General features: G+C 48.9%; 56 protein-coding genes and 1 tRNA gene (1 of these 57 only partly in view). 9 read left to right on the top strand and 48 right to left on the bottom strand.

Annotation, left to right across the window (positions count from 1 at the left end; all coding sequences use genetic code 11):
• Both Q4E64_RS09180 and Q4E64_RS09175 read left to right on the top strand, forming a co-directional pair.
• Positions 1-442, top strand: partial view of a transglycosylase domain-containing protein gene (locus Q4E64_RS09180; protein ID WP_303167578.1) — the final stretch only. It extends 1,625 nt beyond the left edge of the window; the window shows 442 of its 2,067 coding nt (coding positions 1,626-2,067); the start codon falls outside the window, past its left edge; it ends in the stop codon at positions 440-442.
• 143 nt (positions 443-585) lie between these two features.
• On the top strand, positions 586-1,956 hold the full coding sequence (locus Q4E64_RS09175) for a pyruvate carboxylase subunit B (protein ID WP_303167576.1): 1,371 nt from the start codon (positions 586-588) through the stop codon (positions 1,954-1,956).
• Positions 1,957-2,017: 61 nt separating this feature from the next.
• On the opposite strand, the gene rpe is transcribed toward Q4E64_RS09175, so the two are convergent.
• From rpe to Q4E64_RS09050, 25 genes are all read right to left on the bottom strand, one after another.
• Positions 2,018-2,662 carry a ribulose-phosphate 3-epimerase gene (gene rpe, locus Q4E64_RS09170; protein WP_303167574.1) on the bottom strand — a complete coding sequence of 215 codons (645 nt, stop codon included), beginning with the start codon at positions 2,660-2,662 and terminating at the stop codon, positions 2,018-2,020.
• A 38-nt stretch (positions 2,663-2,700) separates the two neighbouring features.
• Positions 2,701-3,579, bottom strand: coding sequence for a ribosome small subunit-dependent GTPase A (rsgA, locus tag Q4E64_RS09165; RefSeq protein WP_303167573.1), 879 nt, complete (start codon positions 3,577-3,579; stop codon positions 2,701-2,703).
• A 3-nt stretch (positions 3,580-3,582) separates the two neighbouring features.
• A complete protein-coding gene (gene pknB / locus Q4E64_RS09160) occupies positions 3,583-5,535 on the bottom strand; it encodes a Stk1 family PASTA domain-containing Ser/Thr kinase (RefSeq protein ID WP_303167571.1) in 1,953 nt (650 codons plus the stop codon).
• Complete coding sequence (locus Q4E64_RS09155; RefSeq protein ID WP_303167570.1) at positions 5,528-6,277, bottom strand: Stp1/IreP family PP2C-type Ser/Thr phosphatase; 750 nt, start codon at positions 6,275-6,277, stop codon at positions 5,528-5,530. The genes pknB and Q4E64_RS09155 overlap by 8 nt, the downstream gene beginning before the upstream one ends.
• Entirely contained in the window at positions 6,274-7,332 is a 1,059-nt protein-coding gene (gene rlmN, locus Q4E64_RS09150) for a 23S rRNA (adenine(2503)-C(2))-methyltransferase RlmN (protein WP_303167569.1), read from the bottom strand. The genes Q4E64_RS09155 and rlmN overlap by 4 nt, the downstream gene beginning before the upstream one ends.
• Positions 7,329-8,720, bottom strand: coding sequence for a 16S rRNA (cytosine(967)-C(5))-methyltransferase RsmB (gene rsmB, locus Q4E64_RS09145; protein ID WP_303167568.1), 1,392 nt, complete (start codon positions 8,718-8,720; stop codon positions 7,329-7,331). Before rsmB ends, rlmN begins: the two co-directional genes overlap by 4 nt.
• Positions 8,686-9,501 carry a DUF116 domain-containing protein gene (locus Q4E64_RS09140; protein WP_303167567.1) on the bottom strand — a complete coding sequence of 272 codons (816 nt, stop codon included), beginning with the start codon at positions 9,499-9,501 and terminating at the stop codon, positions 8,686-8,688. The genes rsmB and Q4E64_RS09140 overlap by 35 nt, the downstream gene beginning before the upstream one ends.
• An 18-nt stretch (positions 9,502-9,519) precedes the next feature.
• Positions 9,520-10,467, bottom strand: a complete 948-nt coding sequence (gene fmt / locus Q4E64_RS09135) for a methionyl-tRNA formyltransferase (RefSeq protein ID WP_368501560.1) — start codon at positions 10,465-10,467, stop codon at positions 9,520-9,522.
• A 26-nt stretch (positions 10,468-10,493) separates the two neighbouring features.
• Positions 10,494-10,985: a peptide deformylase gene (def, locus tag Q4E64_RS09130; RefSeq protein ID WP_303167564.1), complete on the bottom strand. Its 492-nt coding sequence runs from the start codon at positions 10,983-10,985 to the stop codon at positions 10,494-10,496.
• Positions 10,986-11,118: 133 nt separating this feature from the next.
• On the bottom strand, positions 11,119-13,392 hold the full coding sequence (priA, locus tag Q4E64_RS09125) for a primosomal protein N' (RefSeq protein WP_303167562.1): 2,274 nt from the start codon (positions 13,390-13,392) through the stop codon (positions 11,119-11,121).
• Positions 13,393-13,698: 306 nt separating this feature from the next.
• Complete coding sequence (locus Q4E64_RS09120) at positions 13,699-13,908, bottom strand: hypothetical protein (protein ID WP_303167561.1); 210 nt, start codon at positions 13,906-13,908, stop codon at positions 13,699-13,701.
• Entirely contained in the window at positions 13,898-14,473 is a 576-nt protein-coding gene (locus Q4E64_RS09115) for a DUF3990 domain-containing protein (protein WP_303167560.1), read from the bottom strand. The genes Q4E64_RS09120 and Q4E64_RS09115 overlap by 11 nt, the downstream gene beginning before the upstream one ends.
• Positions 14,470-14,682, bottom strand: a complete 213-nt coding sequence (locus Q4E64_RS09110) for a DUF3791 domain-containing protein (RefSeq protein WP_303167559.1) — start codon at positions 14,680-14,682, stop codon at positions 14,470-14,472. Before Q4E64_RS09110 ends, Q4E64_RS09115 begins: the two co-directional genes overlap by 4 nt.
• Before the next feature lie 227 nt (positions 14,683-14,909).
• Positions 14,910-15,548 carry an endonuclease III gene (nth, locus tag Q4E64_RS09105; protein WP_303167558.1) on the bottom strand — a complete coding sequence of 213 codons (639 nt, stop codon included), beginning with the start codon at positions 15,546-15,548 and terminating at the stop codon, positions 14,910-14,912.
• Positions 15,548-16,909, bottom strand: a complete 1,362-nt coding sequence (locus tag Q4E64_RS09100; RefSeq protein WP_303167557.1) for a PFL family protein — start codon at positions 16,907-16,909, stop codon at positions 15,548-15,550. Before Q4E64_RS09100 ends, nth begins: the two co-directional genes overlap by 1 nt.
• Positions 16,910-16,918: 9 nt before the next feature.
• A complete protein-coding gene (locus Q4E64_RS09095) occupies positions 16,919-17,188 on the bottom strand; it encodes an ACT domain-containing protein (protein WP_303167555.1) in 270 nt (89 codons plus the stop codon).
• Between the two features lie 98 nt (positions 17,189-17,286).
• A complete protein-coding gene (locus Q4E64_RS09090) occupies positions 17,287-18,957 on the bottom strand; it encodes an ATP-binding protein (protein WP_303167554.1) in 1,671 nt (556 codons plus the stop codon).
• Positions 18,954-19,637, bottom strand: coding sequence for a winged helix-turn-helix domain-containing protein (locus Q4E64_RS09085; RefSeq protein ID WP_303167553.1), 684 nt, complete (start codon positions 19,635-19,637; stop codon positions 18,954-18,956). The genes Q4E64_RS09090 and Q4E64_RS09085 overlap by 4 nt, the downstream gene beginning before the upstream one ends.
• A gap of 190 nt (positions 19,638-19,827) precedes the next feature.
• A complete protein-coding gene (gene guaA, locus Q4E64_RS09080) occupies positions 19,828-21,381 on the bottom strand; it encodes a glutamine-hydrolyzing GMP synthase (protein ID WP_303167552.1) in 1,554 nt (517 codons plus the stop codon).
• A 159-nt stretch (positions 21,382-21,540) separates the two neighbouring features.
• Positions 21,541-22,911 carry a DNA repair protein RadA gene (gene radA, locus Q4E64_RS09075; protein ID WP_303167551.1) on the bottom strand — a complete coding sequence of 457 codons (1,371 nt, stop codon included), beginning with the start codon at positions 22,909-22,911 and terminating at the stop codon, positions 21,541-21,543.
• Positions 22,898-25,618: an ATP-dependent Clp protease ATP-binding subunit gene (locus Q4E64_RS09070; RefSeq protein ID WP_303167550.1), complete on the bottom strand. Its 2,721-nt coding sequence runs from the start codon at positions 25,616-25,618 to the stop codon at positions 22,898-22,900. Before Q4E64_RS09070 ends, radA begins: the two co-directional genes overlap by 14 nt.
• Before the next feature lie 4 nt (positions 25,619-25,622).
• Positions 25,623-26,042, bottom strand: a complete 420-nt coding sequence (locus tag Q4E64_RS09065) for a CtsR family transcriptional regulator (RefSeq protein ID WP_303167549.1) — start codon at positions 26,040-26,042, stop codon at positions 25,623-25,625.
• 171 nt (positions 26,043-26,213) lie between these two features.
• On the bottom strand, positions 26,214-26,741 hold the full coding sequence (locus Q4E64_RS09060; RefSeq protein WP_303167548.1) for a hypothetical protein: 528 nt from the start codon (positions 26,739-26,741) through the stop codon (positions 26,214-26,216).
• Positions 26,742-26,753: 12 nt separating this feature from the next.
• Positions 26,754-27,398 (bottom strand): coenzyme F420-0:L-glutamate ligase, encoded by a 645-nt coding sequence (locus tag Q4E64_RS09055; protein WP_303167547.1) that lies wholly within the window; start codon positions 27,396-27,398, stop codon positions 26,754-26,756.
• A gap of 4 nt (positions 27,399-27,402) precedes the next feature.
• Positions 27,403-27,825, bottom strand: a complete 423-nt coding sequence (locus Q4E64_RS09050) for a thioesterase family protein (protein ID WP_303167546.1) — start codon at positions 27,823-27,825, stop codon at positions 27,403-27,405.
• 357 nt (positions 27,826-28,182) lie between these two features.
• Between Q4E64_RS09050 and Q4E64_RS09045 the strand changes: the two genes are divergently transcribed.
• A tRNA-Arg gene (locus tag Q4E64_RS09045) sits at positions 28,183-28,257 on the top strand.
• 142 nt (positions 28,258-28,399) lie between these two features.
• On the opposite strand, the gene bioB is transcribed toward Q4E64_RS09045, so the two are convergent.
• The 8 genes from bioB to Q4E64_RS09005 all read right to left on the bottom strand — a co-directional run bounded on the left by bioB (position 28,400) and on the right by Q4E64_RS09005 (position 36,410).
• The gene (bioB, locus tag Q4E64_RS09040; protein WP_303167545.1) at positions 28,400-29,389 is read right to left on the bottom strand and encodes a biotin synthase BioB; all 990 of its coding nucleotides are present in this window, start codon (positions 29,387-29,389) and stop codon (positions 28,400-28,402) included.
• Positions 29,390-29,551: 162 nt separating this feature from the next.
• Complete coding sequence (locus tag Q4E64_RS09035; protein ID WP_303167544.1) at positions 29,552-30,118, bottom strand: chromate transporter; 567 nt, start codon at positions 30,116-30,118, stop codon at positions 29,552-29,554.
• A gap of 12 nt (positions 30,119-30,130) precedes the next feature.
• Positions 30,131-30,754 carry a chromate transporter gene (locus Q4E64_RS09030; protein WP_303167543.1) on the bottom strand — a complete coding sequence of 208 codons (624 nt, stop codon included), beginning with the start codon at positions 30,752-30,754 and terminating at the stop codon, positions 30,131-30,133.
• A gap of 170 nt (positions 30,755-30,924) precedes the next feature.
• Positions 30,925-31,806, bottom strand: a complete 882-nt coding sequence (locus Q4E64_RS09025; protein WP_303167542.1) for a M20/M25/M40 family metallo-hydrolase — start codon at positions 31,804-31,806, stop codon at positions 30,925-30,927.
• A 38-nt stretch (positions 31,807-31,844) separates the two neighbouring features.
• The gene (locus Q4E64_RS09020) at positions 31,845-32,891 is read right to left on the bottom strand and encodes a Fic family protein (RefSeq protein ID WP_303167541.1); all 1,047 of its coding nucleotides are present in this window, start codon (positions 32,889-32,891) and stop codon (positions 31,845-31,847) included.
• Between the two features lie 218 nt (positions 32,892-33,109).
• The gene (gene groL, locus Q4E64_RS09015) at positions 33,110-34,738 is read right to left on the bottom strand and encodes a chaperonin GroEL (protein ID WP_303167540.1); all 1,629 of its coding nucleotides are present in this window, start codon (positions 34,736-34,738) and stop codon (positions 33,110-33,112) included.
• Positions 34,739-34,787: 49 nt separating this feature from the next.
• Complete coding sequence (groES, locus tag Q4E64_RS09010; protein ID WP_303167539.1) at positions 34,788-35,075, bottom strand: co-chaperone GroES; 288 nt, start codon at positions 35,073-35,075, stop codon at positions 34,788-34,790.
• A 195-nt stretch (positions 35,076-35,270) separates the two neighbouring features.
• Positions 35,271-36,410: a DUF4143 domain-containing protein gene (locus Q4E64_RS09005; RefSeq protein ID WP_303167538.1), complete on the bottom strand. Its 1,140-nt coding sequence runs from the start codon at positions 36,408-36,410 to the stop codon at positions 35,271-35,273.
• A 340-nt stretch (positions 36,411-36,750) separates the two neighbouring features.
• On the opposite strand from Q4E64_RS09005, the gene Q4E64_RS09000 reads away from it, so the two are divergent.
• From Q4E64_RS09000 to Q4E64_RS08990, 3 genes are all read left to right on the top strand, one after another.
• Positions 36,751-37,596, top strand: a complete 846-nt coding sequence (locus tag Q4E64_RS09000) for a PD-(D/E)XK nuclease family transposase (protein ID WP_303167537.1) — start codon at positions 36,751-36,753, stop codon at positions 37,594-37,596.
• A 346-nt stretch (positions 37,597-37,942) separates the two neighbouring features.
• Positions 37,943-38,818, top strand: coding sequence for a PD-(D/E)XK nuclease family transposase (locus tag Q4E64_RS08995; RefSeq protein WP_303167536.1), 876 nt, complete (start codon positions 37,943-37,945; stop codon positions 38,816-38,818).
• A gap of 271 nt (positions 38,819-39,089) precedes the next feature.
• Entirely contained in the window at positions 39,090-39,887 is a 798-nt protein-coding gene (locus Q4E64_RS08990; protein ID WP_303167534.1) for a PD-(D/E)XK nuclease family transposase, read from the top strand.
• A gap of 85 nt (positions 39,888-39,972) precedes the next feature.
• Here the strand turns inward: Q4E64_RS08990 and Q4E64_RS08985 are convergent, their stop codons facing one another.
• From Q4E64_RS08985 to Q4E64_RS08960, 6 genes are all read right to left on the bottom strand, one after another.
• A complete protein-coding gene (locus tag Q4E64_RS08985) occupies positions 39,973-41,484 on the bottom strand; it encodes a lipopolysaccharide biosynthesis protein (RefSeq protein ID WP_303167533.1) in 1,512 nt (503 codons plus the stop codon).
• Positions 41,485-41,495: 11 nt separating this feature from the next.
• A complete protein-coding gene (locus Q4E64_RS08980; protein WP_303167532.1) occupies positions 41,496-43,025 on the bottom strand; it encodes an O-antigen ligase in 1,530 nt (509 codons plus the stop codon).
• A 282-nt stretch (positions 43,026-43,307) separates the two neighbouring features.
• On the bottom strand, positions 43,308-44,306 hold the full coding sequence (locus Q4E64_RS08975; protein WP_303167531.1) for a glycosyltransferase: 999 nt from the start codon (positions 44,304-44,306) through the stop codon (positions 43,308-43,310).
• A 58-nt stretch (positions 44,307-44,364) separates the two neighbouring features.
• Positions 44,365-45,381: a glycosyltransferase gene (locus tag Q4E64_RS08970; protein WP_303167530.1), complete on the bottom strand. Its 1,017-nt coding sequence runs from the start codon at positions 45,379-45,381 to the stop codon at positions 44,365-44,367.
• 54 nt (positions 45,382-45,435) lie between these two features.
• On the bottom strand, positions 45,436-46,803 hold the full coding sequence (locus Q4E64_RS08965) for a bifunctional cytidylyltransferase/SDR family oxidoreductase (RefSeq protein WP_303167529.1): 1,368 nt from the start codon (positions 46,801-46,803) through the stop codon (positions 45,436-45,438).
• Between the two features lie 15 nt (positions 46,804-46,818).
• Positions 46,819-47,625, bottom strand: coding sequence for a phosphorylcholine transferase LicD (locus tag Q4E64_RS08960; protein ID WP_303167527.1), 807 nt, complete (start codon positions 47,623-47,625; stop codon positions 46,819-46,821).
• 315 nt (positions 47,626-47,940) lie between these two features.
• Here Q4E64_RS08960 and Q4E64_RS08955 point away from each other — a divergent pair, with 315 nt between their 5' ends.
• A complete protein-coding gene (locus Q4E64_RS08955; RefSeq protein WP_303167525.1) occupies positions 47,941-48,222 on the top strand; it encodes a type II toxin-antitoxin system RelB/DinJ family antitoxin in 282 nt (93 codons plus the stop codon).
• Positions 48,215-48,487 carry a type II toxin-antitoxin system YafQ family toxin gene (locus tag Q4E64_RS08950; protein ID WP_303167524.1) on the top strand — a complete coding sequence of 91 codons (273 nt, stop codon included), beginning with the start codon at positions 48,215-48,217 and terminating at the stop codon, positions 48,485-48,487. Before Q4E64_RS08955 ends, Q4E64_RS08950 begins: the two co-directional genes overlap by 8 nt.
• A gap of 57 nt (positions 48,488-48,544) precedes the next feature.
• Here Q4E64_RS08950 and Q4E64_RS08945 read toward each other — a convergent pair whose 3' ends face one another.
• The 8 genes from Q4E64_RS08945 to Q4E64_RS08910 form a co-directional block, all read right to left on the bottom strand.
• Positions 48,545-49,453: a glycosyltransferase gene (locus tag Q4E64_RS08945; RefSeq protein WP_303167523.1), complete on the bottom strand. Its 909-nt coding sequence runs from the start codon at positions 49,451-49,453 to the stop codon at positions 48,545-48,547.
• An 8-nt stretch (positions 49,454-49,461) separates the two neighbouring features.
• Positions 49,462-50,634 carry a glycosyltransferase family 1 protein gene (locus Q4E64_RS08940; RefSeq protein ID WP_303167522.1) on the bottom strand — a complete coding sequence of 391 codons (1,173 nt, stop codon included), beginning with the start codon at positions 50,632-50,634 and terminating at the stop codon, positions 49,462-49,464.
• A 5-nt stretch (positions 50,635-50,639) separates the two neighbouring features.
• Complete coding sequence (locus tag Q4E64_RS08935) at positions 50,640-51,086, bottom strand: hypothetical protein (RefSeq protein ID WP_303167521.1); 447 nt, start codon at positions 51,084-51,086, stop codon at positions 50,640-50,642.
• Positions 51,087-51,168: 82 nt separating this feature from the next.
• Positions 51,169-51,648, bottom strand: a complete 480-nt coding sequence (locus Q4E64_RS08930) for a glycosyltransferase family 2 protein (protein ID WP_303167520.1) — start codon at positions 51,646-51,648, stop codon at positions 51,169-51,171.
• 4 nt (positions 51,649-51,652) lie between these two features.
• A complete protein-coding gene (locus Q4E64_RS08925; RefSeq protein ID WP_303167519.1) occupies positions 51,653-52,414 on the bottom strand; it encodes a DUF4422 domain-containing protein in 762 nt (253 codons plus the stop codon).
• A 3-nt stretch (positions 52,415-52,417) separates the two neighbouring features.
• Positions 52,418-53,536, bottom strand: coding sequence for a UDP-galactopyranose mutase (gene glf / locus Q4E64_RS08920; RefSeq protein ID WP_303167518.1), 1,119 nt, complete (start codon positions 53,534-53,536; stop codon positions 52,418-52,420).
• Positions 53,536-54,912, bottom strand: coding sequence for an undecaprenyl-phosphate galactose phosphotransferase WbaP (gene wbaP, locus Q4E64_RS08915; protein WP_303167517.1), 1,377 nt, complete (start codon positions 54,910-54,912; stop codon positions 53,536-53,538). Before wbaP ends, glf begins: the two co-directional genes overlap by 1 nt.
• Positions 54,913-55,108: 196 nt before the next feature.
• Complete coding sequence (locus Q4E64_RS08910) at positions 55,109-55,570, bottom strand: helix-turn-helix domain-containing protein (protein ID WP_303167515.1); 462 nt, start codon at positions 55,568-55,570, stop codon at positions 55,109-55,111.
• Between the two features lie 205 nt (positions 55,571-55,775).
• Between Q4E64_RS08910 and Q4E64_RS08905 the strand changes: the two genes are divergently transcribed.
• The gene (locus Q4E64_RS08905; protein ID WP_303167514.1) at positions 55,776-56,372 is read left to right on the top strand and encodes a sigma-70 family RNA polymerase sigma factor; all 597 of its coding nucleotides are present in this window, start codon (positions 55,776-55,778) and stop codon (positions 56,370-56,372) included.
• Positions 56,373-56,487: 115 nt separating this feature from the next.
• Here the strand turns inward: Q4E64_RS08905 and Q4E64_RS08900 are convergent, their stop codons facing one another.
• Complete coding sequence (locus tag Q4E64_RS08900) at positions 56,488-56,841, bottom strand: hypothetical protein (RefSeq protein WP_303167513.1); 354 nt, start codon at positions 56,839-56,841, stop codon at positions 56,488-56,490.
• Positions 56,842-57,231 lie beyond the last annotated feature (390 nt).

Genomic DNA, 57,231 nt, shown 5'->3' with positions numbered 1-57,231 from the left:
CACCGATACCTTCATCGACGCCTGGTTCGTAGGCTTTACCCCCGACCTGTGTACAGCAGTCTGGGTTGGCGACGATAATAATAAGCCGATGAATCATATGTATGGCAGCACCACGCCTCTGTCCATTTGGCACGACTTTATGAGCAACGCCTTAGCCGCCGCTCCGCGCAGCAGCTTCACTAATCCTGGCGTCGCTATTCCCGCCGAGCCTGAAATAAAGCAGGACGACGAAAAAGATAAGGAAAAAGAGCAAAACAAGGATAACGCTAAAGACGACAAGAACAATAGCAATAGCGCCAAAGCTGCCAAAACCAAAGAGTCCGTTCAGCAGCAAGCTCCTGCAGTAAGCACGAAGCCCTCCACCCAGCGCCGTAGTATGAAGCAGCGCATCAATGAGATTATGGGCCAGCCTGTGGTCAGCAATCAACCGACGCGCAATTAAAATGCAATTTGCAAAATATTTTACCGCAGCTGTTTGGCTGCGGTAATTTTATCGTCAAATCATGTATACAGTATCCATAAAAATATGCTATAATGTTATTATAAAAAAGCATTGAACAAATTTAAAATAAGGAGCGAAAAAATATGGACAAACAACCAGTAAAAATAGTGGAAACAGTATTACGCGACGGCCATCAATCTTTGGCAGCCACCAGAATGCGTATTAAGGATATGCTGCCCGCCTTGGAACAGCTGGATAACGCTGGTTATTATGCCTTGGAAGCCTGGGGCGGCGCTACCTTCGACGCCTGCCTGCGTTTTCTTAACGAAGACCCTTGGCAGCGTTTGCGCACGCTGAAAAAGCATCTGCCGAAAACTCCTATTCAAATGCTGCTGCGCGGTCAGAATATTTTGGGCTATAACCATTACGCCGATGACGTAGTGCGCGAATTTGTTAAACGCTCCGTAGCCAACGGCGTTTCTATCATCAGGATTTTTGACGCCCTCAACGATACCCGCAATCTGGAATGCGCTATGCGTGCCGCCAAAGAAGCCGGCGCTCATGTGCAGGGCTGTATCGTTTATACTATCAGTCCCTATCATAAGGACAGCGATTTTGTTAATTTAGGCAAAGAGCTGGCGCAAATGGGCGCCGACTCCATCTGCATTAAGGATATGGCCGGCCTGTTGCGTCCTTACGCTGCTGAAAGTCTCATTCGCAGCCTGAAAGCCGAGCTTGACCTGCCCATTGACCTGCATACTCATTTCACCAGCGGTATGGGCGACATGACCTACTTAAAGGCTATCGAAGCAGGCGTGGACATTATCGATACGGCGCTGTCCCCCTTCGCCGAATCCACCAGCCAGCCCTGTACCGAATCCATCGTAGCTACGCTGCAGAATACCCCCTACGACACGGGCATCGACCTCAGCGCCCTGCACGACCTGGCAGATTATTTCAAAAAGGTGCGCGCCGACCTGACCAACGATTTCAATTTGAACGCTAATATCCCCATCGACCCCAAGGTATTGACCTTCCAGATTCCCGGCGGCATGCTGTCCAACCTGCTCAACCAGATGAAGGAAATGGGCGTGGCCGATAAATATCCGCAGCTGCTGGAAGAAATGCCCCGCGTGCGCGCTGAGCTTGGCTATCCGCCGCTGGTAACTCCTACCAGCCAGATTGTCGGCTCCATGGCCGTACTCAATGTAGCTTTAGGCCGCTACAAAATGATTCCCCGCGAGGTTAAGGACCTCATTCTTGGCAAATACGGCCGCACTCCGGGACCGATTGACTCCGAAGTACGCAAGCTGGCTATCGGCGCTGCGCCGCAGATTGACCATCGTCCGGCAGACGATATTGCGCCCCAGCTGAAAAAGCTGCGTGAAAAGCTGGCGGAAGAAGGCTTCCCCAACGCTCCCATCGATGATGTTTTAAGCTACGCTTCCTTCCCGGAGGTAACGCTGAACTTCCTGCGTCACAGCAATATCGGCATGCAGTTCCACGATATGTAAAACCAACCAATGCAAAAAAATCCCGATTGGCAAACATCGTCAATCGGGATTTTTATTTTCGTTAAGCCTTCAGGCTGGCTATTGCCGCCTGCACGTCTTCAGCGCCGTACACATAGGAGCCAGCTACCAAAACATTAGCCCCCGCCTCGCGCACCAGCTTGGCAGTTTTATCGTTAATACCGCCGTCCACCTGAATATCTGCATCCAGCCCTGCGTCTTCCAGCATCCGGCGCAGGCGCTTAATCTTCGGCACCATGCTTTCAATAAAGGACTGCCCGCCAAAGCCTGGGTTAACCGTCATCAGCAGCACCATATCCACATAGGGCAGCATCTCCTCCACCGCGCTCAAAGGCGTTGCCGGATTCAGCGCTACGCCCGCTCTCATGCCTTCGCCTTTAATCTGCTGCACGCAGCGGTGCAGATGCTTAGTAGCCTCCGCATGGACGACAATCTGGTCCGCCCCGGCCGCCTTAAAATCGGCGATATATTTTTCCGGGCTTTCCACCATCAGATGGCAGTCAAAAAACAAAGGCGTTACTTTGCGTATTTTCTTGACCACCGGCGCGCCAAAGGTTAAGTTAGGTACAAATAATCCGTCCATAACGTCGATATGCACCCAATCGGCTCCAGCTCTCTCAATTTTTTTGATTTCGTCTGCCAGATAAGCAAAGTCCGCGGACAAAATCGACGGAGCAATTTTCAGCATCTCTTATCCCTCCCATAAAGGCAGCGCTCTGCGCCAGCCTATAATTTCCTTTTCAGATCCTTGACCTCCTGCAGCATAGCCAAATAAGACTCATAGCGGCTGGCCGCCACCCGTCCGTCCTGCACTGCCTCCTTTACGCCGCACACCGGCTCGTGAGTATGAGTGCAGGGGCAAAAACGACAGCCGTCCTCATACAAGGCAAATTCGCGAAAGGCCTGCTGCACCTGCTGCGGCTCCAAACCCTCCAGCAGCAAATTGCCAAATCCCGGCGTATCTGCAATATAGCCTTCGTCAAAGGGCAGCAGCTGGGCAAAGCGCGTAGTATGCTTGCCGCGGCCAATTTTTTCACTGACCGCGCCGGTCCGCAAAGCAACGCTGCTGTCAATAGCGTTGATAGTCGAAGACTTGCCTACGCCCGAAGGCCCGCCAAAGGCGCAGATCTGCCCACGCAGACGCTGGCGCAAAGCTTCCACGCCAGTGCCGTTCTTCGCCGATAGCGTATAGACCTCATAGCCTATCGGCTCGTACACCGCTTTTATTTTGTCAATCAATCCTAAAGGCGCGTTATCCTCCTTATTCAGCACCAATAATGCCGGAATCCGCGCCAGCGCCGCCAAGGCCAGCAGCTTGTCGGCCAGCAAAAAACTGAAATCCGGCGCCGTGCAGGCAAAGGCTGCCACAAATAAATCCAGATTAGCCAGCGTCGGCCGCGGCAAGAAATTCTTGCGCGGCAGCACCTTAGTTATCATGCCCTCGCCCGCGGCTCCCGGCGACAGGCTTACCAAATCGCCGGTAACCAGGGAAAAGCGGTTCTGCTTCATCCGCCCTTTAACCTTACAAGTATAAACGCTGTCTTTTACGCTTACATAATAATAACCGTTATAATTTTTCAGGACCCTGCCCTGCAGCTCTGTCATAATTTACAGGCTCTTTTCGCTGGCCAGCTTGCCGTCGCACAGCATCTGCACGCGAGCGCTACCGGTATATTCCACACGCTGGCGCAAACGCACGCCGCCCTTTTGACTGCCGCTGTAAAGGGTTTTCTTCCCATTTTCGTCAATCAAGATAATTTCCACGTTCGTCGTTTTATTCCCCGGCACCACAAAATCTACATACGCGCTGCGCTTTTCGCCGCTGCCTTCGGCCACCGTAATACTTACGGCGTCGCCTGCGCCAATTTTAGTTCCGGCGTTAGGATTAGAAGCCAGCACCACATTCTTTGCTGCGCTGTGGTCGGTAATGGTTTTAATCTCGCCTAAGGTCAGGCCAGCGCTGGCCAACAGCTTTTTCGCCTCGCTGATTGGCTTGCCGATCAAATTAGGCACTTCTTTGTCGCCCTCGTTTACCACCAGGTCGATACCGCTGCCTCTGGGCGCTTTGTCCAAAGCCTTGGGCGACTGGCTGAGGACGCTGCCGATACGCTGGCCGTCCACATGCTTTTTGGTTATCTTGCCCAGCTTAAAGCCGGAGTTAAGCGCCGTCTGCTCCGCCTTGGACAAGGACATACCCGCTAAATCAGGCACCGGCTTAAGCTCTGCTCCCCTGCAAATAGTCAGGATAATCAAGCTGCGCTGCTTGCGTTTTTCTCCCGCTGCCGGAGATTGCTCCATAACGGTTCCCGGCTTGAATTTTGCCGGATCGCCGTATTTTTCCTCCAGCTCCACCTTAAATTCCTTTTCCTCCAGGAGCTTCTGCGCCTCCACCACCGTCATTTTAGTAACGTCTGGCACGGTCACCTCTGCCAAAGTACGGTTGAAAATAAAATGTGCCGCCACGGATATCATCACTACTGCCGCCGTAATATAAATCAGCAGCTTCGTATAATTCAGCTTTCTCTTTGTCATTTTCCCTTGTTCCCCTGCTTCCGCCTGTACCTTCTGAACCGTTTTCTCCGGCTGCGTCTCCGGTAGCTGCGCCGTATGCTCCAGCGGCTCCCGCCGTACCGGCTTCATAATCATAGTTGCGCCATCGTCCGGATTATCCTCTTTAACGGCGCTGACCTTCACTGGCCCCAGCTCCTGCGTATAATCCTCGCTGCTGAACGGGAAAAGCTTCATCTTCAAGGCCAGCAAATCGCGGCGCAGCTGCCCGGCGTCAGCATAACGCTCCGCACAATGCTTAGCCAACGCCTTATTGATAATCTCCTGCATACCTTCAGGCACATTTTCCATATAATCCGCCAGCTGCGGCACCGGCTTTTCCACATGCATCATAGCCACAGCCACCGCCGTCGGCCCCACATAGGGCACCTGCCCCGTCAGCATTTCAAAAAGCACCACGCCCAGGGAATATACGTCGCTGCAGGCCGTAATCTTACCGCCGCTGGCCTGCTCCGGCGAAATATAATGTACGGAACCCATCACCGACTTGGAATACACCATGGTCTGGTTCGTCACCATCTTGGCGATACCGAAATCCGCGATTTTGGGATTCATATTTTTATCCAGCAGCACATTCTGCGGCTTAATATCGCAATGGATAATATTATGGCTGTGAGCGTGCTGCAAAGCGTCTGCCAACCGCACGGCAATTTCCAGCACAGCGTTCAAGGACAGCTTGTGCTCCTGCATATATTCCTTCAGCGTTACGCCGTCCACATACTCCATAACGATATACTGACTGCTGCCCTCCGACACTACATCGTAAATATTGATGATATAAGGATGCACCAGCCGCGCCGCCGATTTAGCCTCCCGCCGGAACTGCTCCAGCAGCTCCTTATCCTCCAGAAATTGGTCGCGCAGCATTTTAACGGCTACATTGCGGTCCAGCAGCAGATCGTGCGCCAGATAAACCTCCGCCATACCGCCGTAGCCGATAGCGCGGATTATTTCATAGCGCCCATTCAATATGGTTTTGCCCTTCTTATCCATTGCAGCCTTCCTCCCCCTGCGCCGTTAAATCTATCAAAATCAAAGACACGTTATCCCTGCCGCCGTTGTCCAAGCTTTGCTCCAGCAATTTGTCTGCCGCCTGCTGCAAATCCTCCGTACCGATAATATCGGCTATTTCCCGGTCTCGCAGCATATCGGAAAGCCCGTCGCTGCACAACAGCAGCCGGTCTGACGGCTCCACGGAAAAATGCAGGCAATCGCTTTGAATCTCCTCGTCCACGCCCATGGCTTGTAATAAAATATGCCGCTGCGGATGCACAAACGCTTCCTCCCTGGTTATCTTACCCTGCTCCTGCAAATCGGCCACAAATGTGTGGTCACGGGTTACCTGCCGCAGCTGTCCGTTACGGTAAAGATACAAACGGCTGTCGCCGATATGGCAGCAGTAAGCCTCGCCGTTGCCCGGCAGATAAAGCGCGGTCATCGTCGTACCCATGCCTTTGTACTTATCGTTACTTACAGCCATTTTATAGACATGAGCGTTCGCCTTGGCGAAAGCCTCCTGCAGCACCTTTATCACATTCTGCTCCTCCTGCTCGTGGCGCAGGCTGTAGGTCGCCGCTTCAAAAGCTTTAATTGTGGAACGGCTGGCAATCTCGCCTGCCGCATAACCGCCCATCCCGTCCGCTACTGCGAACAAATAGGGCTCGCGCACCAAAAGGGTATCCTCGTTATTTTCTCTGACCAGGCCCACATGGGTCTTACTGACTACCCGCATCATGTATGCTCCTGTTCCTTAGCAAATTTCGCCCGCAGCTGTCCGCAGGCCGCGTCAATATCCTTACCCATTTCCTTACGCACAGTCGCGTTAATTCTGTTTTTCTGCAAAATCTTCAGGAAACGCTCCACCCTTTGCCGTGACGGACGCTCAAAGCCCTGCTCCGGTACGGGATTAGCCGGTATTAAATTGACGCTGGCGTGCTTAAAGCGCAGATAATTGCTCAATAGCTCCGCGTCCTGCACGCTGTCGTTTTTATCCTTCAGCAAAATATATTCGTAGGTCACCTGCCGGCCGCCCGCTTCGCTGTAAGCTTCAGCCGCAGCGATGACGTCTGCAAAGGGAAAGCCCTTGTTGACCGGCATCAGGCTGGTACGCAGCTCGCTGCGCACCGCGTGCAGGGAAACTGCCAGATTGATGGGCTTGCCCTGCTCCGCCAAACGCCGGATACCCGGAATAATACCGCAGGTGGAAATCGTCATATTGCGGTAGCTCATCCGGCAGGTATCCTCGCGGTGCAGAAAATCCAGCGCGCCCATAACAGCGTCGAAATTGAGCATGGGCTCGCCGCTGCCCATAACAACCACGCGGCTGACCACAGTGTTTTCTTCGCGCAGACGCTCGTTAAATAAATATACCTGAGCGATAATTTCGGCAGCCGACAAATTGCGTACCGCTCCATTCAAGCCGCTGGCGCAAAAGGCGCAGTGCATGTCGCAGCCAACCTGGCTAGAAACGCAGACGCTGCAGCCGTAATCATGGCGCATCAGCACCGTTTCCACGCTGTTGCCGTCCGGCAGACCCAAAAGCAGCTTACTGGTCAGTCCGTCGCCGGAATTTTGCTCCCGCAGCACCGCAATACGCCGCGGCAGCATGGTAAAGTTTTCCTCCAGCAGCGCGATATCCGCCTTGCTCAAATTGCGCATAGTGCTGAAATCAAAAACCGATTTTTGATACAGCCACTGAAATACCTGCTTAGCGCGAAAGGCCTTCATCCCCTTAGCCGTCAGCGTCGCCTGCAGCTCTTCTATTGTTAAGCCAAAAATATCCTGCTTCATGCTTTCTGCCTGCGCTCCAAAACGCAGATATAAAAACCGTCCACCCCATCGCGTTGGGGCAGCAGCTGCAGCTCCTCCTCCGTTTCGCCCGTCAGGGGATGGGCCAAGGGCACTCGCTGCCAACGGCTGTTCTGCGTCAAAAACTCTTCAATTAAATAATGATTTTCCGCCTGCTCAATGGTGCAGGTGCTGTATACCAGGCGACCGCCTTCTTTAACATAGCGAGCCGCGTTATTTAAAATTGCCAGCTGCAAGGGTGGGAACAGTTTTAAATCCTTGCGCTGCTTACGCCAACGCGCTTCAGCCCGCCGCCGCAGCACGCCCATGCCGGAGCAGGGCGCATCCACCAGCACCCGGTCGAAGGCGCCCAACCATTCCTCCCGCAACGCGCCAGCGTCGTTCAGCAGCGTTTTAATGCAGCTTACGCCTAAGCGCCGGGCATTTTCTTCAATTAAACGCAGCTTGTGCTCATGGATATCGCAGGCGATGATTTCTCCCTGATTACGCATCAGCTGCGCCAAATGCGTAGCCTTGCCGCCGGGCGCGCTGCACAAATCCAGTACGCGCATACCCGGCTGCGGGTTCACTGCGCGGCCCACCAGCATGGAGCTTTCGTCCTGTACATAAAAATCCTGCTGCATTTTGGCCAGCATCCCGCTCAACGACGGCAGCTTATCGCAAACTATGCCATCTTCGCACCAGCTGGAAGCGTGCGCCTCCGCGCCAGCCTCCTGCAAAGCGGCCAGCAGCCGCTCTCTTGTAGTTACCAAGGTGTTCGTCCGCAGGCACACCGGCGCAGGACTGTTATCAAAGGCCAAGAGCGCCTCTGTGCCCTCCTTGCCCCAGGGCCCCAGCCAGCGCTTCACCAGCCAGCGCGGGTGGTAATATTTAACCGCCAGATAGCCGGCGTCGTCCTGCTGCGGGTCAGGCAAAGCTATCTCCCCTGCCTGCAGCTTGCGCAGCAAACCGCGCAATACGCCGTTGACAAATTTAGCGCTGCCCTCGTGGCTAACGCTGCGCGCCAGCTTTACGGCCTCGTTGCAGGCCGCCGAAGCAGGAATACGCTCCATAAACAAAAGCTGGTAAGCGCTCAGCCGCAGCACCTGCAAAATTTCCGGCGCTACGGACCCAAGCGGACGGCTGACGCAGCGCTCCAAATACCAGTCCAGCGTGCCTGCGGCCTTCACCGTGCCGTAAACCAATTCTGTAAAAAAGCGCCGCTCCATATCCGCCAAAGGATGGGCGCGCAAATATTTATTAACGGCGATGTTCGTATAAGCGCCTTCCGCCAATACCTGCTGCAGCACCGTCAGCGCCGCGCTGCGGGCGTTGGGTGCCGCTGAACCTATCCGATTAGTTTTGGGCTGCTTTATCGTTTGCTTCTGCATTCTTTTCCTTTGCTTCCTCGTCATCCATAAAAGCTAAAATTGCCGTTTCCAGTTTTTTAATATCCACGCGCGTATTAAAGCAGGGGCCGAAGGGGCGTTCATTGAGCACGCCCAAAACCGGCAGTGGGAACACGTCCTGAATGCCGCTGGTTAAATCGCGCTCGCAGGCCACGGCCACAATAGCCTTCGGACGCGCCTGCTTTACCATCTGCCGCGCCAGCGTACCGCCCGTAGCCACGGCAAAATGGCAGTCGTACTTATGAGCCAGCCCCAGCATCGCGCCTACGGAGCAGCGGCCGCATTGACGGCAGTTCTCTACATTGCGGGTAATCTTATGCACACAGGTATCCAGCTGAATGCAATGCGGCGTTAAAATCATAATGCGGTTGGCAGGAACCTTTACCTTATGCTGCAGCACCAGATTATTGCTGACCTCGATAAAGGACTGCTCGATTCTGTCGCGAGGGATATTAAAAAGCCGTCCCAGCACTATGGCAAAAGGGAATAAAAGATTGATGGCCTTCCAGGCCCAAAAGTAAAGCAGCTTCATCACCGGCATGCCCAAAAGCGCCATGACGATGCCCAAAACGCCGCTGAGCAACGCAATTACCAACGCCGCCCCCACCACGCCGAAAACGATGGGCAGCAGCCAGGAAATCTGCGCCAAGCCGGGCACAGTCACCTTCCAGACTATATAAATCATCATAGCGCCCAAAAGCGCGCTGACGGAGGTCAGGGCCATAAAAATTCTTTTTTTCGGTTTAAATGCGTCTTCCATCATGGAATAAGAAACTCCTTTTTACTCCTGAGCGCCGCCTAAAAGCTCGCCCTCCTGCACGCCGCGACCGTTAATGAACACCTGCGCCGGCATGCGCTTCTTCGATTCCGGCTGCACCTCGGTAATTTCCAGTACGCCGCTGCCGCAAGCCACAAAAAAGCTCCGCTTGCCCACGGCCACTACCGTGCCGGGAGCGGCTGCGCTGGTCTGCGTCGTTAAGCGGCTGCCCCAAAGCTTCAGGCTCCTGCCGTTGGGCAGCGTCGTAAAGGTGCTGGGCGCAGGATTAAAGCCGCGGATTAAATCGTGTACCTCCTGCGCAGGCTTCGTCCAGTCGATGCGCTCCATACTGCGGTCCAGCAGGCTGGCATAGGTAGCCTGGCCGTCGTCCTGCTTTTCCGCCCGTACCGTGCCCTTTTCAATCTGCTCCATTACCTGCAGCAAAAGCCGGGCGCCCTTATCCCGCAGCTGGTCGTGCAGCTCGCCCATAGTGGTATTTTCTTCAATAGGCACAATTACCTTACCTAACATATCGCCGGTATCCATGCCCACGTCCATCTGCATAATAGTTACGCCGGACTCCTTCTCGCCCTTGATAATAGCGTACTGAATCGGCGCCGCGCCGCGATATTTAGGCAGCAGCGAAGCGTGTACGTTAATGCAGCCGAATCGCGGCAGCGTTAAAAGCTCCTTATTCAACAGCTGGCCAAAAGCGGCCACCACAATTAAATCAGGCTGCAAAGCGCGCAGCACCTCAATAAATTCCGCAGTTTTGACTCGCTGGGGCTGATAAACAGTATAGCCCTTGCTCAGCGCATACTCCTTCACCGGCGTCATCAGCATTTTATTGCCGCGTCCCTTGGGGCGGTCCGGCTGAGTAACGACGCCTGCAATCTCATACTTCCCGCATTCGCTGATGGCCTGCAAGCTGCCCACGGCAAAATCGGGAGTGCCCATAAATACTATCCGCATCATAAAATTTTTCGCTCCCTTAATCCTTATTTCACCACATCTGCCGGCGTAGTCTTTTGCTTAGGCGTCAGCGTAGCAGCCTTATCGATAAACAAAATGCCGTCCAGATGGTCCAGCTCATGCTGAACGCACACGGCCAAAAGCTCGTGAGCCTGCAAGAACATCCGTTTGCCGCTGCGGTCGGTGAACTCGCACTCCACATAGCTGGCGCGTTCTACCTCGCCCTCGTAATCGGGCACGGACAGACAGCCCTCGCTGCCCAGCGCCGAGCCTTCCTTTTTCACAATCACCGGATTGATAAGCTCCAGCAGGCCCTCGCCCACGTCGATAACTACTACGCGCTTGGATACGCCCACCTGCGGCGCAGCCAGGCCCACGCCGTCGGCGGCGTACATGGTTTCCGCCATATCCTTTAACAAGCGCAGCAGCTTCTTATCTATCCGCTCCACCGGCTTGGCTACCTGACGCAGCACCGGATCGCCGGCCACTAAAATTTTCAGCAATTTATTATTTGCCATTTACCAAAAAGCCTCCTTAAAAACTATCTGCTCTGTTATCAAAGCAGGCAGCGCAAAGCCTGCCCGCATATATATCTTAATATTTTATTATAGCACAACCGGGCGCAAATAGGCAAACCTCGGTCAACCGCTTTTAAATAACCGACGCAGGGTCAACATCAAAAAACAAATTAGGCTGTTCCTTGAACTCGCTGTTCAGCAAAGCCTCCTTCACCGGCTGCATATCCGCCGCTTTAAGCAAGACGTTGAAACGGTACAGGTCGCGCACCTTCGCCACCAACGCGGGAAAAGGCCCGGAAATCTGCACGTCGGCCAGCTTATTTTCCAGCTGCAGCCGCTGCAGATAAAACGCCAGCTTCCGCGCCAGCGCCAAGCCTGCTCCTTCGTCCTTATCCCACACCGTCAGCTTCAAAATCTGGGAAAAGGGCGGATAAAAGAAAGCCTGCCGCGCCTTTAATTCCTCTTGCGCAAAGGTATCGTAATCCTGCCGCGCTGCCAAGCTGATAATATTATTTTCCGCCTCATAGGTCTGAAAAATAACCTGACCCGGCTTATCGCCACGCCCCGCTCTGCCAGCCGCCTGAGTCAGCAGCGAAAAGGCCCGCTCCGACGCGCGGTAATCCGGCAGATGCAGCGGACTATCCGCCGACAGCACGCCCACCAGCGTAACATTAGGTATGTCGTGCCCCTTCGCCACCATCTGCGTGCCTATCAGCACATTGCATTCGCCGTCGGCAAAACGCCGCAGAATCTCCTCGTGAGCAAACTTTGCCACAGTAGAATCCTGGTCCATGCGCAGTACCCGTACCTGCGGCAGCCGCTGCAATTCAGCCTCCGCCTTCTGCGTACCGGTGCCGAAAAATTTAATACGGCGGCTGTGGCAGGCAGGGCATTCCGCAGGCACGGGCGCCGTATTGCCGCAGTAATGGCAGCGCATATCCTCGTGGGCGCTGTGATAAACCAGCGCTACGGCGCAATGAGGACAGGTAATGGTCTGTCCGCAGTCGCGGCACATAACAAAGGTAGAATAGCCGCGGCGGTTCAGCAGCACTATAGCCTGCTCCCCTGCTGCAGCCGCAGCCACTAAAGCCTGCTGTAGCCTGCGCGACAGCACGCTGAAATTTTTCTCCGCCAGCTCCCTGCGCATATCAACAATTTCCACCTGAGGCAAATGACTGCCGTTAGGGCGCTCCGTCAGCCGCAAGTGAGTATACGCGCCGGTCATCGCCCGATAATAGGTGCAAAGGTCGGGCGTAGCGCTACCCAAAAGCAGCGGCGAACCCGTATGGCGGCAGCGGGCCAGCGCCACGTCGCGGGCGTGATAATTAGGCCGTTCCTCCTGCTTATAGCTGCTCTCATGCTCTTCGTCGATAATTACCAGTCCCAGCCTGGCAAAGGGCGCGAACACGGCGCTGCGCACGCCTATTAAAACCTGCGCCTGCCCGGTGCGCATCCTGTGCCAAACGTCGCCGCGTTCGTTCTGCGACAGCTTGGAATGAGCTACCGCAATGCCGCTGCCGAACCAAGCTTGAAAACGCTTCACCAGCTGCGCCGTCAAGGCTATTTCCGGCACCAGCATCAGCACCTGCTTGCCCGCGTCCACAGCGTGAGCCGCCGCCCGCAGGTAAACCTCCGTCTTGCCGCTGCCCGTAATGCCCTGCAATAAAAAGCATTGGTGAAGGCCTGCGTCCACGGCTGCATTGACAGCGCTCACCGCGCGGCGCTGCTCCTCCGTCAGCTGCAAATATTCGCCGCGCTGCTGCGAGCGCTCGTAGCTATTGCGCAGAATGCGCTTCTGCCCCGCCTCGGCCAAACCGCGCTGCGCCAAGACCCTGGCTACCGCAGCGCTTACGCCCTGCCGTTCCAGCTCCTGCACCGTCTGCCAATCTCCGGTCGCCGCCAAAACGCCCAGCGCCGCATGCTGCCCTTTGGCCCGCTTCGCCAAGCTTTGCCCTTCCCAGGCCTGCTGCCCCGCAGCGTTAATACGATAGGCCAAAACAGTTTTTTCCTTCAAGCGTTCCTCGTAAGCATAATATAATAAGCGGCCCTGTTCATTACGCACGGCATGCCGCTTAATGCTGCTCTTGCCCGGCACGAACAGCCGCATAGCCTCCGCCAGGCTGCACATATAATACTGGCTCAGCCACCGCGCCGTCGCCAGCATTTCTTCATCAAACCAGGGACGGTCGCCCAGCGCAGTCTCCACTGCTTTCAGCTTGGCGGCGACTGCCGCCTCCGCAGGCACGGCGGTACGCTCCACCACAAATCCCTCCACCTTCTGGCCGCTGAAGGGTACAACTACGCGCCAGCCGCTGTCCAAAAAGGCCAGTTCCGGCGGTACAGCGTAGGTAAATTGCTTAAACAGGCTTTTCACAGGTAAATTTATCGCAACATTAACAGCAAACATACTGCCTCCAAAAAAAACACGTCAATAGCAGGTATTGGCCTGCATCTGTAATCATTATACCAAAATATCCCTGCTGCGGCAGATTTTTTTCTTAAAGGCTTACGCGCTGTAAACGACACACGCGACAAAAAGGACTGCCGCTCCAGCAAAATTTGCTTTCTGCGGTAGTCCTTTACTTATGCTGCAATATATAATTTTCTGTTAAGCTTATCAGAAGCTCCAGCGCACGCCGGTCTCGCCGTCAAAATCATACAGTTAGGATGCTCTAGTATTGCAATAATTATCTGTCGGCTATACATAGAGCCGCTATTGCCTGATCGATTGATAAAAAGCTCTGAAATAGTCAGGTCCATTAGCCCACAGCCCTGTATCAAAATTATAGAGAGCATCATACGCAGGTGAGTTAATAATTTTATTCCTAGCTTCTTGGCGGCTAATTCCCTCATCATCTGCCATGTCCATAATAGCATCTGTCAAAATTAAATCTGCACAAAAAGCTTTCTGCTCATAGCTCATATCTACACACCTCCACAACCTTTAAACAAGAAACGGCTCTTGAGCTAAGGAAACAATACTGTTCCTTTAATCTATCAGGCAAAAGCAACGATATCGCTATTTGAGCTGAACGCTCATCAGCTATTGAACCATACAAGCCTGTGAGATATGTTGTAATAACAGGATTTGTAGTATCATTAGCTATTTTTCCCACAATAATTTCACTGCTGAAAAGAACCTTATTTACTTTAGATGCCAGTTCTTTAGCTAAATGCTTACGCCTATTTAATGCGATAAACCATAGCCATTCTTTATCTGCATTTGTAAATTCAAAAACAGGTACATCCTTTAAAGCAGAATGATATTCGTAGCATGTAACATAGCCAAAATTTTGATTTGCAGCTATTTGTTTCTTAGCCTTCGCTTTCAGCAAGGATGTTTTTATGAAGCTTCTTGCTTGATTTTTATCAGCAGTAACATAAAATCCTTTACCAAAATCTTTTCCTGCTTCACATTTATTTAAATCTACATTCTCAACCGAAGTATAGCTGCCATGATACAACAACATTCCATCTTTAAGCTTCATATGTCAGCACCTTTGGCTTTCAAAATCTCCAGCACATCGCTAAAAGCATTCTCATCACTGTTCAAATGCATAACGTCATATGTATCTTCAATATATTTCCATATGCCATATCTCTCAAAAATCTTATTTCCCTCAACAGACGATACTTTTACCCTATCACAGAACAATCTAAATATACGCAGTTGGAAAAACAGAATTTCATCCAGCACAGTATCGCCTCCAAACATTTGCAATTTCTATATATAATTATACCCTCTAACATTTGCCGCAGCAAGTGAAACCTAAAATGCATTTTTTGCATTATCCAATATTTTCTTTCGGCCTTAAGGTATGCCATAACTACTTTGTTCTTAAACTCAAAACTATACTTAGCCATAAAAACACCGACCTCCAATCGTTAGATTTCAGGTCTAACTTTTTGGGGTCGGTATAAATTTTACTCCAAGTTTTTTTCTTTAAAGGGACATTCCTCCAGCAGCGCGCACTCCCTGCACAAGGGCTTGCGCGCCTTGCAGACCTTGCGCCCGTGCCAAATAAACCAATGATGAGCGTCGCTCCACTTTTCCATGGGAATCGCCTTTTGCAGCTCCTTTTCCGTCGCCAGCGGGTCCGCGCCCTTCGCCAAGCCCAAACGGTGGGACACGCGGAAGACATGCGTATCCACGGCGATGGCCGGCACGTTATAGATAATGCTGGCCACCACGTTAGCCGTCTTTTTCCCCACGCCCGGCAGCTGCATCAGCGTTTTAATATCGCTGGGCACAGTGCTGTTGAACTTTTCCACCAGCATATGGCAGGTTCCCAAAAGATTCTTCGCCTTGGCGTGATACAAGCCGCAATCCCGTATTTCCGCCTCCATCTGCTCCTGAGTCAGCGCCCCCATCTTCTCCGGCGTGTTCAGCCGTGGGAAAATGCGGCCGGTAATCACGTTCACCCGGTCGTCGGTGCATTGGGCGGATAAAATCACCGCCACCAGCAGCTCGAAAGGCGAATTATAATGGAGCGCCGTTTTGGCGTCCTTATAGGTCGCTTCTAAAATATTTAAAATTGCTTCTCGCTTTGCTTTGCGCAGCATCAGTTGGTCAAGCTCCTTACCGGCGCCGGAATCCGTCCGCCGCGGGAAATAAATTTATCGGCGCTGAATTTATTCACGGCAATAATGGGCGCGTAGCCCAGCAGGCCGCCGAATTCTACGGTTTCGCCCACGCCCTTGCCCGGCACGGGAATCAGGCGCACGGCGGTGGTCTTATTATTTATCATGCCGATGGCCGCCTCGTCCGCGATAATAGCGGCAATAGTGCTGGCCGTGGTGTCGCCGGGAATGGCGATCATATCCAGGCCGACGGAGCAAACGCAGGTCATAGCCTCCAGCTTTTCCAGCGTCAGACAGCCGCGCTCCACAGCGGCAATCATGCCCGCATCCTCGCTGACGGGAATAAAAGCGCCGCTCAAGCCGCCCACATAGCTGGACGCCATCAGGCCGCCCTTTTTAACCGCGTCGTTCAGCATGGCCAACGCTGCCGTAGTGCCGGGTGCGCCGCAGCACTCCAGGCCGATTTCTTCCAAAATATGCGCTACCGAATCGCCCACCGCAGGCGTCGGAGCCAGAGAAAGGTCGATAATGCCGAATTGGGTATTTAAACGGCGGGCAGCCTCCTGCGCTACCAGTTGGCCCACGCGGGTAATTTTAAAGGCTGTCTTTTTAATAATTTCAGCCACCGTGCCGATATCGCCGCCCTTAACCTGCTCCAAAGCGTATTTGACTACGCCGGGGCCGCTGACGCCGACGTTAATCACGCTCTCCGGCTCTGTCACGCCCAGGAAAGCGCCGGCCATAAAGGGATTATCGGGCACAGCGTTGCAGAAAACCACCAGTTTAGCGCAGCCCAGAGCGTCGCGGTCGGCGGTGCGTTCCGCCGTCGCTTTAATCACGTCGCCCATTTGCCGCACCGCGTCCATATTGATGCCGCACTTCGTCGAGCCTACGCTAACGGAAGAGCAAACAATATCGGTAACAGCCAAAGCTTCGGGAATGGAAGCGATTAAATTACGGTCGCCTTTCGTATAGCCCTTGTCCACCAGCGCGGAAAAGCCGCCGATAAAATTAACGCCGACCTCCTTGCCCGCCTTATCCAGAGCCTTAGCCAGCGGCACATAATCGTTGCCGTCGCAGCTTTCGCCCACCATGGAAACAGGCGTTACGGAAATGCGCTTATTGATGATGGGCACGCCCAGCTCCACCTCAAGGTCCTCGCCTGTTTTTACCAGTCTGGCGGCCTTGGCGCAGATTTTATCGTAAATTTTCTGCGCCGTTACCCGCATATCCGGGTGGCAGCAATCACGCAGGCTGATGCCCATGGTTATGGTGCGCACATCCAGCTTATTTTCGGTAATCATGCGCGTCGTTTCTAAAATATCCTGAGTATTAAACAGCATGGCGGCCTCCTATATACGGTGCATAGCGGTAAAGATTTCTTCGCTTTGCAGACGGATTTCCACGCCGATGTCCTTGCCCAAAGCCGACATAGCGTCGCGGGCCTGCGCCAGGGTTACGCTTGCTCCCTCCATATCGGCGATCAGCACCATATTAAAAAAGCCCTGCATAATATTCTGGTTGATATTGATAATGTTGATATTCATGTCGGCCAGCGCGTTGCTTACCCGCGCAATAATGCCTACCTTATCCTTACCTACGATTGTTAAAACGACCTGCATCGTCTTGTCCCCCTTTAATGCCAAATAAAACAAACAGCTTGCAAATCGCTGCGTGTAATTATTATATCACAACCACGCTAAGCTTGTCTTGTATACATTCAGTAGGACAATTTCTTGGGAAATTTCAAAATAAATTCCGTGCCCTGGCCTACCGTGCTGTTCACGCGCACCGTTCCCTTGTGGAAGATTACGCCGTGCTTAACGATGGACAAGCCCAACCCGGTGCCCTCTATTGCCTTATGACGGCTACGATCCACCCGGTAAAAGCGTTCGAAAATATGGGGCAGCTCGGCAGCGTCGATGCCCATACCCGTATCGGCCACGCTGACTACATATTTATTTTCCGTTTCCTCCAGCCGCACGGCCACGCTGCCGCCCGCATGATTATATTTAATGCCGTTGTCCAGCAAATTAAAGAATACTTCCTCCAGCAGCGACTGAATGCCCAGGAGCATACCGTTGCTTCTCAGCTTATTATCCAGCGACAGCTCCACCTGCATTTTTGCCGCTTTATCGTGCAGGCGCAGCAACGAGCTTTCCGCCGTCGTAGCTAGGGAAAATTCCTCCAGCATATCGTGATTCAGCTCGTCCAGCTTAGACAGCTTAATAACGTCGTCGATTAAATGCAGCAGATTTCTGGCCTCATCATAAATTTTTTGCAAAAAGCGTTTGGTATCCTCCGGCTTCACCAGCCCGCTGAGCATGATTTCCGAATAACCCAGCACGGACTGCAAGGGCGTTTTCAGCTCATGGGACACATTAGCGGAAAATTCCCGGCGCAGCTTTTCCGATGCCGTGCGCTCCGACACGTCCATAAGCAGCAGCACAAAGCCTTTATCGGCAATACGGCTGCCGTTAAACTGATAATACGTGCTGCCGCGGTTGACCACCAGCCGTCCCTTGCCCGCCAGCTCCATTTCCTCCAGCAGACGCCGCATTTCCTCCGTATCAATGAGTTCCAGAATTTTTTTACCCAAAAGCTCCTGCTTATCCCGGCCCCAAAAGCGCACGGCGCTTTTATTTATGGAAACCACGTTCCATTCCGTATCCAGGAACAGCACGCCCTCGTCCATATTATTGCTGACGGCCTTCAGCTCCTGCTTTTTATTTTTATAGCGGCGCATTTCCTGCAGCAGCTTTTGCTGCTGCTGCGAAAACCTTTCCACAATAGGCTGCAGCTCAGGATAAACTACAGTCTGCGGGTCCGCCTCCTCCAAATCCAGCTGCTCCAAAGGCCGCAGCACTCTTTTGGTAATCGACCGCGCCGCCACAAACGCGCCGCCGAAAACAAACAGCAGAATCAGCAGCAGATAGCCAAGCAAAATATTGGCATGCTGAAAAATCATATCGTTAGTCCGCGCCAAACGCAGAATATTGCCGTCAGGCAGCAGTACGGCGTAATATAAAATATTTTCGCCCAGGGTTCCGGAAAAACGGCTGGCTACGCCTTCGCCCTGAGCCAAGGCCTGCTGTACCTCCGGCCGCTGCAAATGATTTTCCATACCGCCGGCGTCCACATAATTATCGAACAGCGCCGTACCGTCAGGTCCCAGCAGCGTCACGCGGTCGGTCAGCTGTACGCGGTGCAGCTGCTTCACCGTAATGCGCCCGTCCGGGTCGGCCTCCAGCAGCAGCGTCGCTTCCCGCCGCAGGCTGTCGTAGCTGTCCGTCGTAATATAATGATAGCCAAACCAAAAAAACAGTAGCGCCACCAGGCAAACACAGGCGCCCGTCAGCAGCAGAAGGCTGCGAAAAAGCTTCTGCTTCATTTTTCCGCCGCCATTCTGTAGCCTACGCCGCGAATCGTTTCCACTAAATCTCCGGCGCTGCCCAGCTTTTGCCGCAGCGTGCGGATATGCACGTCCACGGTGCGGGTTTCGCCGCTGAACTCATAGCCCCAGATATCGTTAAGCAGCTTGTCCCGCGAAAAAACAATGCCCGGATGCAGCAGGAATTTTTTCAGCAGCTCGTATTCCTTCAGCGTCAAGACAACCTCCTGCCCATCCACGCTTACCTTATGCTCCGAGGAATTAACCTCCAGATTAGCCACGCGGATAATATCCTCCGCAGGCAGCTGGCTTTGCGCTGCGCAGCGGCGCAGTACGGCCTTAATACGCGCCACCATTTCCAGCATTCCAAAAGGCTTGGCGATGTAATCGTCAGCGCCGCTGTCCAGACCCTTGACCTTATCAAACTCCGAGCCCTTAGCCGTAGCCATAATTACGGGAATGGCGGCATAGCGCTTATCGGCGCGCAAACGGCGCAAAATGCTGACGCCGTCCTCGTCCGGCAGCATAATATCCAAAACTATCAGCTTTGGCACACGCTTTTCCAGCTCGGCAAACAATTCGCGGCCGCTGCCGCAGCCCTTGGCCTCCATGCCCACGGATTGCAGAGTATAGACCTCCAGCTCGCAAATATTCTGTTCATCCTCCACGCAGTAAATCATTTTTATTCCTCATTTCTTATCCGGCAAAAGCAAACGTAATGTAAAATTTTTACCTATCTATTAGATATCTTATAATATTTTTCCTGCCGCCGCTGTAAAATCTGCGTAAAAAATGCGAAGAAAAACTCCTCTTTATGCAAAGAAGCTGATACAGAAAATTTTTCTGCATCAGCTTCTTATATTTTAGAGCTTATTCAAACTCAATCGTTGCCGGCGGCTTCGTCGTATAGTCGAACAGCACGCGGTTGATATGCTTTACTTCGTTGACAATGCGGTTGGCCGCAGCGGTAATTGTTGCCGGCGGCAGCATCGTAACCTCCGCCGTCATAAAATCGGTGGTTGTTACGGCGCGCAAAGCGATGGCGTAATCATAGGTACGGCCGTCGCCCATAACGCCTACGCTGCGCATATTGGTCAAAGCGGCAAAGTATTGGCTGGGACGTTCGCCGAGCGGCAGCTTGTCCACCTCTTCGCGGTAAATAGCGTCGGCGTCCTGCACAATAGCCACTTTTTCCGGCGTTACATCGCCAATAATGCGGATAGCCAGGCCAGGTCCAGGGAAGGGCTGGCGTGCTACCAAATGTTCCGGCAAGCCCAGCTCGCGGCCGGACTGGCGCACTTCATCCTTAAACAAATCGCGCAGAGGCTCGACGATCTCCTTGAAATCAACGAAATCAGGCAGGCCGCCCACATTATGATGGCTCTTAATCGTAGCGGATTCTCCGCCTAGGCCGCTTTCCACCACGTCGGGGTAAATAGTGCCCTGCGCCAGATAATCCACAGCGCCGATTTTCTTCGCTTCTTCTTCAAATACGCGGATAAATTCTGCGCCGATAATTTTACGCTTCTGCTCCGGCTCGCACACGCCTGCCAACTTATCATAAAAGCGTTGGCGCGCGTCCACGCAGATAAAGTTAATATCGAACTGACCGCCTTCGCCAAATACGGCGCATACCTCTTCGCGCTCGTTTTTGCGCAGCAGGCCGTGGTCGACAAATACGCAAGTCAGCTGCTTGCCGATGGCCTTCGCCAGCATAGCGGCGCATACGCTGGAATCGACGCCGCCGGACAAAGCGCACAGCACCTTGCCGTCGCCGATTTTAGCCTTCAAGGCTTGTACTGTCTGCTCTACGAAGGAATCCATCTTCCAGGTGCCTGCGCAGCCGCAAACATTATAAACGAAATTGCTCAGCATTTGGGTACCGTTATCGGTATGCAGAACTTCCGGATGGAACTGCACGCAATACAGCTTGCGCTCCTCGTCCTGCGCTGCCGCTACCGGGCAGTTAGGTGTGTGGGCCACAACCTTAAAACCGGGAGCAACGCGCTCAATATAATCGTTATGGCTCATCCAGCATACGTTCTGCTCCGGCAGGCCGGTAAAGAGCGGGCTGGTAGTATCCAGATCAACCAAAGTCTTGCCGTATTCGCGCTCAGGCGCCTTGCAGACATGCCCGCCCAAAGCGTGCATCATCAGCTGGCTGCCGTAGCAAATGCCCAAAACGGGCACTCCCCAGGTATAGATCTGCGGGTCGATGGTCGGAGAATCCGGCAGGTAAGCGCTGTTGGGACCGCCGGTGAAAATAATACCCTTGAGGTTTTTCTCCTTAATTTTTTCTAAGCTATGGGTGTAGGACACGATTTCGCAGTACACGCCGCATTCGCGCACACGTCTGGCGATAAGCTGATTGTACTGGCCGCCGAAGTCGATAACCAATACCATTTCCTGTTGATTAGTTTGCATACCTTCCGTCACTCTCCTTTAATTATCAAGCTGCCGTGGCAGCCGCTTATGTAAACAATAGAACGCTTTTTGTATAGTAGAATATTACCATAAACAGCGGTAAATTGCAACGAAAAAGGCCCCTCCGGCACAGTATATTGTGCTGAAGGAGCCGTTTGCTCATCGTTCAAAAAGAGCCTGCAACGCCTGCTCTAAAGTTTTTACTTTGATAATCTGCGCTCTGGTATCAGGAATTTTCAACGAACTGTCGGGTATGATAAATTTATGAAAGCCTAAATTCAGCCCGTCCAGAATCCGTCGTTCCGGCGCGCTGACGCGGCGCACCTCGCCCGTCAGGCCCACCTCGCCAAAGCAAATGACCCCTTTGGGAATGGCACGGTTGCGATAGCTGCTGACCAGCGCCGCCGCCACCGCCAAATCAGCTGCAGGCTCCGTAATACGCATTCCGCCTACCACGTTGACATAAGCGTCGTACATGCCAAAGTCCAGCCCCAGCCGCCGCTCTAAAATCGCCAGCAGCATATTCACCCGGTTATAGTCAAAGCCCACGGCCGTGCGCCGCGGCATTCCGTAGGGCGTTTTAGCCACCAAGGCCTGGAATTCGACCATAATGGGGCGATTGCCCTCCATGCAGGCGCCAATCATACTGCCTGCCGCCTCGCCGTCGCGGTCCTCCAAAAAAAGCCCCGCAGGGTTGGCTACCTCGGCCAGGCCACCTGCTTCCATGGAAAAAATGCCGCTTTCCTCCGTACTGCCGAAACGGTTTTTCAACGCCCGCAGTACGCGAAAGGCATAGGAACGATCGCCCTCGAACTGCAGCACCACGTCCACCATATGCTCCAGCAGACGCGGCCCGGCAATATTGCCATCCTTAGTAACGTGGCCGATAACCAGCACCGCAATGCCCGTAGTTTTGGCAAACTGCAGCAGTTTGGCCGTACACTCGCGCACCTGGCCCACGCTGCCCGCCGCCGTTTGCAGCTCAGGATTATACATGGTCTGGATACTGTCGATAATCAAAAGCTGCGGCTGCACGGCGTTGGCCTGGGTTAAAATAGCGTCCAGATCCGTCGCCGTCATAATCAGCAGATTACTGCCGGCGTTAGCGCCGCCCAAGCGCACGGCACGCATAGCCGTCTGCTCCTCGCTTTCCTCGCCGCTGACATAAAGCACCTTCACGCCGCGCTGGCCGAAGCGCAGCCCCGCATCCAGCAAAATAGTAGACTTGCCGATGCCCGGCGTTCCGCCCAGCAGCACCAGGCTGCCCGGCACGATGCCGCCGCCCAAAACCCGGTCAAATTCGCGGATACCCGTCGCCAGCCGTTCCACCTTCACCTGCGCCACGCTGGCAATCGTGCGGGGCTTAACCTTTTCGCTGCCTACCAGCAAATAACTCTTGCTGGGCTTAGCGCTGACCTCGGCCTCCTCTGCAAACGTATCCCAGGCGCCGCATTCGGGGCAGCGCCCCAACCATTTGGCTGTTACATAGCCGCAGCTTTGACATACAAAACGATATTTAGTCTTCGCCATGCTGTTCACCCTTAGCCGCCGCTGCCGCTACCGGCTCTCTGTCCACCGGCAGTTCCAGCAAAAAATGCGCTCCCTCTACAGCCTTGTGAAAGGTCAGACGCTGGCCGCCGTCGTCCTCGGCAAGCAGCTTATAGCCCTTGTGGAACTGCCCTGCCAGGAACAAATCGCTGACCGGATCCTCCACCAGCTTGCGCAAAGCGCGGCGCAGAGGACGCGCGCCGTATTTGCTGTCGCTGCCTTCCTTTAATAACAGCTGCCGCGCGCCCGGCGTCAGCTCGACGGACAAGCCGTTAGCGGCCATGCGCCGGTTAAGCTCGGCCAGCAGATTATCGGCAATGCGCTCCAGCTGCTGGCGTCCCAAAGGATTAAAGACCAGCGTTTCGTCCACACGATTCAAAAATTCCGGACGGAATACCTGCTTGATTTCATTTAAAACCTGCTCCTTACGGCTCTGCAGCTCGCCGGCAGCGCTGGCGGCAAAGCCGAGCGGCTTGCTCATGCTCAAGCGCTGAGCCCCCGCATTGCTGGTCATAATAATCACCGCATTGCGGAAGTCCACCGTGCGCCCCTGCCCGTCCGTCAAGCGCCCGTCCTCCATAATCTGCAAAAGCAGATTGAATACGTCGGGATGAGCCTTTTCGATTTCGTCCAGCAGCACCACACAGTAAGGCTTACGCCGCACCGCGTCCGTCAGCTGGCCGCCCTCGTCGTAGCCCACATAGCCCGGAGGCGCGCCTATCAGCCGCGCCGTAGTGTGCTTTTCCATATATTCGGACATATCGAAGCGCAGCATAGCCCGTTCGTCGCCGAACAGCTCCTCTGCCAGCGCCTTGGCCAGTTCCGTTTTGCCCACGCCCGTAGGCCCTAAAAACAGGAAGGAGCCCACCGGCCTGTTAGCGTCCTTAAAGCCTGCCCGCGCCCGGCGCACAGCCCTGCTGACGGCTGCTACCGCTTCGTTTTGGCCAATGACGCGCCGCTCCAAACGACTTTCCAACTGTAACAGCCGCTGGCTTTCGCTTTCCGTCAGCTTGGCTAAGGGGATGCCGGTCCAGGAGGAAACCACCTCCGCCACATCCTCCTCGCTGACGGGAATTTCCTTGGCTACCTCGGCCAAGGCTGCCGCCAGCTGCTTCTGCAAAGCGTTCTCCTTATCCCGCAGCTTAGCGGCTTCTTCGTAATCCTGCTTATCCACCGCTTCTTCCTTTTCCAGCTGCGTAAATTCCAGCTCCTCCTGCAATTTCCGCGCCGGTTCGCTGCGCTTATACAGCTTAATGCGCAGACGGGCGCAGGCCTCGTCCATTAAATCGATAGCCTTATCTGGCAGATTGCGGTCGGTAATATAACGGTCGCTGAGTGCTACCGCCGCCTTCACGGCCTCCGGCGTAATCTGCAGCTTATGGAAATCCTCGTAATGCTTACGCAGCCCCAACAGCATTTTTTCGCTGTCCGCCGCGCTGGGCACATTGACCAGCACCGGCTGGAAGCGCCGCTCTAAAGCCGCGTCCTTCTCGATATGCTTGCGGTATTCATCGATAGTCGTCGCGCCGATAATCTGCAGCTCGCCCCGCGCCAAAGCCGGTTTGATAATATTGGCCGCATCGATACTGCCCTCGGCGCTGCCTGCGCCGATAATGGTGTGCAGCTCGTCCACGAAAAGGATAATGCGCTTATCCGCCCGCAGCAGCTGCAAAATTTCCTTCATTCTCTCCTCGAACTCGCCCCGGTATTTAGCGCCGGCCACCAGCATACCTATTTCCAGGGAAAAGACTATCTTATGCTGCAAAAACTCCGGCACCTCGCCCTTGACTATCTGCTGCGCCAAGGCCTCGGCCACGGCGGTTTTGCCTACGCCGGCCTCGCCGATAATCACCGGATTGTTCTTCGTGCGGCGGCACAAAATCTGGATAATGCGCTCCACCTCCTGCTCGCGGCCAATAACCGGGTCAATGCGACCGTTAGCGGCGTCGCTGTTCAAATTGCGGCCATAGCCTGACAGCACCTCCAGCACATCGCTGCCCTTAGGCTCCTTTGCCTGGCGGAAGCTGCGCCCGGGCACGGACTTGCGCTGTTCGTCCAGACTGTCGACAATTTTTTGCACGCTTTCCAGCGTAATGCCAAACTTACGCAAAACCTGGCAGGCAATGCCGTCGCCCGCCGCCAAAAGACCCAACAGCAGCTGCTCGCTGCCGACGTAATTCTGCCTGCGCAGCTGCGCCTGCGCCGCAGCCTGTTCCAATACCATTTTCGCCCGTTGGCTGTACTGGGGCAAAGCGTTCTTTTTCGCGCCCTTATCCAGCCAGCTTTCCAGCTCTTTGGCAATTTCATCTAAATTATCGTGCAGGCGGCGCAATATTTTTTGACCGGAGCAAGCGTCAGCCGCCAAAAGGCCGGCCAAAATATGCTCCGTGCCGATATGCTCGCTGCCGCAGTCCAAGGCCTTATTGGCAGCCAACTGCAGCACCTGCGCCGCGGCGGCGGTAAAGCCCTCCTTAGTAACCTTTTTACGCGGCCTGCCCTGCTCCTGCATCAGCTCCTTAAAAAACTTCAAAGCCTGCTCCGGCGTTACGTTAGCCGGTCCCAACCCTAGACCGGTAGGCAAAAATTCCGTGGCGCAATCCTCGCACAGCCACTTATCCACCTGTTTATCTCCCATCAGGCACACCATATGCATAATGGCCTGTTTTTTATGACAATTTTCACACAGCATAAGCTCACCTCCGACCTGCGCTGTTCAGCAGCGCCATAGCCTGCTGCAGCACAGCCTTTTTCTTTGCTTCGTCCGCATCGATAATATGCAGCATATACTTCAATAAAGCCCGCTCTCTGGCCGTAATCAGCTTTTGCCCTGCCAAATGCTCCACCAGCTCGGCCGCAGCCGGCTCCTTCTGCGGCTGCCGCTCCCGCTGCGGCTCCATACGGACAATGCGCACAAAGCCGCCGCTGCCCCGACGGGACTCCACCATAAAGCCCCGTTCCGGCGTAAAGCGGGTGCTAAGAACATAGCTGATCTGCGACGGCGCGCAGGACAGCCTTTCCGCCAGCTCATTGCGCTGTACCAAAAGCGCGTCCTCGTGGTCGCGCAGCAATTCTCCTATAATAAAGCTTTCAATAGCGTCTGCTAAATTTCTCATAATCAATCACCTGCAAAGAAATTCATTTGCTACTATTATATTTGACTTTTCGACTTTAAGCAAGTGAAATTATTATGACGAAGCGTTCGACGACGAAAAATAAAAAACAGAAAGAAAAATCCACCCCGCAGGTGGATTCTTCAACGCTCTGCCAAAAAGCAAAGCGAAATATTATTTTACTAACGCGCGCAGCTCCCCGGCAGTCAGCGTAAAATATTCTTTCACAGTATACAGCTCGCGGCGGCCGCGGCAGTCGGCAAACAGCGCTACGTCCACGTCGGGAACGGCAGCCAAAGCCTCCTGAATGCTCTTGCCGTTTCTAGCGTAAGCTTCAAAGCGCAGGACAAAATTCTTGCCGGTACCCGCAGGCACAAGCAAAGCTTCAAAATAATCGTCGTCGCGCGGCACGCCCTCCAGATTTACCTTGCCGCGCAGCAAAACGTCGTCGTACTGCTCCTGGGGCAGATAAATTCTCATATAAGCGTCAAGAATCGTGCCCTCCTGCTTGCCAATATTATCAAAGGGCACCTCCAGCTGAAAGTCAACGCGGCCATCGCTCTCCGCCGCCCTCACAGCCGCAGTCCGCTGCTTAACCAGCAAGCGCATCTCGGCGTCGCCCTGTAAAGCGATATATACAGCCACCGTCAGCACGCCCAACAGCGCTAAGGCGATAAGTATTCCAATAATAGTACACAGCATTTTGCTACCTCCTTACGCCTTACGATAATTCTTAATAATGCAGATAGGCGTTTTTTCGCTGCCATTGCCGAAAGGATTATCAATCAATATCTCGGCCACCTTATCGGCGTCCACGCCTTTGGACACGCCCAGCACAGCGCTGCGCTTCAAATCGTTAACGTCGGCAATAGCCGCGCCGTAGCAGCCGCAGGCCCTGGTAATAGCCTCCGCCACCCTGGCAGGCTCCGAAGGACCGTAAACTACATGCTTATCATAAGGCGGCATCGTGCCGGTAATATCGTCAATCAAACGTGCCTGCTCGCCCGCCATACGGTAGAAAGTGCCGCTTACGCCAACGCATTTAGCGGCAAAGCCGCAAATAACGGCCCACAGCACCCGTGCGCCGCCCTCGGCGTCAATCAGCGCCTGCATACTGTACCAGCTGCTGATGCTGCCCTTGGACGGGAACAAATGGCTCAAGGTTTTCGCTAAAAAGCCGGGATGAAACTCCTCGCAGCGCAAAGCCCGGCCCTGAGTAATCGCCACCACGCTTTCGGCAGCGCAAACAACGTCGTCCGGGCCAATTTTATCCTTGCCAAACTCCAAAATAGCATCGCAGATATCGTCGTGATGCGTCAAAATTCTTGTCGGCACAGGAACAATCTCATACTTTTCCATACTTTCACTCCTCCGCAGCCTTATCCGCCGCATATACCTTCTGAATTTTATCAAACCAACAGGGAGCCAGGCGAATAATATGCCCCTCCTTGTCGGTAAATACATTGCGGGTATGACCCTCCACCGCCACCGCGCCGTCGCGCAGGCGGATGACCTTATAATCAAATTCCATCTTCGCTTTATTAAAGGCGCTCATCCTTACCTGTACTTCAAAATCATCGTCAAAGGTACAGGAATTTTTGTACTGCGCCTTCACCTCGGTAATAGGGAAGATAACGCCGGCGTCCATCAGCTCGCCCAAAGTAATGCCGCAGGCACGCAGATAAGCCACGCGTCCCATTTCAAACCAACGCAGATAGTTGGCGTGATGCACCACGCCCATCATATCCGTTTCTACAAAACGCACCTTATCTCTTATCGTAATCATATTAGCTCCTTTTCCTTGCGAATCAATTTATTATTATAGCACTTTTAAACAAAAGTACATACCTAAATCTTATGCAGCCGATAAAATTTTTCTGCGCCCGCAGCGTCCGGCGCAGCGCACAACCCGGCGAGAACGCCCGGCTCGCTTACATTGTAGCATATTTACGGCACGAATACAAAAAAGCGCTAAGAGCTTTGCATAAGTTTCACAGTTGTGGTATAATGCTTGTACACAGTGATTCGCAAGCCGAAGGCGAAGCGAGAACTGATGTATAACATATACCTGACACCCGGCGATTGACGAGCCGAAGGCAATGGCAGAGCCGCGGTAGACATGGTATAATGTGAAAGTAATCTTGCGCCTGTAGCTCAGTGGATAGAGCAATGGTCTCCGGAACCGTGTGCGGAGGTTCGATTCCTCTCAGGCGCACCATTTTTCAAAAGTTCAAAACTCCTGTCCTTCTCCTTAGCGGGAAGGACTTTTTCTTTTCGCAGCGCAAAAAATGCAGGCCTCGTCAGCCTGCATTTTTTTGGAGATTTGTAAGATTTTAAGGCGTAAGATTTATCCGCTAAAGTCAATCTAAAACCGGCGTCGAACGCGGACGGCCCAAATCCTTGAGCATTTGGATATCTCGTTCGGTGCCGCGGCCAGCCGTAGTCAAATAGCCGCCGATCATGATGCCGCTCGCGCCGCCGTTCAGCGCCAAAGCCTGCAAATCGCGCAGGTTTACCTCGCGCCCGCCCGCAGTACGAATCTGCGCCTTGGGCAAAATAAAACGGAATACGGCGTAAGCGCGCAAAATTTCCAGCGGCGGCAAGGGCTTGCTCTTTTCCAGCGGCGTGCCAGGAATCGGCGTCAGCAAGTTCAACGGCACGGAATCGATGCCTAATTCTTTAAGCGTAAACGCCATCTCCACGCGCTGCTCGCGGGTTTCTCCCAAGCCGAAAATACCGCCGCTGCACACGCGCAGTCCTGCTGCCTGCGCATTTTTAATCGTCACGAATTTATCTTCATAAGTGTGTGTCGTGCAAATATCCGGGAAATGACTGCCAGCCGTTTCCAAATTGGAATGGTAACGGGTAACGCCCGCAGCTTTCAAAGCCTGCGCCTGCTCCAAAGTCAAAATGCCCAAGGACGCGCAGACCTCAATCTGCAATTCCTTTTTAATGCGCGCCAAAATGCGGCAGATATTGGCGAAGTCGTCCTTCTTGCTCTGCCCGCGACCGCTGGTAACGATGGAAAAACGCACGGCGCCCGCTGCTTTAGCTTTTTGCGCGGCGCTGAAAATTTCTTCCTCGCTCAGCAAGCCGTATTCTTTAACGCCGGTGCAATAGTGCGCCGACTGCGCGCAGAACTTGCAGTTTTCGCTGCACTTGCCGCTGCGTCCGTTAATGATGGCGCAGCAATCGACCGCGTCCCCGGCGAATTTCTGCCGGATTTTATCTGCCATGGACAACAGCACCATGGTGTCGTCGTCGCTGACGTTGATTAAATAATTCGCTTCTTCTTTAGTAATAGCCTGACCGTCCAAAACCTTTTCGGCCAACGCGATAATCTGCTGCATATTTTCACATCCCTAACCTTAGTAGTTAACCAGTTTTCTAGCGTCAAGTTAACTGTAATATATTATATAGCAGATTACGGGATACGTCAACCTTGTTTTAGCGGCGGTTTACTTTATCAAGAAAAAATAAAAGGCCGACGACCTGCGCCAGCCTGAATAAATTTAACGAATGCCAATCAATCCTAAAAATAATCCTAACGCGCCGCTCATGCACAGCAGCTTAATCACGCTCATCTTATGCCGGATACACCACAGGGAAATGGGCAGCACAATACAGCCCACCAAATCGATTCTAGTAAAATCCTGCGGCAGCGTTTCCGTATTCCACAAAGCTAAAAGGATAAAGCTCATCCCGGCGGAGCAAATCAAAGCCACCACCGCCGGGCGCAAGCCGTTCAGTACGCCGCGCACCGGCCCGATGTCGCCATATTTAAAAAACAACCGCGCCAAGAGCAGCACAATAATCACCGACGGAAAGACAAAGCCTACCGTCGCGGCTACCGCGCCTGGTACGCCCGCCACCTTCGTCCCCACAAAAGTTGCGGCGTTAATGCCAATGGGACCCGGCGTCATCTGCGAAATAGTAAAGATATCGATAAACTGCTGCATCGTCAGCCAGCCGTGCTCTTCAATAACCTGCGCCTGAATCAGCGGCATGGAGGCGTAGCCGCCGCCCACGCAAAAAGCCCCGACCTTAACAAAGCTCCAAAAAAGTTCCCAATAAATCATAACGCCGCCTCCTCAAGAATATTTTGCGTCGCGCAGCCAAAAGAAACCGATAACGGCGTCCACGACGACGGCGTACATCAAATTGACGTTGAAAAAATAATTAGCGATAAAAGTGCCGACGATAATCGCCAGCGGCAGCGCCAGTTTTTTCTTCCATTCTTTCTTCAGCAAATCGATGGCCACGTTGATAATAATCGCCGTGGCGCCGCACTGCATGCCCTTCAACAACAGCTGGATATATTGATTGTGCGCGAAAGCGTCGTAAGCGTAGGAAATAACGCTCAGCGTAATCAGCGGCGGCAGCACCGTCGCCAAAAGCGCCGTCAAAGTCCCGCGCCAGCCCGCTATCCTGTAGCCCAGGCTGATGGCAGCGTTTACTGCTACCACGCCCGGCGCGGACTGCGCAATCGCAACTAAATTCAACGCTTCCTTGTCGTCCAACCACTGGTATTCGTCGACAAATTTAGCCTTGAGCAGCGGGATAATGACAAACCCGCCGCCGATAGTGAAGGCGCTGATGATAAAAGTAGATTTGAACAGCTTCCATAATGTATCTTTAGCGTCCGTCGGCGCAAGCTCCACATTAACAGCTCCTTTTCTCGAAAATATTTCATTTACATTATACCACAAGGGCATATGTTCTGCTAAGCTCTGCGTTCGCCTTCGGCCCCGCAATCGCCAGGCATTCACATTATATCATGCTTACCGCAGCTCTGTCATCGTCTACGACCTGCCAATCCCAGCTGAATATGCGCACAAAAGCCTCCCGTTCAACGCGGGAGGCTCGTTTTATTGCGTATTTATTTTTACGGTTTGTCCTGCAAAATTCTGACGGTCAGCGCCGCTAAAACTTCTATTGCTCCGGCTAAAGCGCCATGGTCGAAAGTCATTTCCGGGTCGTGCAGGCAAGGCGTCAAATCGCAGCCGATTCCCAGGCTGGCAGTTTTAAGCTGCGGCCTTTGCTCCTTAAAGAAATTAAAATCCTCGCCCACCGTAATCGAAACGGACGGGATTAAAGCTTCTCTGCCCAATACTCCGACGATGGTATCGCGGGTTACGGCCAAAAGCGAAGGGTCGGCCTCCGCTGCCGGGCACGTGCCAACGATATGGCAGGACGCCTCCGCGCCATACACCTTAGCCGTATTCTCTATCAGCTCCATCACCCTTTGCCGCAGTGCCAGCATTTCGGCATTGGAAGTGCTACGCAAATCGAAACCAATATTTACCTTGTCGCAAATCGCATTCAAGGAACCTGCTCCGCCCATAAAGCGCGTTGTTTTAACATTGCCGCCTAAAAGCGGGTTGGTGTGCAACGCGTTGACGCCGTTTACAATGGCCGCGCCCACATCGATAGCGTTCACGCCCAAATGCGGCTGCGACCCGTGCGCCGCCAGCCCGCGGATTTCGCCCTCCATCAGGGTGCAGGCCGTCCAGTTTATCTGCGCGATAATCTGTCCGCTGCGGGCCAAATCTTTGGGCATCACATGATAGCCCAAAGCGTACTGCACGTCTTCCAGCGCTCCCGCGTCCAGGAGCGCCAAAGCGCCGCGGCCGATTTCTTCCGCCGGCTGGCACAAAATTTTGACGCGGCCGCAGGGCAAGCCCCGTCCGCTTAAATACATACTAATATTGTATTCTTTATCGCCGGGATAGTCAAGAAAAGCGGCTGGAGAATTTGATATGTGCATTACGAACGCAAATTAATGCGGCGTTGGCATATGCATTCTTAAACGCGAATATATTTAGTACTACGCCCGGAGCCAAGGCGTCTGATTTTGTTATTCTTAACCAACGCGCCAAGTACGGCTTCTACCGTAGTAGGGCTGATATCTGGGTGGATAACGCAAATTTCTGACTTGGACATAGGCGTAAGACTTCCTAGGATAGTCGCTTCCACCCTGCTTGTTTTCGTAACCTTTTTCCCATGCAAAACAGCGAAGCGTTTATCCAATTCTTTATAGCACATGTACAGCGTGGATAAGAAATTCTGGATAAACGGAAAATAATCGTTAGCGTTTCTATCCCAGTTTACGGAGGACTGCTTCAGCGCGTCGTAATAAAACGCCTTATAATTATTTATTTGTTCTTCAAAAGATATATATTTACCTGCGTCAAATCCGTTCTTATATAAAAGCAACAGCGACAGCAATCTTGACATCCGTCCATTACCATCCCTAAACGGATGGATACAGAGAAAGTCAAGTATTGTGCAAGGAATTAACAACAGTTGGTTTATATTAGCGTTAGCTTTGGCGTCCATATAGGCAAACTCCAGCTGCTCCATTGCAGCTGCCGTTTCACTAGCGGGAGTCGGTCGAAAGCGTACTCTTCTGTTACCCTCCGCGTCAACCTCAAGAATAACATTGTCATCAGTTTTATATTGTCCGCCATATTCGTACCCAGCGGCTGACATCAGCATATTGTGCAGCCCAAGAATATCCCTTCGGCAAAAATCAAGATTCATGTAACCGCTATGTATTGCATTTAACGCGTCCCTGTAACCTGCTATTTCGGCTTCATTATGATTTAGCGGCGCACTGCTGCGGTTAACTATTTCCGCAATTCTCTGGTCGCTTGTCACAATGCCTTCAATCGCATTGGAACTCTTTACAGATTGGACTTTTGCCACAGCCTCCAACTCTGTAAAAACCTCCGCATAATCTTCTTTCCGTATGCCTGCGGCAGTACGCAAGGAATAAATATCACTCGTTAAATTTATGAGCTGCGCAGGTAAGAAGCCATTATCTAAAAATGTATAATCAAATTTTCTCATCGCTGTCCATCCTTTCTGCATATTATTATAGCATTTTATATGCAGAAAGCCAGCTTTATCTGCATATAAGCTTTCAAATTATATGCAGATAAACGTATCCATCTGCACATAACTTTGCAAACCTGATGCAGCTATTAAGAGAGCGTAAAAAAGCTCTCCGCCCACAACGGAGCAGAGAGCTTGATTTGTTAAACGTAATACTCAGCTAAAGCCGTTTATTACATCATGCCGGGCATGCCGCCGCCCATCGGAGGCATTGCCGGTGCAGCGCCTTCCTTAGCCGGTTTGTCGGCTACGATGGATTCGGTGGTCAGTACCATAGCCGCGATGCTAGCTGCGTTTTGCAGCGCGCTTCTGGTAACCTTAGTCGGGTCAACGATGCCTTCGGCGATCATGTCCACATATTTTTCAGTCAAAGCGTTGAAGCCTACGCCCTTGCGGCTGCGTTTAATGGTATCAACAATAACTGCGCCTTCCAGGCCGGCGTTGTAAGCGATTTGACGAACAGGCTCTTCGATAGCGCGTTTAACGATATCCACGCCGGTCTTTTCGTCGCCGGTTACTTTCAGCTTGCCAAGAGCAACCTGCACTTGCAACAGAGCGGTGCCGCCGCCTGCTACGATACCCTCGGCCACAGCGGCGCGGGTAGCGTTCAGAGCGTCTTCAATGCGCAGCTTCTTATCTTTCAGCTCAACTTCGGTAGCGGCGCCGACTTTAATAACGGCTACGCCGCCGGCCAGTTTAGCCAGACGTTCCTGCAATTTTTCCTTATCGAATTCAGAAGTGGTTTCGGGGATTTGCGCGCGGATTTGCGCTACGCGGCCTGCAATTTCTTCTTTATTGCCCTGGCCGTCAACAATGGTGGTCATTTCCTTGGTTACGCGAACCTGACCTGCGCGACCCAGGTCTGCCAGGCTGGCGCTGTCCAGCTTACGGCCTACTTCTTCGCTGATTACGGTAGCGCCGGTCAGGATAGCGATATCCTGCAGCATTGCTTTGCGGCGGTCGCCAAAGCCGGGAGCCTTAACTGCTACAGCCTTGAAGGTGCCGCGCAGCTTGTTGACAACCAGGGTTGCCAAGGCTTCGCCTTCTACGTCCTCGGCGATAATCAGCAGCTCGCTGCCGCTTTGCACTACCTTTTCCAGAACGGGCATAATGTCCTGAATCATGGTAATTTTTCTATCGGTAATGAATACGTACGGATTGCTCAGTACGGCTTCCATTTTATCCGGGTCGGTAGCCATGTAAGGAGAAATGTAGCCGCGGTCGAACTGCATGCCTTCCACGGTTTCCAGGCAGGTTTCCATGGTCTTGGATTCTTCAACGGTAATAACGCCGTCGTCGCCAACCTTTTCCATAGCGTCGGCAATCAAATTGCCGATTTCTTCGTCGGCTGCGGAAATAGAAGCAACCTGAGCTTTCGCTTCCTTGGTTTCAACCTTTTGGGAAACGGCTTTCAGTTCGTCAACCAGTACGTCGACAGCTTTCTTAATGCCTTTCTTCAGTACCATCGGGTTAGCGCCGGCAGCTACGTTACGCATGCCTTCGTTGACCATAGCCTGTGCCAGAACGGTAGCGGTGGTGGTGCCGTCGCCAGCAACGTCGTTGGTTTTGATGGCAACTTCCTTAACTAATTGCGCGCCCATGTTTTCAAACGGGTCTTCCAGTTCGATATCGCGGGCGATGGTAACGCCGTCGTTAGTAATAGTCGGCGCGCCGAATTTCTTTTCCAAAACTACGTTGCGGCCTTTAGGGCCAAGAGTAACCTTGACTGCGTCAGCCAAAGCGTTAACGCCGCGTTCCAGGCTGCGGCGAGCTTCTTCATTAAACAGAATTTGTTTAGCCATTGTGTATCGCTCCTTTGATAATTACGTCAATAAATTTTATAACAGCAGATTATTCAATAACAGCCAGAATGTCGCGTTCGCTGAGGATCAAATAATCCTTGCCCTGATGCTTAATGGGGGTGCCGCTGTATTTAGCGAAGACAACCTCGTCGCCGGCCTTGACTTCCGGTTTAATCAATTTACCGGCGTCGGAATATTTACCGATACCTACGGCGATTACCTTGCCCTGCTGGGGTTTTTCCTTAACGGCGGTATCCGGCAGGAAAATGCCGCTAGCGGTTTTTTCTTCTTGTACAACAGGTTCTACAACAACATGATCAGCTAATGGTTTCAACATTTCAATGACTCCTTTCGAGTGCTTTTATTACTGCTTACTTAATTAGTGAGAGCTTTGCTTTTGTTAGCACTCATTTTGTCCGAGTGCTAATTACAGTTATTATTATATCCATAACGAAAAAAAAAGCAAGTACCTAAAGCAACTTTTTTACAAATTTGTCGCAAATTTGTACTTGCTCCGGCACTTGCCTTTCATCTAAACCAGCAACTCTACGCCTACTTGCCACAATTCATTGTTGACCTGCTCGCAAACGCCGCCTAAAGTAAAAACGCAGCTCGCCTGCAAATTTAATCCTTCGCGCTCGGCATACGGCTGCATAAATTCAGCATTCTTCGCCAGCTTGCGTCCCGAAAGCTTGTCCAACGTAATATACATAGGGTACAGCTTCTTCTGCCAAGCCAAAAGCAAAGTGATTTCCTTGTTATTTGAATCCCTGTAAAAGCGTAAATCCGGCAGCTCGCCCTGCCGCAAAAAGCTTTCGCGAATAGCATTTACCGTATAATTTTCCAACAGGTTTTTCAAATACACGCTCTGCGCCAACGTCGTCACGTCGTGCAGCTGTAATAAATGCGCCGCAACGCCCGTTTCCCTGAAATACACCTTGGGCGCTTTCACCAGCCGCTTACCAGCGATACGCTCCAGCGGCTGCAGCAAATATACCATCCCCGTACCCGCTAAAAATTGCAGCCATTGCTTGGCCGTAGGCGCGGTTATGCCCACATTATTGGCCAAAATCGTATAATTCACCACGCAGCCCGCCATACTGGCCGCAGCGCACAAAAAGCGGTAAAATTTTACCTCGTCGCTCGCCGTAGTACGCTCCATAATATCCTGCTGCAAAACGCGGCGCACATAAACCGCCGCGTCGCAGGCAGCGCGGCTTTGCAAAATAGCCGCAGTAATATCCGCTTTCTTCCCCAAAACCGCCAGCTCCCGCAAACGCGCCGCCTCCGGCACAAACGGCTCCGCTCCGCCAACGGCAAGCGGCAGTTCCACAAAAACTACTTGCTCTTGTCCACCCGACGCCAAATAATAGCTTTGCGTGCAGCTGCCAATAAGCCTTGACAAAGGCAAAGTTCCGGTTAAAATATGCGGCAATAAATACGGCGCGCATTGCAAATTAGCTAAATGCGCAGCCTGCGGCAAATTTTTAAGAAAAAGCTGCGGATTCTGCTGCGCCTGCAAGCGCAGATTAGGCAACGATAAATCCACAGCGGTATAATCCTGCGTTAAAGCGTCAAGTATCGCTTGCTGTTCGCTGCCGCCGCAATGTCGCAGTATTACCAGCTTATCCTGCTGTTGCAATTCGCGGATCTTCTTCTCCAAACTCTTCATGCTTATCCTTTCCGGCGCAATTTAATAGTATTGCTTGCCTTGACTCTTATATCATGTTATAATGTGTGAACACAGTAATTCGCGAGCTGCAAGCGACGCGAGAGCTGATGTACAACATATACCTGTCACCCGACGATTGACGAGCTATAGGCGACGACAGTGCCGCGGTAAACATGGTATAATTTATTTGAAAATTACATAAGTAGGGCGGTACTTCACAGTATCTATTTAGCAGTATCTGCGTTCTGTTTTTACAGAGCGCCGGTACTGCTTTTTTGTTTTGCCGCATTCTGATTATGTGTTTTCAACCCCAAATTATCAAACTAAAGGAGATGAAAGCATGCCCAACGAATTCGTCAAACCCGAATATCTGGAAAAGCTTGCCAGGCTGCGTCTTATCGACGACACCTTCATGCGCAAAGTTTTTGAAAACAACACCCCGGCCACAGAGCTGCTCTTGCGTATCATTCTGCAGAATGATAAAATTAAAGTGGTCAAAGACCTAAGCCAATATACGCTTACCAACCTGTCCGGACATTCCGTACAATTGGACGTATTAGCCCAAGACGCTTGTGGTCGTTACCTAAACGTAGAAGTTCAAAGTAAATCAGAAGGAGCTTCACCGCAGCGCGCCCGCTATTACGTAGGCGCAATCGATACGGCACATTTCCCTAAAAGCGTCGACTACCGCACGCTTTTCGATACCTACGTTATCTTCATCACGGAAACCGACGTGCTTGGCGCAGGACAGCCTATTTACCATATTGAGCGTAAGATTGAAGAAAACGGAGCCAGTTTTAAAGACGGCTCGCATATTATCTACGTCAACGGCAATTGCCGTTATGACCAAACCGCTTTAAGCAGGCTGATGCACGATTTTTTCTGCACCAATGCCAGCGATATGCATTATCATGAATTAAAACAACGTGTAAAATATTTTAAAGAAACCGAGGAAGGAGTGCAGACTATGTGTAAACTTATCAATGATTTAGTAGAAAGCGGTAGAAAAGAAGGCTTTGCTGAAGGCGAAGCCAAAGGCAGAAGCGAAGGCATTGCTCAAGGCGAGGAACGTTTTGCCCTGCTGACGCAAAAGCTCTGTGCTCTCGGCAGAGTTAATGACGTGCAACGCATATCTGTGGATAATGATTATCGTAATGCGCTGATGAAAGAATTCGCTATTCAGTAAAGCCAACCGCGTATAGCCTACGCACAACTACATATTGCAAACCAGAGGACGGCGCAGGCCGTCCTTTTTTACTGTACTATTCCCCGCAGATACGCCAAAAACTTATCCTTCAAATCTTCACGCCGCAGAGCATACTCCACCATGGCTTCCAAATAGCCCTGCTTATCGCCGCCTTATATATTTATCTGAATTTTCTTTAATATGTCTTCTGCTACGCTTGCTTTTCTGCTTACCTTTCGCTATAATATTTTTAGAAGGAACAACGGTTGTTGTTTATTCATGAGCTGTGTAGTTGAGCCTTGAATCATCGACTACACTGTCCTTCAATAAAATCAGGAGGTTGCTCATGAACACATCCACAACCGATAGTCTGCTTATTCACAAAGAAATTCTTCTCGAAAAAATCAAAACCATGAACCTTTTTCACAACACCTTCATATCCGTAGTCTTTAAGGACGAAGGAGCGTGCCTACATCTTATCCGGGTTTTGATGAACAATCCTACGCTCAGGATTTTGCAGTTCCGTACGCAAAACTCTATTCCGCAGCTGATTTCCCATGGAGCACAGTTGGACGTTATTGCGGAAGATGAAGACGGCAAGATTTACGAAATCGAAGTTCAACGTTTAGAGGAGCCTGCTCCTGCACGCCGCATGCGCTTCTACTCTTCCGTAATAGACAGCGAGCTTTTAAGAAAAGGCGTGGATTACAACCAATTACCGGAAGTCTATCTTTTCTACATCACTAAAGAGGACATTTGGGCTCAAGGACAAACGATTTATGAAGTGAAACAAATCCTAAGCAACTCAGCAAAGAATATACCCTATGACAACGGCCTGCACACAATTTTTGTTAATGCTGCCATCGACGACGGCAGCCAAATTGCCAAACTGATGCAATATTTCAAAACTGCTAAAGCTGGCGACACCAGCCAAGGCGCTTTATCTGATTATGTAAATCTGTTGAAATCACCTGAAGGAGGTAAAACGATTATGGATGAATTTATGAATGAATTTGCTAAATATTACCACGACGCCGGTTACAAGGAAGGCGAAACTCTCGGTAAAGCCTTGGGTGAAGCAGAAGGTCAAGCCCGCGGCGAAGCGCGTTTTGCCCTGCTGACGCAAAAGCTCTGTGCTCTCGGCAGAGTTAATGACGTGCAACGCATATCGGTGGATAAGGATTATCGTAACGCGCTAATGAAAGAATTTGCTATTCAGTAAAAGTCATCATTGGATAGCCTACGCACATCTTCATATTGCAACACCAGAGGACGGCGCAGGCCGTCCTTTTTGTTACCGCCAACGCTTGCCTCTGTATTCTGTACATGTTATAATTTATATGAAAAATTCATAAGTAGGGCGGTACTTCACAGTATCTATTTAGCAGTATCTGCGTTCTGTTTTTACAGAGCGCCGGTACTGCTTTTTTGTTTTGCCGCATTCTGATTATGTGTTTTCAACCCCAAATTATCAAACTAAAGGAGATGAAAGCATGCCCAACGAATTCGTCAAACCCGAATATCTGGAAAAGCTTGCCAGGCTGCGTCTTATCGACGACACCTTCATGCGCAAAGTTTTTGAAAACAACACCCCGGCCACAGAGCTGCTCTTGCGTATCATTCTGCAGAATGATAAAATTAAAGTGGTCAAAGACCTAAGCCAATATACGCTTACCAACCTGTCCGGACATTCCGTACAATTGGACGTATTAGCCCAAGACGCTTGTGGTCGTTACCTAAACGTAGAAGTTCAAAGTAAATCAGAAGGAGCTTCACCGCAGCGCGCCCGCTATTACGTAGGCGCAATCGATACGGCACATTTCCCTAAAAGCGTCGACTACCGCACGCTTTTCGATACCTACGTTATCTTCATCACGGAAACCGACGTGCTTGGCGCAGGACAGCCTATTTACCATATTGAGCGTAAGATTGAAGAAAACGGAGCCAGTTTTAAAGACGGCTCGCATATTATCTACGTCAACGGCAATTGCCGTTATGACCAAACCGCTTTAAGCAGGCTGATGCACGATTTTTTCTGCACCAATGCCAGCGATATGCATTATCATGAATTAAAACAACGTGTAAAATATTTTAAGGAAACTGAGGAAGGAGTGCAGACTATGTGTAAGATTATGGAAGAACTGAAACAAGAAGGCATTGCTCAAGGCGAGGAACGTTTTGCCCTGCTGACGCAAAAGCTCTGTGCTCTCGGCAGAGTTAATGACGTGCAACGCATATCTGTGGATAAGGATTATCGTAATGCGCTGATGAAAGAATTCGCTATTCAGTAAAGCTATCAGCGTCTAGCCCACGCTACAGCTTCATATTGCAAACCAGAGGACGGCGCAGGCCGTCCTTTTTGCTTAGCACAATCCATCACACAACCTCCTTAACCTTCGCCAGCGCCGCCTGCACCTTCTCCCTTTCGTCGCCGTTAAAACAATACTTATACATAACTGCCGCATAAAGCATCGTATAAGCCAAAATTTTACCAGCAAAAGCCAAGATATTCTCTGAATACAGCCAAATATTGACCGCATACCCAATAACAGCGACAGCTGCCACGACGATAGCTATTCTGCCCATCTCCTGCCAAAAACGCTTGATATCCAAGCCTATGACTTTTAGATAATACACATTCATAACCGCGCCATTAGCTAAAAACAAGGCCAGCCCCGTTGCGAAAGCACAACCAATGCCGCCGTATTTTTTCACCAGCATGAAGGCTAAACATAAATTAAAAATACCCATAACGCAAAAAACTTTAGCGCGAAAATCATATCTGTTCTGCGCCTGCATAATGGACAAACCTATATTTTGAATAAGGTCGACGGTAAAGGGAATAATGATCAGCAGCGTTATCCAGTAGGCGTCTTCAAAGCCTTTGCCCGCCCAAATTTCTATAAACTGCCTGCCGAAAATGATAAATCCCGTAGCAACTAAAGCCAACAAATAAAACTGCCACCTGCCGACCTTGATAAACAACTGCGTCAGTTGCCGCACAGGTTCGCGTCTGGCCACCATTTCCGTAATATGCGGCAAATACACGCCCGATATAGCCAGCGACAACGCCATATAATTCATATAAATTAAAGAAGCAATCGAATATACCGCTACAGCGGACGTTCCTGCCATAATTCCCAAAATAACCTGGTTGGTCTTAAAGAATACCTGGTCGATAAGCGTCACGACAAAAACGCTCAACGCCAGCTTTTTAAAGTCTGCAAACAATTCGCCGTCCCAATAATGGAATTTTATTTTGACGCCTAGTTTGGCAAAGCAATAATACGCTCTAGCCGCAATCAAGCCAATGTTTAAAGCCGTCTGGACGGCGGCTACGGTCAGCGCGCCGGGATATTTTTGCACAATCAACGCCACAAGCAACGGCTGCAAAAGCAGTTGCACTGTTTCCAGCCCTTTTAAAAACAGAAATCTTTCGTGCGCGTTGATTACCGAGCGAAAAACCATCGTGGAAACCGTCAGAATAATATTAACCAGCAGCAATACGAAAAGCCGCTTAGCAGTCGATATTTCAGTGGCGCTCATACTGGCGCTGAACAGCGCCGCAATATTGGCGTAAAACAGCCAGCCCAAAGCGGCAAGCAAAATGGCGATCAGCGCATAAGCGCGCGCCGCCAAAGCCAGCACGTTTTCCATGCCTGCGCTGTCGCGCAAAGCTTTATATTTCGTATAAAAGCGCACCACCGCCGTCGACAAGCCAAAATCCATGATGGAAAAGTAAGCGATAAACGAGCCAATGAGCTGGTACAGCCCATATTCGCTCTTACCAATATAATGCAGCAGCAATGGCACATAAGCAAAGCCTACTACAGCATGTAAAACAATATTCAGATAGCTTAGTAAAATTCCTTTTTTACGTTCGTTCATTGCCTACGATTTTATACTTCCTCACTATCGCCATATATTGCGGCATACGCCAACCCTAAAAATATCCATATTCCGTATATTAAATTGACGCTGCCATTGCAGCCTGCTACTAGCGAGCTTAGCAAAATAAGACTCAGCATATGCTTTATTAAAGCTTCAGTTCCGGCGTTCTCTTGTAATTTATATAAAATCCAAATGAAAGGCGCCAGGAGCACCAGCAATCCTACGACTCCCGTCTGCGACAAACGCGTCACAAATTCGTTCATAGCGTCGCTATACCCTTGTCCTGTAGCGAACAGACCGTATTTTTTACTGCGGCGTACCCAATCGGCAATTTCTCCATTCTTAGCTTCTTCTTCGGTATAATTGTCTATCATATACGCTCCGGCCAATCCTCGCCCTACTCCCAAAAACGGATGCTGCAAGGTAATACGCCAGTTGCTTCTGATTAGAGCGTATCGCGCTCCGTTGCTGCGCTTCACGTCGCTGTTCAAGCTCAACAAATTATCTTCTAAAACAGTCTGCGCAGTAACTTCGTCCTGCGCCTTATTTTTAGAGGAACTGCTTGCATAATCCAAAAACGCTACTCCCAGATTGAAACACACACAACAAACCGCTAACGCCGCTAATAATTTTCGCCAATGTTCCCGCAGTCGCAGGATTATAATCAAGCCAAACAAAAAGAGTATCCCGCATAACATAGCGTAAGCCGTTCTTGCGTTAGTTAAAACCACTAAAAAAGTAATTATTCCTATTGTCGCTAAAAACACGCGACTATTTTTCTTAACATACGCGAACAGAAGCACCGGTAAAACCAAACCCAGATAATTTCCTACATGCGACGGCTCGGAAAAGACGGAACGCAGTTGATTTTTCCAAAGCAGCGGCGGCCACCAACCGTTATTACTTTTTATAGGGTGCAACAACGGATTGACATTCTTCAAAATATTAGTAGCCAAATCGCTACCCGCTAAGTAGAACGCGTCTATCAAGCCGTAAATTACGAAAACGACCAAAGCTGCAAGCAAACCTGCGGCAGCTATTCGTCCCCCCCTCTTATAATCGTGTTTATACCAACAGTACACCATATAAGCGCCGCCAAAGCACCAAAAAATTTCTAAAAACAACCCTTTAATTTGGCGTACAGAAATCCAAGCGCTCATTAACAGCTTAGTGTCCGGCTCAATTCCATGTGACTGAAAGAAGGCTAAAACCTTCGGCAGCTTTTCTATTTGCTCAACCGGACCCGCAAGCACCTGCTGCCAGTAAGGATAATTTATCAAGCCCCAAACAAGGGATACCAGCGTAACGCCTAAATAAACAGCGCAAAATTTTATTACAATTCCCTGCTGCTGCAAAATATTTCTATACTTCCACTGGCAATACGCCGTATACAAAAAGCCCGCCGCCAGCGGATAAAATACCAGCTTGCTGCCAACCGGCCCGCCGATAAAATTCATTTGCAGCGGCTTGGGAATATTATTAAAAATCAACGTAAAACAGATTAGGAAAAATATAGTATCGACAATCTTTCGATTCACGTATTAACGCCTCCAGCCAAAAATTATTTGCTAATTTAGGTAGGAATTTAACAACTGCAGTAACTACCTTTTTAAAGCAAGCAGTACGACTCCAAAGCCTGCCATTTAAAATCGCCCGTCAAAAGCCCAATGCTAAAATAATCGCCGCTTTGCAAGAATTTGATGAAATGCTTGAACATCCGAAAAAATATAAACAGTATGCTTCTTTATACAGACGCTATGGAGAATGTTCTAAACAATGCTTAAGATATTCTTATAAATTTAAGAAAGGCTTACAGCTTGCTAAAAGAATATTTTTTTTAATCTAAAATAAGCATAAGCGACTACTAAAAAATTATATTTCAATAAATTATTCAGTACGCTTCTTCTAAAATTATCGCTTTTTACGCTAGTATCTATATATGGAATAATTTTCCCCACTCTATTTTTAAATAAACGGTAAGAGTTATCTTGATCTTCTACAATAGCAGCGCTCTGAAAATACCACAACGCACTTTCATTTAAAATAGCATTTGCATATTCTATTTTATTCCTTTCTAAAAAATCTTTTTCATACTCTAATTTTTTTATACGGTTCTCAAGATGAACCATTTTTAATCCATAACTCAAGCTCCCATTGTTTCGGTGATAATAGTTATATAAAGGTTTGCGTATCAAACTATATTTTTTAACTCTATCCAAATAAAAATAATTAAAAATCTGATCCTCAGCTATAATAATATCTTCCGGGAATTCTACATTATACTTTCTAATAATATCCAACTTATACAATTTACTTACCGGCCCCAAAAGTAAATCCAAAAGGTTATAGTAATCTTTATAGAGTTCGCCACTAATATGTCCTCTTACATCTTTTAACGTTACATTATCAGCATATACATCATTAACAAGTCCAATAACTAAATCGCTATTATCCTCTAAAATTTTTTCTAAGCAAAGTTTAACCATATTAGGTTTTAGCATATCGTCACCATCTACAAATACAATATATTTACCTACAGCGATGCTCATAGCTATATTTCTTGCCCTGCTAACGCCGCCATTATTTTGATGTATTACCTTTATTCTTTTATCTTTTCCCGCATATTCGTCGCATATTCTGCCACTGGCATCCGTACTGCCGTCGTCCACGCAGATAATTTCCAAATTCGTATACGTCTGCGCCAAAATGCTGTCCAGACATTTACGCAAATACGGTTCTACATTATAGATGGGAACTATGACGCTAATTAAATATGAAGCAAGCTCTACTCCACCTAAAGTACAAAGATCTCTGCGCATCAGCGCAATCCTGCGTTTCTTTACGCCGCCAGCATCGCCATTCTTCTCTTTTGATACGTCAGTACAGGGGGGGTGTACATGTGGTGTGTTTCCTTTCTTTCAATCGCTTATACAATTTCTTAACTGCAAAATATAAATCCAAATCCAGTGCTACAAGCAGCAACATTATTTTCATCTTTAGCGTAACGCCCGGCGACGCCATGAACTCTCCCAAACGCGCCCGCGCTTTGCCGCGAACAGTTTCCATTTCCGCGCGGCGCTCCCGCCAATCGGCGCAATCGGCAATGCGGTTCAGGCAAACCAAATAGCTCCACGCCAAGCGATGTCTGGCAGCGTCCATCGCGCCGGGCCAATGTTGCGCAATACGCGCGTAATTTTCTTCGTAGCCTTCCACCACGTCTAAAATCGCCGGTTTAAAGCGCGGCAAGTGCGTAATACTGCCCGCGCGCTGCACGTAATAATAAAAAGCGTTACATATCCAACCAAAGCGCCGCGTACGCTCTATACAATCTAAAACATAAAACACATCTTCGTAAGCTTTGCCTACGCGAAAGCTTACGTTTCCGGCAACACTTCTGCGGAAGAGTTTTATCCATACTCCAATCTGCGCTCCATTCCTGTGGGGCAAAAATAAAAGCCTAATCATTTCTTCAGGGCTTTCGGTAACGATGGGCGCAAAATTTTTCGTGCCGCCGCATACTTTACCGTCGCAAACATCATAAGCGCAGCACATCGCTACGTCCAAATCGTTTTGCGTTGCAAAATTATAAAGCGTTTCATACATTTGCGGCGCAATATAATCGTCGCTATCGACAAAGCCGATATATGCTCCCGTAGCGACGCCCACCCCGATGTTACGCGCGTCGCTCAAGCCGCCGTTCATTTGATGGATAACCCTCACGCGCGCGTCTATTTTTGCGTAAGCATCCACAATCGCGCCGCTTGTATCCGTACTGCCGTCGTCCACGCAAATAATTTCTAAATTCGTATACGTCTGCGCCAAAATACTGTCCAGGCATTTCTGCAAATACGGCGCGACATTGTACACTGGTACTATGATGCTGATTAAATCCATTTTTATGTTCCCCATAAAATTTCACCGTCGCTTTAACGTCAATCCAGGCATTTCCTAAAGCTTAACGTCCACTACTTCGCCGCTAAAATCGCTTAAAAGCGTTTTCAGCGCCACCGCAGCTACATCGGCAGACCGTAAAAGCGTTTCTTCCGGCTCATTGCCAAAATTAGCTATGCGCATAGGCGTTTTAGTGCGCTGCGGATTGATGCAGTTAATGCGTATGCCGTCCTGCTCCCATTCCTCGGCAATAGCCTGCACAAAATTTACCACTGCCGCTTTAGTAGATGAATAAAGCGCGTAATTTGCACGACCGCGGGTATAGCTGCTGCTGGTAAATTGCAGTAACGCTCCGCGAGCGGCTTTTAAATATCGATACGCTTCTACGGAAACATTTACCATGCCCCGGTAATTGATATCGATAATTTTATCGATTACGCTTGCTTCCAAATGCATCAATGGCTCTTTATTTAAAATCGCCGCGCTGTTGACAATATAATCTATTCTTCCCGTTACGTCCGCAACTTGCCTTAACGCGCCCTCTACGTCTTTTCTGCGGCTGATATCCGTTCCCGTCGTACTGCGCGAAAAAGCAAAGCATTGCGCCCCGTACCGACGTGCAATCCGCACCATGTCCAAGCCAATGCCGCTATTGCCGCCGAAGGCCACCATAACCTTGCCGCGCAGTTTTACTAAATCAGCATGGCTGTCAGGCTCGGATGCTTTTAATTGAAACAGTTTATCCAACACATAAATATCTTCCGGATACGTCAGCTTAACATTTTGCTCCGCTCCCTGTACCACATATATCGGTATATCGGGCAAATACTTGCGTACCAGACCGCAATCGTCCGTAGTCTGCATAGCAGGGTCCGCCAACGCCAACTCGTAAGCTTTGGCGATTACAGGATATTTAAACGCCTGCGGCGTTTGCCCGCGGTTAAGGCTGTCGCGTTCGGGTATTGCAGCTATAAATTTTTTAGCAGAGTCTAATTTGATAATCGTATCCGCCGAAGCAATCGCTACGTCCACAGCGTCATAACTTTTCAACGCCTCAATAGTATCGTCAATAATTTTTTTGCTGACCAAAGGACGCACCGCGTCGTGAAAAATAAAATACAGTTGCGTTTTATCCGGATAATTCTCATAAGCGCGAATAGCTGCCAAGCTGGATTCGTAACGCTCGCTGCCGCCATTTAAGATTTTTTTCACTTTTGTCCAATGATTCTTCAAAACCATATCCTGCGCGTCGTGCACATAAGCCGCGTTCATCACGATAACGATTTCATCAATTCCTTCGTGTTTTTGAAAAATTTCTACCGTATGTTCCAGCACGGTCCTGCCCGCTACTTTCATAAACTGTTTAGGCTTTTCCAATCCCAAACGCTTGCCTACGCCGCCGGCTAAAATTATCGCTATGTTCATCGTTTTTACCCATCCTTACTTCTCAATTAAGTACGCCGTCATATCGTGCGTTCTGCGTTTTTCAACAGGCGGCAGCTGCATATAATTGCCATACAACCCTTTTAAATAACTATCCCAGCAGGAGAATGCCGGAAATTTATGCCCTTCAAATTCTACTTCTACAGCTTGTTCAAATTCTGATTTAAGCATTCGTTCACCAGCGCCATACAATCCCCAGGTAATTATGCCTGCATATTCTGCAGATTCATACGGATATTGCTCAGCTATTTTTTCAATGTTATCTATACAACGCTGTTTGCCATATATTCTAGCAAGCGGCTTAAGCAAATACTTACTATATTTGTGAAAGGCAGTAGTCCCTTCGCCTAATTTAGCGTCCGTCAACAACAGAAGTCTTCTATAAAAATTGCACCTCTGATAAATTTTTTCTACATCCGCAATATTTTCAGGCAACCCGTCGACAGGAAAGACGTCAATCCAAAGATGGGTATCGATATCGTTTTGTACATACTTAGAATCTATTCTGGTCCTAGTATCAACAATTTTAGCGAAAGGCGCGCCAAAGTTTCCTTTTAAATTTGAATGAACTTTTAAATGAGCATCATATCCATCAAATGATTTTACAAACTTCAAATAATCTTTTCGCGGCATACATACGTCAATATCATCATCCCACGGAATAAAACCTTTGTGGCGAATTGAACCTAAAAGAGTCCCTCCGGCAAGGTAATACTTCAAATTTTTAGCCTTGCAAAAAGCGTCGAAATTGAATAAAATCTGTAGTTCTATTTTTTTGATATTCTCTATATCAAGTTTTCGCATATTCTCCCTTATTCTCCTATCTTTATTTTTGCCAGCGAATCATTGTAAAGCGTATTTCCTATCGCTTGCTAAGCTTTTAACTTCCATGTTATAATTTATAAAAACCACATAAGCAGTACAACGCCTCGCAGCGTCCATTTAGCAGTATCTCGCGTTACGCATCAACGTAACGTCGGTACTGCTTTTTCTTTTGCACGCTTATCACAATTTCACTCACACCTATAAACATATGCTCATCATCCACTAAATACAGGCGTAATTAGTTGACATTGCGCACATATCTATATATAATAGCAATATATGGAGGTGTTCAAAATGACCAAAGTAAGTACCAACATAAATTTAGATGCTGACTTAAAAAAATCTGCGCAAGAATTATTTGCTGATTTAGGCATGGATTTAACCACTGCAGTAACTATCTTTTTAAAACAAGCAGTACGAACCCAAAGCCTGCCATTTAAAATCGCCCGTCCAAAGCCCAATGCTGAAACAATCGCCGCCTTGCAGGAATTTGATGAAATGATTGAACATCCGGAAAAATATAAACGTTACGCTTCTTTTAAAGACGCTATGGAGGATGTTCTAAACAATGCTTAAAATAGTCTTGTCAAATAAATTTAAGAAAGACTTAAAGCTTGCTCAAAGCAGAGGCTATAACCTCCATCTGCTGGAAAATGTAGTTAATGCATTGGCTTCACAACAAGAACTTAGCGCTCAATATCGCGACCATGCCTTAAGCGGTAATTACGCAGGTTTTAGGGAGTGCCATATAAAACCGGATTGGCTGCTTATATACCGAATCCACAACGACGAACTTATATTATTTCTATCGAGGACAGGTACGCATTCAGATTTGTTTTAGGAAGACAGTTTAACGCCAAAGCCAGGCTCCCTGCCCAAGCGCAGGGAGTTTTTGCTTTTAAAACTTCATCATTCTAGCAAAGGCAAGTATTTTCTTTCTACCATAATAATTTATAAACGCCAAATAAGTTCCATAACATAAAAGTCTGAAATAATACTGGCATCTTCCTCTAGATTGCATAATTTTTTCCTTATATTTATAAAAAGTCTTATAAGCCTGAGCATGCTCTTTACCAATCGGCGACACAAGATAATTTGCAATATCCTCTTTAGTTATACCTTCAATATCAGCATAATTAGCTCTTAGATATTCGCTGCCCAAATGCTGACGTACATTATTCGTGCTACTGATACCGCCAACGCTTATTCTATATAATGTTAGTTCATCAGGAATGTTGTACATTTTAAAATTTCTCTTTGCAGCCCTAAGTAAAAAATCATAATCCTCGAACGGGCCGATATCGCGGTAAAAGCCTAGCTGATAGTAAACGCTTTTTTTTAAAAGCCATGTGACATGATACATGCAGTCTTCAATGTTAATTAAATGCTCTTTAATCTCCCCGTCTTCTATCGGAAACTTCCTATGCCGAACAATTTCGTTATCCGCGTTCATAAAAGCGAAGTTAGAGCTGACTATATCGTATTCGGGAAAGAACTGCACTTGCGTAGCTATTCTCTCCGGTTTAGCGTAATCGTCCGAATCTAGACGCGCTATAAGCTCTCCACTAGCCAAGCGTATAGCTTTGTTTAAAGTTCCTACTAATCCTAAATTTTTTCCATTTTGATAAAAACGGACTCGTTCGTCTAAAGTGACGTACTCTTTTGCTTTAGCCGCAAGTTCCTCATTCTGCGGGTTATCCAAAATAAGGATGATCTCTAAATTCTTATAAGTTTGCTTAATAACCGAATCCACAGCCATCGTAAATTGTTCTAACGGTTCTTTATAGCAAGGAATGATAAAACTCACTAGCGGCTTTATGCCGCCAGCATTATTCTTCTCATCTGATACGTCAGTCGAGGGGGGGGTGTACATTGCGTTATTTTCCTTCCTTTCAAATAGATTGCTTCCATATTTTTTATTTCAAGATTGATATCGTACCCTGCTGTTGTTACTTCATTGAGCATATTTTTACGCTTAGTCGTATCTTTACATTCGCCCATTGCGCTAATCCATTTATCCGGCTCGTTAAGGCTTATAAAGTTAGCTAAACGAGTAATACCTACTTCTCTAGTAATCTTATCGGCAAAGAAGCACGGTAATCCAGCTGCCTGTGCCTCGATGCCAACGAGGCACAGCCCCTCAAAGTGGCTGGGCAAAACAAAACAATCCATGGCCTGCATAAGTTCAGGCACGTCCTCCCGCTGCCCCAAATACAATATATTATTCAGCTTAAGCGTTTGGGCTAATCTCTTTATCTCCGCTTCTTTTTCTCCGCTACCCACTAATAGTAATAAAGAAGCAGGATATATTTCAGAAAATTTCTGCCATAATCTAATTAAAAACTCTTGATTCTTCTGATAAGTAAAACGCCCGACATGTCCTACCACAAATTTCCCAACCAACCCATTTTCCATTCTAATTTTATTTCTTCGTTTGCTGTCAAAGCAATATGGTTCTGGGTCAATAGCATTATGTATAACTCTATAATCTTTGCTAGGAAACATCCATTGCCCAGCCTTATCTGAACAAGCAAAATAATCTGTCACACTATAATCCATAAGTATTCTGTTCAAATAAATTAAACTTTTCCTGAAAAGACTTACTTTTCCTTCAAAGCCAGCATTATGGGAATGTAATACTCTAATTGATATACCAAAAAATTTAGCAATAAACAAAGGATAAATGTACGTTAAACTATTGGAATTTAAAATGATGCCTTTATATTGTTTCCCTACATTGGAGAGCAATTTTATCCATTGCCAATAGTGCCTAATAGGATTTTTATGCCTCGATAGAATATTATATATTCGGCTACCTTTTTTTACTATTTTATCTCTGAATACGATATCATATTCAGATGTTATATTAACAAAATCATACTGTAGTTTATTTTTATCTATGTTATCAAATTGCTGCATAAGATAAGTTTCTAAACCGCCAATGTTTCTTGTCATACCTATCTGCAAAATCTTTACTTTATTATTCATCTCTGTCACCTTTTCATAGTAATAAATATTGTAGGTAACTTTTCCTTAAAAAATTGAATACAATTAACTAGTATCATAATCATCATTTTACTATTTGACTTCAAGCAGCCAATTAAAATTTTTTCCTTTAATCCAATGTCAATAAAATGTGTATTTAAAAAACATTGAAAATGGTTATCTTGCATAACCATTTTTAAAGTACAATATCTATCTTCTCTATTTACACGCTCAAGCGCAGAATAAACATAGCGGGTGTATAACCAAAATACATTAGATTTTACAAGTTCCGGCATTCTATCATAACCACCAAAGAGATCAATAAAACCACTAATTTTCCTCATATGGTCTTTATAATATTCTTTATTATCCTTGGTAGATAAACTATTATTTATTCTTTTACTATAATGATATCCACAGAAATCTATTCCCTGAAATATTTTGATATTTTTCAACAAGCGGACATTATAATCAAAGTCTTCGTTAACTTTAATATTTGGGTTTAACCTTATACTTGTGGAATTCCTTCTGTAATTCCTATAGAAGGAATTCCACATATATATCTTCTTGATTTTTTAAAATAAACTCTCCTGGACTAAATTTTTTTACAGATACAAGCTCCTTTTTTTCATTATAATATTCTTCAACTACTCCAAATTTAATGATATCAGCACTACTATGTTTTACTTCTTCATAAATTAATTTAAGTAAATCTTCTTCAATATAATCATCTGCATCTATAAATCCAATATATTCTCCCTCAGCATTATCCAATCCCTTATTTCTCGCAACAGAAGGCCCAAAATTGAAAGTATTTTTTAAAAGCTTTATACGATTATCCTGTTGCAAATATTCTATGCATAATTCAAGGCTCTTATCAGAAGAACAATCATCAACCAATATTAACTCAAAATCCCTATAACTCTGATTTAAAATACTATCAATTGCCTTTGGTAGAAAATTTTCGGCATTATAGACAGGCATGATTATACTAAAAAACGGCTTATCATTAACCATTACTTTATCCCCTGAACTTTCTCTTCAAAAACTCATAAATTTTCTTAACCCAATCCTGTTTTTCCATAAATACAACAGGAATTTCTACAATTTTCAACTGCTGTTTTTCCAGCCATACATTAAAAAGCCTTTCGCTTAAAAAGCCAAACACTCTTGCTTCATATTGGTTATAACTACTTATATCAATTCTCTTCTCCAACTCAAAAAGAATGTCAAACAGCCAGGTACAATACTCGTCAAATAAAGCTTTTTTCATAACGAACATATTTAAAATGTGCAGCTTGCGACGCTGCATAACTTTAGCAAAAGCTTCGCTGTACTCCGAATATTTTTCGGCAATAACTCTTTCTGCTTCGTCAAGATCGCGTTTATTATGAGCGTGCTCATACTGGCTGCGCACCGTCTCAATATAATAATTGCGTTGTTGTGGCAAAATCACATCATACTTTGTCAGCAGCACTTCGTAATCTTCTTTATGAAAAATAGCTTTACGCTTGCTTTCTATATTGCCGCTATATCTACTTTTAGCAAAATAGCGACGATAATGACACAAACCGATGTAATCGCACTGCAAATTTTTCCACGCCCAATACAAGCCAGTAAGTTCGCAATAATTAGCGTTTTTACAGGAAATATTCTCGCCCGTATTATCGCCGGTAAAGCCTAAATCGCTTTTACTTTCTCTGCCAACATGCAAGGGTAAGTACACGTCGTCGTCCGGCGTCCAATATGCTTTGTGCGTAGCTACTAAAATTTTGATATCCACAACTTATAATTCCTTATCAGCTAAATTCAGCGCGCTGTCGATAACGGCGTCCATGTCATAATACTTATACTCGCCTAAGCGTCCGCCAAAAATAACATTGACTTCCGCGTCGGCCAGCTTCTTGTATTCCGCGTACAACCTGCCGTTCTTTTCGTCGTTAACAGGGTAATACGGCTCATCCCCCGGTTGCCACTCGCTGCTGTACTCGCGGCTAATGACCGTCTTGGGCAAATCGTTGCCGTCCTTATCCTTGCCAAACTCAAACCATTTATGCTCGATGATGCGAGTCCACGGCGTTTCCCTGTCCGTATAATTCACCGCCGCGTTACCCTGAAAATTCGGCGTATCCAGTACTTCGTTTTCAAAGCACACGCTGCGGTATTCCAAATTGCCTAATTGATAGCCGAAGTAAGCGTCAATAGGTCCGGTATAAACTACTTTATCCGCTACAGCGTCCAGCTCGTCTTTATCTTCTAAGTAATCGACGCCCAACCGTACCTCTATTCCCTCCAACATATTCGCGACCATTTGCGTGTAACCGCCCACGGGAATACCCTGGTATAAGGCATTGAAATAATTATTATCAAAGGTTAAGCGCACAGGCAGGCGCTTAATAATGAAGGCCGGCAGTTCGCTGCACGCTCTGCCCCATTGCTTTTCCGTATAACCCTTAATCAGCTTTTCATAAATATCCGTACCGACTAGGGAAATCGCCTGTTCCTCTAAATTTTTCGGTTCGCTGATATTAGCCGCGTGTTTTTGTTCTTCAATCTTAGCCGCAGCTTCCTCCGGCGTAACCACGCCCCACATTTTATTAAAGGTGTACATATTAAAGGGCAGGCTATACAGTTCTCCGTGATAATTCGCCACCGGTGAATTAGTAAAGCGGTTGAAAACGGCAAATTGATTTACATAATCCCATACACGTTTTAAATTCGTATGGAAAATATGCGCGCCGTAAATATGCACGTTGATGTTTTCTATTTTTTCGGTGTAAACATTACCGGCGATATGATTGCGCTTGTCGATTACCAAAACCTTTTTGCCACGCACATTGGCTTCATGGGCAAAAACAGCGCCAAACAAACCGCTGCCGACGACTAAATAATCATACTTGCTCATCAATACGCACCCTTTCTCCCCAGAACCACAGCAAAAGTTTTAAACAGCAGCATAAAATCCAGCCACATGCTCCAATTACGCACGTACCAGCTGTCTAACTGCACACGCTCGCTGTACTCGATATCGCTGCGGCCGCTCACCTGCCACATACCGGTTATGCCGGGCTTCACCATCAGATAATCGCCCACATACTCGCCGTAGCGCGCCAGTTCTTCCGCTATTATCGGCCTGGGCCCTACTAAACTCATCTCGCCGCGCAGCACGTTAAAGATTTGCGGCAGCTCGTCCAGGCTGGTCTTGCGCAGAATCTTGCCAATCGGTGTAACACGCGGGTCGTCCTTCAGTTTAAAATCGCGCTCCCATTCTTCTCTTGCCGCAGGATTCTCTGCCAAGTACGTCTCCAGCATATCTTTAGAATTAACGACCATACTGCGGAACTTATAACAGGGAAAAGACTTGCCATCCTTGCCAATCCGCGTATGTGCGAAAAAAATCGGTCCCGGATCTTCCTTTTTTATTCTGTACGCAATATATAAAAGCAATGGGGAAATACATATCGTTCCCACGATTGTTAAGGTGTAATCAAATACAAGCTTAATCGCCCGGTTCAGCGGCCGCGCCAGATTATTTTTCAACCGCAAAATCAACAGCTTCTCGCTGAAAATACTTTCCGCCTCCACCGACCCCAGCGGTACGCCTACAAGATTGGGAATAACGCCGATATTTTTTACTAACGGCTGCACCCGGTAGATAAGCCTACCCAACGCTTCATCTCTAAGTCCGGGAGCTGCAATAAACACATGCTTTACGCCGGTTTCTTTAATAACGCGCTCCGCATCGGCAAAACCACCTAAAAGAGGATACTTCTCCAAACCACCTTTGCATACGCGGTTATCTTCTAACAACCCGATAATTTTATAACCTAAGCCTGCATCTCCCTCAATAGCGCGCGCCAAAAGCTCCGCTGTCTTTCCCGCTCCAATAACTATCGTCTGTACTTGTAAAAGCCCGCGTCCCATAAGGAAGCGTTTCAATCCATAACGCGCCAGCGTTAGAAATACAAAGGCCGTAATGCCAAAGGTCACCGTAAAAAAGCGGCTGGTACTGCCTGCCAGACGCGCAGCATAAAGCAAAAAAGACAATGTAAGCGTAGCATATACGCAAGCATGAAAAACCATCTCCGCCTCCTTGAAAAAAGGGCGGCGACGGCTGTACAACTGGTTCAAATGCAAAAGCAGTAAAAATAACGCTGGAAAAATAATCCAAAAGTTTAACCAGGAAATATGCAGGCTACTGGATTGAAAGAACCAATTACGCAGCAAAAAAGCGCCTTCTTCCGCTGCCAGTATAGTCACATAATCACATATCAACGTCATGCTTACCAAAACAATATGCAACTGCTTGTTTTTCCACTCGCCATTCATCAAGAAAAGTTTCCTCTCCTAAATTTCTATCTTGACTTTCCAATCAAATCTCTGCCGATTACATAACAGCTACTCAAAAATAATCCAATCCCTCATCCTGCGCCCCTTCGCTAGATTTAAAAAGTTATGAACGCAGGATAATTTAAAATCACGCTACGTATATTCTAGCACATCTGCCCCCCCTCGCAAGACCTTTTGGCTGGCCTTTAGCTTTTGTTTCTGCTTCTTGCGACCCTTTGGCTCGCCGTTCTTCCGCAGGCCACCTTTCTTTTCCTTTCCTGTACCCCTCAAGCCGCTTCTGCATATGCACATATACCGCTTCCCGCTCCTTTTCCAGCCTTTCCCTGCCGTCGCCTGTTACCTGCATTTTCTGTACGCTCTCCGCCAGAAGCGCTTCCGGCTCCAGTTCCAGCGCTATGCTTATAAGCAAGTATATGTCCAGCCCGTAACGCTGTTCCCCGCTTTCTACCAGCCGCAGCATTCTCTGCGATATGCCACACATCGCTGCCAGCTCCTGCTGCCGTATCCTCTTCTTACGCCTTCTGTCAATAATGCTTTCGCCTATTTCCTTGCGCAGCATATCCAAAAAATCTTTTACTTCCCTTTGCATTTTGCCGCCCCCTTCGTTACCTAGGGTACAACAAAATTTTCGTAAAACGCCTTTTCGGCAATATATTGCCTTTTTGCTATAATTCTAAATTTTCGTGTTATAATAAGCCCATCGAGCGCCGATGTAGTACAGTACGGATTTCCGTCATAACCAAGGCCCTACAGCGCCGCCAAGCGCTCCCTTGGGCCTTAAAGGATGACAAAGATTGACCAAAAACAAGAAAACTGAATACCGGACCTTCACTCCCACCGAGCTGAAAAGCCTTGTGCAGCGGGCGCAGGACTGCGACCAGCAGGCCATCGACCGCCTGTGCGCAGCCTTCACGCCCTTGATTTACAAGGAAGCCCGCCGCAGCTATATTGCCGCCGCCTTAGGCGAGGACGCCGTAAATATCGCGTGGGAAATATTTTTAGAGTTTATCCATGCCTACAAGGGCAATAAGTACCGCCTGCTGCCGGGGCTTGTGAAGAAGCGTATTTATTATATGCTGCTGCAAAAAATCTTCCGGAACAGTTCTGCACCCAGCAGCTTATCGCTGAACGCAGAGGGTGACGATTTGCAGGAATCCCAGCCTAACAACGCTTTTGACCACATCGCCAGCTTTGAAGATAAGCATTTCTTAGAACAGGCTTTAGCGCAGCTTACGCCCAAACAGCGGCAGGTAATTAAGGCAACCTTTCTTCACGGCTACACGCTGCAGGAATACAGCTCCAGTCAGGGCGTAAGCTTTAAAACGGCATATCTGCACCAGCAGCGGGCGTTGAAAAAGCTTAAAGATAATTATTGCAATTTTCTGAAATGATTATCTAAAAAGGTAAGCCTTAAAAATTTACTCAAGGCATTATAAAGCAAATAACGCTCCAACGTACCATTTTCTATGCAGTACGCTGGAGCGTTATCGTTATACGCTTAATCCTCTATTCAATTACAGTTAAACCGTTGGCCTGCGCCAAAGCATAAATTTCTTCCTCACTAAGACGGGAATATTTTACGATTTTTGTCAAAGGCTCCTTATCCTTGAGCATATCAAGAGCGGTACTCGTTTCAGCTTCAATCTTGCCTTCTTCCCTGCCGTCCATACGCGCGTCATGCAATTTCATTTCCAATAGCATATACTGCCTCCTAACTGCGCTGCTGCGCTTCAACCGCGTTACCTCATCGGCAATTTCCTGAGTGAAAGCGTCTCTTACGATTCTATCATTTACATATTCTAAAAAGCTTTTGGCTCTGGGCGAAATATTTCCCTTAATCCCCAAGGAATTAATAATCATTACCGTCGCCCCGTTGTTTAATTCCAAGTCAGGACTTTCCAAACATCTGCTCGGTACTGCTGAATTTTGTTCAATATTAACGAAATTCTCGCGGAACGCTCTTAATCAGCGTCCGTTTACTGCCTTTTTGAAGTTGTTAAACTTTATTATATTTTTAGTATAACAGAGATTTATTTTTCAGACAAGTATTTTATATTCAGCTAACCCCCTTGTTCTGGACACTTTTAAAGGAGAAAAGAGAAAGCAGTGTGCTAAAATACAGATATAGTATATATGATATACGGCATTATAACGATGTTATATTTACTAACGTAAATATTTATGAATTAATCATGGCAAGAAGAAATAAGAAGAGAAAAACCAACAAAAAGAGAAGAAAAAGAAGAATCT

The organism is Phascolarctobacterium sp. (assembly GCF_030531065.1).
GTDB lineage: Bacteria > Bacillota > Negativicutes > Acidaminococcales > Acidaminococcaceae > Phascolarctobacterium_A.
The sequence above is the reverse complement of the archived record's forward strand: the minus strand, read 5'-3'. Positions and strand labels throughout refer to the sequence as shown.

What these genes read in the sequence shown, in the direction of transcription:
- Q4E64_RS09175 (WP_303167576.1), top strand. Translation starts at nt 586, where the DNA reads ATGGACAAACAACCAGTAAAAATAGTGGAAACAGTATTACGCGACGGC.
- rpe (WP_303167574.1), bottom strand. Translation starts at nt 2,662, where the DNA reads ATGCTGAAAATTGCTCCGTCGATTTTGTCCGCGGACTTTGCTTATCTG.
- rsgA (WP_303167573.1), bottom strand. Translation starts at nt 3,579, where the DNA reads ATGACAGAGCTGCAGGGCAGGGTCCTGAAAAATTATAACGGTTATTAT.
- pknB (WP_303167571.1), bottom strand. Translation starts at nt 5,535, where the DNA reads ATGGATAAGAAGGGCAAAACCATATTGAATGGGCGCTATGAAATAATC.
- Q4E64_RS09155 (WP_303167570.1), bottom strand. Translation starts at nt 6,277, where the DNA reads ATGATGCGGGTAGTCAGTAAGACCCATGTGGGCCTGGTCAGAGAAAAT.
- rlmN (WP_303167569.1), bottom strand. Translation starts at nt 7,332, where the DNA reads ATGAAGCAGGATATTTTTGGCTTAACAATAGAAGAGCTGCAGGCGACG.
- rsmB (WP_303167568.1), bottom strand. Translation starts at nt 8,720, where the DNA reads ATGCAGAAGCAAACGATAAAGCAGCCCAAAACTAATCGGATAGGTTCA.
- Q4E64_RS09140 (WP_303167567.1), bottom strand. Translation starts at nt 9,501, where the DNA reads ATGATGGAAGACGCATTTAAACCGAAAAAAAGAATTTTTATGGCCCTG.
- fmt (WP_368501560.1), bottom strand. Translation starts at nt 10,467, where the DNA reads ATGCGGATAGTATTTATGGGCACTCCCGATTTTGCCGTGGGCAGCTTG.
- def (WP_303167564.1), bottom strand. Translation starts at nt 10,985, where the DNA reads ATGGCAAATAATAAATTGCTGAAAATTTTAGTGGCCGGCGATCCGGTG.
- priA (WP_303167562.1), bottom strand. Translation starts at nt 13,392, where the DNA reads ATGTTTGCTGTTAATGTTGCGATAAATTTACCTGTGAAAAGCCTGTTT.
- Q4E64_RS09120 (WP_303167561.1), bottom strand. Translation starts at nt 13,908, where the DNA reads ATGAGCTATGAGCAGAAAGCTTTTTGTGCAGATTTAATTTTGACAGAT.
- Q4E64_RS09115 (WP_303167560.1), bottom strand. Translation starts at nt 14,473, where the DNA reads ATGAAGCTTAAAGATGGAATGTTGTTGTATCATGGCAGCTATACTTCG.
- nth (WP_303167558.1), bottom strand. Translation starts at nt 15,548, where the DNA reads ATGCTGCGCAAAGCAAAGCGAGAAGCAATTTTAAATATTTTAGAAGCG.
- Q4E64_RS09100 (WP_303167557.1), bottom strand. Translation starts at nt 16,909, where the DNA reads ATGCTGTTTAATACTCAGGATATTTTAGAAACGACGCGCATGATTACC.
- Q4E64_RS09095 (WP_303167555.1), bottom strand. Translation starts at nt 17,188, where the DNA reads ATGCAGGTCGTTTTAACAATCGTAGGTAAGGATAAGGTAGGCATTATT.
- Q4E64_RS09090 (WP_303167554.1), bottom strand. Translation starts at nt 18,957, where the DNA reads ATGAAGCAGAAGCTTTTTCGCAGCCTTCTGCTGCTGACGGGCGCCTGT.
- Q4E64_RS09085 (WP_303167553.1), bottom strand. Translation starts at nt 19,637, where the DNA reads ATGATTTACTGCGTGGAGGATGAACAGAATATTTGCGAGCTGGAGGTC.
- guaA (WP_303167552.1), bottom strand. Translation starts at nt 21,381, where the DNA reads ATGCAAACTAATCAACAGGAAATGGTATTGGTTATCGACTTCGGCGGC.
- radA (WP_303167551.1), bottom strand. Translation starts at nt 22,911, where the DNA reads ATGGCGAAGACTAAATATCGTTTTGTATGTCAAAGCTGCGGCTATGTA.
- Q4E64_RS09070 (WP_303167550.1), bottom strand. Translation starts at nt 25,618, where the DNA reads ATGCTGTGTGAAAATTGTCATAAAAAACAGGCCATTATGCATATGGTG.
- Q4E64_RS09065 (WP_303167549.1), bottom strand. Translation starts at nt 26,042, where the DNA reads ATGAGAAATTTAGCAGACGCTATTGAAAGCTTTATTATAGGAGAATTG.
- Q4E64_RS09060 (WP_303167548.1), bottom strand. Translation starts at nt 26,741, where the DNA reads ATGCTGTGTACTATTATTGGAATACTTATCGCCTTAGCGCTGTTGGGC.
- Q4E64_RS09055 (WP_303167547.1), bottom strand. Translation starts at nt 27,398, where the DNA reads ATGGAAAAGTATGAGATTGTTCCTGTGCCGACAAGAATTTTGACGCAT.
- Q4E64_RS09050 (WP_303167546.1), bottom strand. Translation starts at nt 27,825, where the DNA reads ATGATTACGATAAGAGATAAGGTGCGTTTTGTAGAAACGGATATGATG.
- bioB (WP_303167545.1), bottom strand. Translation starts at nt 29,389, where the DNA reads ATGCAGCAGATTATCGCGTTGGCCGAAAAGGTTTTGGACGGTCAGGCT.
- Q4E64_RS09035 (WP_303167544.1), bottom strand. Translation starts at nt 30,118, where the DNA reads ATGATTTATTGGGAACTTTTTTGGAGCTTTGTTAAGGTCGGGGCTTTT.
- Q4E64_RS09030 (WP_303167543.1), bottom strand. Translation starts at nt 30,754, where the DNA reads ATGCCCTTGTGGTATAATGTAAATGAAATATTTTCGAGAAAAGGAGCT.
- Q4E64_RS09025 (WP_303167542.1), bottom strand. Translation starts at nt 31,806, where the DNA reads ATGCACATATCAAATTCTCCAGCCGCTTTTCTTGACTATCCCGGCGAT.
- Q4E64_RS09020 (WP_303167541.1), bottom strand. Translation starts at nt 32,891, where the DNA reads ATGAGAAAATTTGATTATACATTTTTAGATAATGGCTTCTTACCTGCG.
- groL (WP_303167540.1), bottom strand. Translation starts at nt 34,738, where the DNA reads ATGGCTAAACAAATTCTGTTTAATGAAGAAGCTCGCCGCAGCCTGGAA.
- groES (WP_303167539.1), bottom strand. Translation starts at nt 35,075, where the DNA reads ATGTTGAAACCATTAGCTGATCATGTTGTTGTAGAACCTGTTGTACAA.
- Q4E64_RS09005 (WP_303167538.1), bottom strand. Translation starts at nt 36,410, where the DNA reads ATGAAGAGTTTGGAGAAGAAGATCCGCGAATTGCAACAGCAGGATAAG.
- Q4E64_RS09000 (WP_303167537.1), top strand. Translation starts at nt 36,751, where the DNA reads ATGCCCAACGAATTCGTCAAACCCGAATATCTGGAAAAGCTTGCCAGG.
- Q4E64_RS08995 (WP_303167536.1), top strand. Translation starts at nt 37,943, where the DNA reads ATGAACACATCCACAACCGATAGTCTGCTTATTCACAAAGAAATTCTT.
- Q4E64_RS08990 (WP_303167534.1), top strand. Translation starts at nt 39,090, where the DNA reads ATGCCCAACGAATTCGTCAAACCCGAATATCTGGAAAAGCTTGCCAGG.
- Q4E64_RS08985 (WP_303167533.1), bottom strand. Translation starts at nt 41,484, where the DNA reads ATGAACGAACGTAAAAAAGGAATTTTACTAAGCTATCTGAATATTGTT.
- Q4E64_RS08975 (WP_303167531.1), bottom strand. Translation starts at nt 44,306, where the DNA reads ATGCGCAGAGATCTTTGTACTTTAGGTGGAGTAGAGCTTGCTTCATAT.
- Q4E64_RS08970 (WP_303167530.1), bottom strand. Translation starts at nt 45,381, where the DNA reads ATGGATTTAATCAGCATCATAGTACCAGTGTACAATGTCGCGCCGTAT.
- Q4E64_RS08965 (WP_303167529.1), bottom strand. Translation starts at nt 46,803, where the DNA reads ATGAACATAGCGATAATTTTAGCCGGCGGCGTAGGCAAGCGTTTGGGA.
- Q4E64_RS08960 (WP_303167527.1), bottom strand. Translation starts at nt 47,625, where the DNA reads ATGCGAAAACTTGATATAGAGAATATCAAAAAAATAGAACTACAGATT.
- Q4E64_RS08955 (WP_303167525.1), top strand. Translation starts at nt 47,941, where the DNA reads ATGACCAAAGTAAGTACCAACATAAATTTAGATGCTGACTTAAAAAAA.
- Q4E64_RS08950 (WP_303167524.1), top strand. Translation starts at nt 48,215, where the DNA reads ATGCTTAAAATAGTCTTGTCAAATAAATTTAAGAAAGACTTAAAGCTT.
- Q4E64_RS08940 (WP_303167522.1), bottom strand. Translation starts at nt 50,634, where the DNA reads ATGAATAATAAAGTAAAGATTTTGCAGATAGGTATGACAAGAAACATT.
- Q4E64_RS08930 (WP_303167520.1), bottom strand. Translation starts at nt 51,648, where the DNA reads ATGGTTAATGATAAGCCGTTTTTTAGTATAATCATGCCTGTCTATAAT.
- glf (WP_303167518.1), bottom strand. Translation starts at nt 53,536, where the DNA reads ATGAGCAAGTATGATTATTTAGTCGTCGGCAGCGGTTTGTTTGGCGCT.
- wbaP (WP_303167517.1), bottom strand. Translation starts at nt 54,912, where the DNA reads ATGACGTTGATATGTGATTATGTGACTATACTGGCAGCGGAAGAAGGC.
- Q4E64_RS08910 (WP_303167515.1), bottom strand. Translation starts at nt 55,570, where the DNA reads ATGCAAAGGGAAGTAAAAGATTTTTTGGATATGCTGCGCAAGGAAATA.
- Q4E64_RS08900 (WP_303167513.1), bottom strand. Translation starts at nt 56,841, where the DNA reads ATGATTATTAATTCCTTGGGGATTAAGGGAAATATTTCGCCCAGAGCC.